Annotated in this window: 50 protein-coding genes and 6 tRNA genes (2 of these 56 cut by a window edge); 15 read left to right on the top strand and 41 right to left on the bottom strand. The window is 39.5% G+C overall.

The window, feature by feature from the left end; all coding sequences use genetic code 11:
• The 5 genes from murI to BMZ55_RS10210 all read right to left on the bottom strand — a co-directional run.
• Positions 1-62, bottom strand: the start of a protein-coding gene (gene murI, locus BMZ55_RS10230; protein ID WP_039343123.1) for a glutamate racemase. The gene continues 763 nt to the left of window position 1, outside the view; 62 of the gene's 825 nt are visible here — the first part of the coding sequence; its start codon is at positions 60-62; the stop codon falls past the left edge of the window.
• A gap of 136 nt (positions 63-198) precedes the next feature.
• Complete coding sequence (hemW, locus tag BMZ55_RS10225) at positions 199-1,326, bottom strand: radical SAM family heme chaperone HemW (RefSeq protein ID WP_089820254.1); 1,128 nt, start codon at positions 1,324-1,326, stop codon at positions 199-201.
• A gap of 56 nt (positions 1,327-1,382) precedes the next feature.
• Positions 1,383-2,327, bottom strand: coding sequence for a PorP/SprF family type IX secretion system membrane protein (locus BMZ55_RS10220; protein WP_089820349.1), 945 nt, complete (start codon positions 2,325-2,327; stop codon positions 1,383-1,385).
• 45 nt (positions 2,328-2,372) lie between these two features.
• On the bottom strand, positions 2,373-3,428 hold the full coding sequence (locus tag BMZ55_RS10215) for an RluA family pseudouridine synthase (RefSeq protein ID WP_394332649.1): 1,056 nt from the start codon (positions 3,426-3,428) through the stop codon (positions 2,373-2,375).
• Positions 3,429-3,493: 65 nt separating this feature from the next.
• Entirely contained in the window at positions 3,494-4,540 is a 1,047-nt protein-coding gene (locus tag BMZ55_RS10210) for a PASTA domain-containing protein (RefSeq protein WP_089820252.1), read from the bottom strand.
• A gap of 129 nt (positions 4,541-4,669) precedes the next feature.
• On the opposite strand from BMZ55_RS10210, the gene BMZ55_RS10205 reads away from it, so the two are divergent.
• The 6 genes from BMZ55_RS10205 (at position 4,670) to lnt (ending at position 10,329) form a co-directional block, all read left to right on the top strand.
• Complete coding sequence (locus tag BMZ55_RS10205) at positions 4,670-5,527, top strand: YicC/YloC family endoribonuclease (RefSeq protein WP_089820251.1); 858 nt, start codon at positions 4,670-4,672, stop codon at positions 5,525-5,527.
• 51 nt (positions 5,528-5,578) lie between these two features.
• Positions 5,579-6,145, top strand: a complete 567-nt coding sequence (gene gmk, locus BMZ55_RS10200; RefSeq protein WP_089820250.1) for a guanylate kinase — start codon at positions 5,579-5,581, stop codon at positions 6,143-6,145.
• The gene (locus tag BMZ55_RS10195) at positions 6,142-6,861 is read left to right on the top strand and encodes a Rossmann-fold NAD(P)-binding domain-containing protein (RefSeq protein ID WP_089820249.1); all 720 of its coding nucleotides are present in this window, start codon (positions 6,142-6,144) and stop codon (positions 6,859-6,861) included. Before gmk ends, BMZ55_RS10195 begins: the two co-directional genes overlap by 4 nt.
• Positions 6,862-6,866: 5 nt before the next feature.
• Positions 6,867-7,886, top strand: a complete 1,020-nt coding sequence (gene nadA, locus BMZ55_RS10190) for a quinolinate synthase NadA (protein ID WP_089820248.1) — start codon at positions 6,867-6,869, stop codon at positions 7,884-7,886.
• A 222-nt stretch (positions 7,887-8,108) separates the two neighbouring features.
• On the top strand, positions 8,109-8,468 hold the full coding sequence (gene folB / locus BMZ55_RS10185; RefSeq protein WP_089820247.1) for a dihydroneopterin aldolase: 360 nt from the start codon (positions 8,109-8,111) through the stop codon (positions 8,466-8,468).
• 199 nt (positions 8,469-8,667) lie between these two features.
• Positions 8,668-10,329 carry an apolipoprotein N-acyltransferase gene (lnt, locus tag BMZ55_RS10180; protein WP_089820246.1) on the top strand — a complete coding sequence of 554 codons (1,662 nt, stop codon included), beginning with the start codon at positions 8,668-8,670 and terminating at the stop codon, positions 10,327-10,329.
• Positions 10,330-10,364: 35 nt separating this feature from the next.
• Here lnt and BMZ55_RS10175 read toward each other — a convergent pair whose 3' ends face one another.
• Positions 10,365-12,485, bottom strand: coding sequence for a helix-turn-helix domain-containing protein (locus tag BMZ55_RS10175; protein ID WP_089820245.1), 2,121 nt, complete (start codon positions 12,483-12,485; stop codon positions 10,365-10,367).
• Positions 12,486-12,585: 100 nt separating this feature from the next.
• Between BMZ55_RS10175 and BMZ55_RS10170 the strand changes: the two genes are divergently transcribed.
• Entirely contained in the window at positions 12,586-13,038 is a 453-nt protein-coding gene (locus BMZ55_RS10170; RefSeq protein ID WP_089820244.1) for a hypothetical protein, read from the top strand.
• Positions 13,039-13,046: 8 nt separating this feature from the next.
• On the opposite strand, the gene BMZ55_RS10165 is transcribed toward BMZ55_RS10170, so the two are convergent.
• Entirely contained in the window at positions 13,047-13,583 is a 537-nt protein-coding gene (locus BMZ55_RS10165) for a gamma carbonic anhydrase family protein (RefSeq protein ID WP_089820243.1), read from the bottom strand.
• Positions 13,584-13,746: 163 nt separating this feature from the next.
• On the opposite strand from BMZ55_RS10165, the gene BMZ55_RS10160 reads away from it, so the two are divergent.
• Positions 13,747-14,628: a NifU family protein gene (locus BMZ55_RS10160; RefSeq protein WP_089820242.1), complete on the top strand. Its 882-nt coding sequence runs from the start codon at positions 13,747-13,749 to the stop codon at positions 14,626-14,628.
• Positions 14,629-14,827: 199 nt separating this feature from the next.
• Positions 14,828-15,856, top strand: coding sequence for a ferrochelatase (gene hemH / locus BMZ55_RS10155; protein ID WP_089820241.1), 1,029 nt, complete (start codon positions 14,828-14,830; stop codon positions 15,854-15,856).
• Between the two features lie 59 nt (positions 15,857-15,915).
• Here hemH and BMZ55_RS10150 read toward each other — a convergent pair whose 3' ends face one another.
• Positions 15,916-17,127, bottom strand: a complete 1,212-nt coding sequence (locus tag BMZ55_RS10150; protein ID WP_089820348.1) for a type IX secretion system plug protein — start codon at positions 17,125-17,127, stop codon at positions 15,916-15,918.
• Positions 17,128-17,262: 135 nt separating this feature from the next.
• On the opposite strand from BMZ55_RS10150, the gene BMZ55_RS10145 reads away from it, so the two are divergent.
• Positions 17,263-17,901, top strand: a complete 639-nt coding sequence (locus tag BMZ55_RS10145; RefSeq protein WP_089820240.1) for an MBL fold metallo-hydrolase — start codon at positions 17,263-17,265, stop codon at positions 17,899-17,901.
• 140 nt (positions 17,902-18,041) lie between these two features.
• Here the strand turns inward: BMZ55_RS10145 and BMZ55_RS10140 are convergent, their stop codons facing one another.
• The 11 genes from BMZ55_RS10140 to BMZ55_RS10090 all read right to left on the bottom strand — a co-directional run bounded on the left by BMZ55_RS10140 (position 18,042) and on the right by BMZ55_RS10090 (position 27,791).
• Complete coding sequence (locus BMZ55_RS10140; RefSeq protein ID WP_089820239.1) at positions 18,042-18,599, bottom strand: thioredoxin family protein; 558 nt, start codon at positions 18,597-18,599, stop codon at positions 18,042-18,044.
• 4 nt (positions 18,600-18,603) lie between these two features.
• Positions 18,604-19,512, bottom strand: a complete 909-nt coding sequence (gene miaA / locus BMZ55_RS10135) for a tRNA (adenosine(37)-N6)-dimethylallyltransferase MiaA (protein ID WP_089820238.1) — start codon at positions 19,510-19,512, stop codon at positions 18,604-18,606.
• 219 nt (positions 19,513-19,731) lie between these two features.
• Positions 19,732-20,067, bottom strand: coding sequence for a YkvA family protein (locus BMZ55_RS10130; protein ID WP_089820237.1), 336 nt, complete (start codon positions 20,065-20,067; stop codon positions 19,732-19,734).
• 73 nt (positions 20,068-20,140) lie between these two features.
• Complete coding sequence (locus BMZ55_RS10125; protein ID WP_089820236.1) at positions 20,141-20,692, bottom strand: TlpA family protein disulfide reductase; 552 nt, start codon at positions 20,690-20,692, stop codon at positions 20,141-20,143.
• An 11-nt stretch (positions 20,693-20,703) separates the two neighbouring features.
• Positions 20,704-21,312, bottom strand: coding sequence for a thioredoxin family protein (locus BMZ55_RS10120; protein ID WP_089820235.1), 609 nt, complete (start codon positions 21,310-21,312; stop codon positions 20,704-20,706).
• A gap of 56 nt (positions 21,313-21,368) precedes the next feature.
• A complete protein-coding gene (gene aroC, locus BMZ55_RS10115) occupies positions 21,369-22,436 on the bottom strand; it encodes a chorismate synthase (protein ID WP_089820234.1) in 1,068 nt (355 codons plus the stop codon).
• A 64-nt stretch (positions 22,437-22,500) separates the two neighbouring features.
• On the bottom strand, positions 22,501-24,120 hold the full coding sequence (locus tag BMZ55_RS10110) for an LIC_10190 family membrane protein (RefSeq protein WP_089820233.1): 1,620 nt from the start codon (positions 24,118-24,120) through the stop codon (positions 22,501-22,503).
• A gap of 51 nt (positions 24,121-24,171) precedes the next feature.
• Positions 24,172-24,738 carry a YMGG-like glycine zipper-containing protein gene (locus tag BMZ55_RS10105; protein ID WP_089820232.1) on the bottom strand — a complete coding sequence of 189 codons (567 nt, stop codon included), beginning with the start codon at positions 24,736-24,738 and terminating at the stop codon, positions 24,172-24,174.
• 145 nt (positions 24,739-24,883) lie between these two features.
• Positions 24,884-26,170, bottom strand: coding sequence for a DUF389 domain-containing protein (locus BMZ55_RS10100; RefSeq protein WP_039343062.1), 1,287 nt, complete (start codon positions 26,168-26,170; stop codon positions 24,884-24,886).
• 115 nt (positions 26,171-26,285) lie between these two features.
• Positions 26,286-26,359: transfer RNA gene (locus BMZ55_RS10095), tRNA-Cys, on the bottom strand.
• A 58-nt stretch (positions 26,360-26,417) separates the two neighbouring features.
• A complete protein-coding gene (locus BMZ55_RS10090; RefSeq protein ID WP_089820347.1) occupies positions 26,418-27,791 on the bottom strand; it encodes a DUF4403 family protein in 1,374 nt (457 codons plus the stop codon).
• 137 nt (positions 27,792-27,928) lie between these two features.
• Here BMZ55_RS10090 and BMZ55_RS10085 point away from each other — a divergent pair, with 137 nt between their 5' ends.
• The gene (locus tag BMZ55_RS10085) at positions 27,929-28,927 is read left to right on the top strand and encodes an LLM class flavin-dependent oxidoreductase (RefSeq protein WP_089820231.1); all 999 of its coding nucleotides are present in this window, start codon (positions 27,929-27,931) and stop codon (positions 28,925-28,927) included.
• A gap of 142 nt (positions 28,928-29,069) precedes the next feature.
• Positions 29,070-30,191, top strand: a complete 1,122-nt coding sequence (gene ribB / locus BMZ55_RS10080) for a 3,4-dihydroxy-2-butanone-4-phosphate synthase (protein ID WP_089820230.1) — start codon at positions 29,070-29,072, stop codon at positions 30,189-30,191.
• A gap of 44 nt (positions 30,192-30,235) precedes the next feature.
• Here the strand turns inward: ribB and BMZ55_RS10075 are convergent, their stop codons facing one another.
• The 5 genes from BMZ55_RS10075 to rpoB all read right to left on the bottom strand — a co-directional run bounded on the left by BMZ55_RS10075 (position 30,236) and on the right by rpoB (position 40,883).
• Positions 30,236-30,739, bottom strand: a complete 504-nt coding sequence (locus BMZ55_RS10075; RefSeq protein WP_089820229.1) for a thermonuclease family protein — start codon at positions 30,737-30,739, stop codon at positions 30,236-30,238.
• 120 nt (positions 30,740-30,859) lie between these two features.
• The gene (locus BMZ55_RS10070) at positions 30,860-32,077 is read right to left on the bottom strand and encodes a hypothetical protein (RefSeq protein WP_089820228.1); all 1,218 of its coding nucleotides are present in this window, start codon (positions 32,075-32,077) and stop codon (positions 30,860-30,862) included.
• Between the two features lie 217 nt (positions 32,078-32,294).
• Positions 32,295-32,609 (bottom strand): DUF3467 domain-containing protein, encoded by a 315-nt coding sequence (locus tag BMZ55_RS10065; protein ID WP_039343049.1) that lies wholly within the window; start codon positions 32,607-32,609, stop codon positions 32,295-32,297.
• Between the two features lie 97 nt (positions 32,610-32,706).
• Positions 32,707-36,972, bottom strand: coding sequence for a DNA-directed RNA polymerase subunit beta' (rpoC, locus tag BMZ55_RS10060; protein WP_089820227.1), 4,266 nt, complete (start codon positions 36,970-36,972; stop codon positions 32,707-32,709).
• Between the two features lie 83 nt (positions 36,973-37,055).
• Entirely contained in the window at positions 37,056-40,883 is a 3,828-nt protein-coding gene (gene rpoB / locus BMZ55_RS10055) for a DNA-directed RNA polymerase subunit beta (RefSeq protein ID WP_039343046.1), read from the bottom strand.
• A gap of 593 nt (positions 40,884-41,476) precedes the next feature.
• Here rpoB and BMZ55_RS10050 point away from each other — a divergent pair.
• The gene (locus BMZ55_RS10050; RefSeq protein ID WP_089820226.1) at positions 41,477-42,736 is read left to right on the top strand and encodes a putative DNA modification/repair radical SAM protein; all 1,260 of its coding nucleotides are present in this window, start codon (positions 41,477-41,479) and stop codon (positions 42,734-42,736) included.
• Complete coding sequence (locus tag BMZ55_RS10045) at positions 42,737-43,501, top strand: TIGR03915 family putative DNA repair protein (RefSeq protein ID WP_089820225.1); 765 nt, start codon at positions 42,737-42,739, stop codon at positions 43,499-43,501.
• A gap of 144 nt (positions 43,502-43,645) precedes the next feature.
• Here the strand turns inward: BMZ55_RS10045 and rplL are convergent, their stop codons facing one another.
• From rplL to rpsU, 15 genes are all read right to left on the bottom strand, one after another.
• Complete coding sequence (gene rplL, locus BMZ55_RS10040; protein WP_039343041.1) at positions 43,646-44,014, bottom strand: 50S ribosomal protein L7/L12; 369 nt, start codon at positions 44,012-44,014, stop codon at positions 43,646-43,648.
• A gap of 54 nt (positions 44,015-44,068) precedes the next feature.
• Positions 44,069-44,671 (bottom strand): 50S ribosomal protein L10, encoded by a 603-nt coding sequence (rplJ, locus tag BMZ55_RS10035; protein WP_089820224.1) that lies wholly within the window; start codon positions 44,669-44,671, stop codon positions 44,069-44,071.
• Between the two features lie 14 nt (positions 44,672-44,685).
• A complete protein-coding gene (gene rplA / locus BMZ55_RS10030; RefSeq protein WP_039343032.1) occupies positions 44,686-45,378 on the bottom strand; it encodes a 50S ribosomal protein L1 in 693 nt (230 codons plus the stop codon).
• Positions 45,379-45,390: 12 nt separating this feature from the next.
• Entirely contained in the window at positions 45,391-45,834 is a 444-nt protein-coding gene (gene rplK / locus BMZ55_RS10025; protein ID WP_039343029.1) for a 50S ribosomal protein L11, read from the bottom strand.
• A 486-nt stretch (positions 45,835-46,320) separates the two neighbouring features.
• Complete coding sequence (gene nusG / locus BMZ55_RS10015) at positions 46,321-46,863, bottom strand: transcription termination/antitermination protein NusG (protein ID WP_039343026.1); 543 nt, start codon at positions 46,861-46,863, stop codon at positions 46,321-46,323.
• A 15-nt stretch (positions 46,864-46,878) separates the two neighbouring features.
• Entirely contained in the window at positions 46,879-47,082 is a 204-nt protein-coding gene (secE, locus tag BMZ55_RS10010) for a preprotein translocase subunit SecE (RefSeq protein ID WP_039343023.1), read from the bottom strand.
• 13 nt (positions 47,083-47,095) lie between these two features.
• Positions 47,096-47,166 (bottom strand) — tRNA-Trp (locus BMZ55_RS10005).
• A 55-nt stretch (positions 47,167-47,221) separates the two neighbouring features.
• A complete protein-coding gene (gene tuf, locus BMZ55_RS10000; RefSeq protein WP_039343021.1) occupies positions 47,222-48,409 on the bottom strand; it encodes an elongation factor Tu in 1,188 nt (395 codons plus the stop codon).
• A 314-nt stretch (positions 48,410-48,723) separates the two neighbouring features.
• A tRNA-Thr gene (locus BMZ55_RS09995) sits at positions 48,724-48,795 on the bottom strand.
• A 48-nt stretch (positions 48,796-48,843) separates the two neighbouring features.
• Positions 48,844-48,916 (bottom strand) — tRNA-Gly (locus BMZ55_RS09990).
• Positions 48,917-48,996: 80 nt separating this feature from the next.
• A tRNA-Tyr gene (locus BMZ55_RS09985) sits at positions 48,997-49,079 on the bottom strand.
• 17 nt (positions 49,080-49,096) lie between these two features.
• Positions 49,097-49,170: transfer RNA gene (locus tag BMZ55_RS09980), tRNA-Thr, on the bottom strand.
• A 100-nt stretch (positions 49,171-49,270) separates the two neighbouring features.
• A complete protein-coding gene (locus BMZ55_RS09975; protein ID WP_039343019.1) occupies positions 49,271-49,561 on the bottom strand; it encodes an HPF/RaiA family ribosome-associated protein in 291 nt (96 codons plus the stop codon).
• Positions 49,551-50,447 carry a tyrosine-type recombinase/integrase gene (locus BMZ55_RS09970; RefSeq protein ID WP_089820222.1) on the bottom strand — a complete coding sequence of 299 codons (897 nt, stop codon included), beginning with the start codon at positions 50,445-50,447 and terminating at the stop codon, positions 49,551-49,553. The genes BMZ55_RS09975 and BMZ55_RS09970 overlap by 11 nt, the downstream gene beginning before the upstream one ends.
• A gap of 82 nt (positions 50,448-50,529) precedes the next feature.
• Positions 50,530-50,727, bottom strand: coding sequence for a 30S ribosomal protein S21 (rpsU, locus tag BMZ55_RS09965; protein WP_039343013.1), 198 nt, complete (start codon positions 50,725-50,727; stop codon positions 50,530-50,532).
• A 91-nt stretch (positions 50,728-50,818) separates the two neighbouring features.
• On the opposite strand from rpsU, the gene BMZ55_RS09960 reads away from it, so the two are divergent.
• A complete protein-coding gene (locus BMZ55_RS09960) occupies positions 50,819-53,971 on the top strand; it encodes a UvrD-helicase domain-containing protein (RefSeq protein WP_089820221.1) in 3,153 nt (1,050 codons plus the stop codon).
• A gap of 53 nt (positions 53,972-54,024) precedes the next feature.
• Here the strand turns inward: BMZ55_RS09960 and BMZ55_RS09955 are convergent, their stop codons facing one another.
• Positions 54,025-55,956, bottom strand: coding sequence for a transglutaminase domain-containing protein (locus BMZ55_RS09955; RefSeq protein WP_089820220.1), 1,932 nt, complete (start codon positions 55,954-55,956; stop codon positions 54,025-54,027).
• Positions 55,953-57,671: the 3' portion of a DUF3857 domain-containing protein gene (locus tag BMZ55_RS09950; RefSeq protein WP_089820219.1), read on the bottom strand. 168 nt of this gene lie beyond the right edge of the window; the window shows 1,719 of its 1,887 coding nt (coding positions 169-1,887); its start codon lies off the right edge, out of view; it ends in the stop codon at positions 55,953-55,955. The genes BMZ55_RS09955 and BMZ55_RS09950 overlap by 4 nt, the downstream gene beginning before the upstream one ends.

Raw genomic sequence — 57,671 nt, 5'->3', positions numbered from 1 at the left:
CCGGAATCGAAAATACCAATAGGCTGGTCTGCCGAGAGATGACTGAAATCAGGAGTTTTCAAGCGTAAGAATTTTTGCAAAAATACGAATTTACATTGATGCGATAATGTGATGATTTGATGATGTGCAACAAAAGCATGGAAAGGCATTATTTAAAAATGAAAAAAAATGCCCAAAAAGCGGCAAATAAATTCAGGTTTAATTCACATAAAATAAATCACTCGCGATTCCGTCGGCTAAAAACCAGTTTTTTTGCGGTATTCTGAGGTGATTTTCGGAAATTTCTAAAAGTCCGGACTGCAGTTTTTCAGCCGTCACCTTTGTAAAATATTCAAAAAGTTCCGCACTTATTTTTTCTTCTAAAAAATTTAAATCTACGCCCCAGCTTGTCCGCAAACCGATCATCAAAATTTCGTTATACTGGTCCTTTTCGCTTAAAATTTCCGTTTCTTTCGCCAGTTTATTTTGGTTTAAAGTCTGCATATATTGCTGATTATTCGCCACATTCCAGCTTCGTTCTTTTCGTCCGTTATAGGAATGTGCGGACGGGCCGATTCCCAAGTATTCGCCATATTTCCAGTACGCGGAATTATGTTTTGAATGAAACCCTGGCTTTCCAAAATTTGAAATTTCGTAATGTTCAAAACCGTTTTTTTTCAGAAATTCAGTCATGAAAAAAAATTCCTGATGCTGGTCGGTTTCTTTTGGTGCCGCTACTTTTCCCTGAGAAATCCAGGCATTTAAAGCGGTTTTCGGCTCCACTGTTAGCGCATAGGAAGAAATATGCGGTACCTGAAGTTCAATCGTTTTTTCCAGATTTTGCTTCCAGATTTCTACATTAGAAGTTGGTGAACCGTAAATTAAATCGATGCTGATATTTTCAAAACCAAAATCTTGCGCTCTTTTGATAGAATCTTCAGCTTCACCGGCGTTGTGTGCGCGGTTCATCAATTTCAAATCGTCATTAAAAAAACTTTGCGTGCCGATGGATAAACGGTTAAAAGGTGTTTTTGCTAAACCTTTCAGAAATTCCGAATTCAAATCATCGGGATTTGCTTCAAGCGTTATTTCTATTTTTTCATCGAAAGAAAAATACTTCAAAACTTCATCGATTAGCGACTGTAATTCATCAACACTTAAAAGCGAAGGCGTTCCGCCGCCAAAATACAGAGATTTTAAATTCTGGTTTTCAAGCTCGTTTTTTCTCAGAAAAATTTCCCTTTTCAGCGCGGAAACCATTTCATCTTTATACTTTAAAGAAGTTGAAAAATGAAAGTTACAGTAACTGCATTTTTGTTTGCAGAACGGAATGTGAAAGTAAATCAAGGCTGAAATTTAAACTTTAGAAAATCGAAAAAAAATGCCCGAATAGCGGCAAATTTTTAATAACGATAACCTCTGGTATTGATAAAATTATCGAATTTATAACCGATGCTGATCATAAAACTGCTGCCCGCATATTGCTGAATGTCCGACATACCAAAATTATAGCTCGCACCGAAAAAGAAACGGTTTACGGTGGCTTTAACCACCGGTGAAAGGGCTAAAGTTTGGTTACCGAATTTATTCAGTCCGCTGCGGAAACTTGCTCCGGCGGAAAATGAATTTTCATCGGATTGCGCGGTCGCCATCAAATTGATGTCCACAAAGCGCGAAGAATTGGTATTTAAATTAAGCAAAACCGAAGGACTGATATAAAAACCGTCGCTTAAGTAATAATCGTAACCCGCGTTTAATAAATATTTCGTTGGTTCCGGCTCGATTCCGTTGACAATCGGAATATCGTTGCTCAAAGCAATATCGTTGATGGAAACTCCACCGAAAAAATTGTGGTAAGTTACGGCAAGTCCGAGATTAGCATAAATCAGAAAAATGGAATCCGCGGTTAAGAGTGGATCTCCAGGATCGGCTGGATTCAGCATACTCAAGTCAAAATTCATATTATAAAAATTGACATTGGTACCGAAAGAGAACTGGTTTGCACGTTCGCCATCATCATCCAACGGAATAAAATACGACGCACCTGCAGAAATGCCGGTTGAAGAAATTGGACCGTTTTGATCCTTAAAAAATGACAAACCCGCTCCCACACGATCGAAAACGTTGGCATTAAGCCCGATGGACTGTACGTTTGGCGATTGCTCGAAATTTGAAAACTGTTTTTGGTAATTTAAATTCAAAACCACATCATCAGTCTTTCCGTAAAGTGCCGGATTAAATAGAAAATCCCCGTCTAACAAATATTGCTGATAATACGGCAGGGTTTCCTGGCTTTTTCCGGTCGCGAAAAAAACGAGGGTGAAAAATAAAAAACCAAATTTTTTCATGCTAAAAGGCTGAATTTTCATCAAATATAAAAAAAGTTTGGTGACTTAGGATTCTAAATATTTGCGCCATTTTTGTAAAGCGTCTTCCATGTCTTTAGGCATGGGACTTTCGAAATACATTTCTTTTTTTGTGGTTGGGTGAATAAACCCTAAGGTATGCGCGTGCAGCGCGTGACGTGGCAGAACTTCAAAAACATTTTTGATGAACTGCTTGTATTTCGGCAGATTTATTCCCTTTAAGATCTGGTGTCCTTCATACCGTTCGTCATTAAACAATGTATGACCAATATGCTTAAAATGTGCACGGATTTGGTGCGTACGCCCGGTTTCAAGCTTACATTCCACCCAGGTCATATAGCGGAAACGCTCCAAAACCTTATAGTGCGTTACAGCGTGCTTACCTAAACTTCCGTCTTCGAAAACCGCCATCTGCATCCGGTTTTTCAGGTGGCGCCCAATATTTCCGGTAATCGTTTCTGAATCTTCTTCCAGATTTCCCCAGACAAAAGCCCAATAAAGTCTTTTTGTTGTTCGGTCAAAAAACTGTTTCGCCAGAAAACTTAAAGCATATTCGTTTTTCGCGATGACCAAAAGTCCGGACGTATCTTTATCGATTCGGTGAACCAGTCCTACCCGATCTAAATCCGATTTCAGTCCGTTTTTTTCAAAATGGAAAGCTAACGCATTCACCAAAGTTCCGTCATAATTCCCGTGTCCCGGGTGAACCACCATTCCCGGATCTTTGTCAACCACCACCAAATCGTCATCTTCGTAAACGATATTAATGGGAATATCCTGTGGAATAATAAGATTTTGCCGCGGCGGATGTGTTAAAAGAACCGAAATTTCGTCGCCGGGCTTTACTTTATAATTCTGCTTCACTGCAGTTCCGTTCACCACGACATTTCCCGCGCGGCAAGTCTGCGAAATTTTATTTCGCGAAGAATTTTGCCGGAAAATCTGCAAATATTTATCGATTCTTAAAGGCGCCTGACCTTTGTCTACTTTCAGCGAAAGATGTTCAAAAAGTCCTTCGGCTTCCGTTTCGGTTTCCGGACCAATCAGCTCTTCATCTGAAAAATTTTCGTTCTCGTCTATCATCATTAATTATAAAGATAAAGCTCCAACATTTAGTTGAAGCTTTAGAATTTTTTAAGGAATTTTTATTACTCCACCACGACTTTTTTGGCTTTCGCTTTTTCTTCGGTTTTTGGTACCATAGATTTTGGCGTGGTAGTTTTAGGGTCTGTTGTTTTCGGTTTTGTCTCCGTAGTTGTTTTTGGCGTCTCCACTTTCGGAGCTGTTTCCGCCGGGATTGTTGGTCTTGGAACCTCCTGTGACGGTTCACGTCTTTGTGGTGCCGGCGGAATATAATCTGCTCCCTCGTCGATATAAACCGGTGCATTCATATCGATTTTAATTCGGTACATCGATGTGAGTTCCGAAATTTTTCTGCCCATTTCAGCCGGAGTTTTTTTACTCGCCCAGATATCCATCTGCATTCCCTGGTCACGCACATCTCCCGGCGCCGGATCCTGGAAATACACAATATCAGATTCATCACCCACGCCATCTTCATATTCTACAAGACCAACTTCGAAAAGATTTTGTTTAATAATCGCTTTCGCTTCCTGCACCGTCAGTCCAACTACATTTGGAATGGTAATATTTCGCTGCGGACCTGCGCCAATAACCAAGTCAACCGAAGAAAATCGCGGCAGCAAAGCGCCAGGTTTAATGGAATTTCCATTGTATAAAAGTCGTAAAACCGCATCACGCTGAATACTCGGTTCATAAATCGTATCGCCAACCTTCAAGCCAACCTGCTCTAACTGTCGGAAAGCTAGGCCTTTATAACGGTCTAGAACATCCGGCACGGAAACCTGCGCGTAAGTTCTTGGGTTTACTTTCAGTACAATGGTTCTGCCGTCTTTTACACGCGAACCCGCGGAAGGATAAATCTGCAAAACTTGAAAAGGTCGGTATTTTGGGTCATATTTAAAGCTGTCTACTTCATATTCCAAACCAGAATCGTCCAAAATTTTAATCGCTTCGTGCACAGAACGGTTCATCACGTTCGGCACCGGAATTTCTTTGCCATGATTGGTATGAACTTCCAACCACCGGAAAGTAAGCCAAACCAATCCTACGAAAACTGCTGCCGCTACCAGCAAATTAACCAGAACTTTCCAATGGAAAAGCGATTTTAGCATATTTTTGAGTCTTTATTTAATAAGTGCAAATATATAAAATAATCTTTTCCGTAACTGCGGAAAGTTTTCAGGACGCTTACTAAGCGCAGACGGTTGGAAATAATTATCTTTGTCTAATAAAGTATTTCCATGATTTTATCAATGACCGGCTTTGGCCGAAGTGAAGGCGTTTTCGAAGGTAAAAAGATTACCGTAGACTTGAAATCGCTGAACAGCAAATCATTTGACCTCAACATAAAAATTCCGTTTCGATACAAAGAAAAAGAATACGAACTCCGCAAATTATTGAACGACCGGGTACAGCGCGGAAAAGTAGATTGCTACGTCAACGTAGAATCGCTGAGTGAAGTTTCTGAAACCACAGTGAACGAAACTTTGGTAAAATCTTACATGGCAGAACTGAAAAAAATAGCCGCAGACGGGCCAGAATTTGAATATCTGAAAATGGCGATCCGCATGCCCGATGCAATCGCATCAAAATCCGAAGACTTAACCGAAGAAGAATGGAATTTCCTTGTGAAGCTTGTAGAAGAAGCTTTGGAAAATTTCGGAAAATTCCGCCAAACAGAGGGTAAAATTTTACAGGACGAGCTCACGCGAAATATTGATAATATAGAAACTTATCTCTCGCAGGTGGAACCGTATGAAGGAATCCGGATGGAAGGGGTAAAAGAACGTTACCGCAAATCGCTCAGCGAATTTGACCAGCTTGATGAAACGCGTTTTTACCAGGAAATGGCGTATTACACCGAAAAACTGGATATCGCCGAAGAAAAAGTGCGTCTTGCGCAACACCTTAAATATTATAAGGAAGTGATGCAGCAGGAAAATTTCAACGGGAAGAAACTCGGTTTTATTTCTCAGGAAATCGGGCGCGAAATCAATACACTTGGTTCTAAAGCCAGCCACGCGGAAATTCAGAAACTTGTCGTCATGATGAAAGACGACCTGGAAAAAGTAAAAGAACAAACTTTAAACGTGCTTTAAAGGCATTTTTTTTCGTTTTACATAAAATAGATTTTAATTAAAAAATACCGTTTGAAAGAAAAAGTAATCATATTTTCAGCACCTTCCGGCAGTGGAAAAACAACTTTGGTTAAACATTGCCTTTCGCGCTTTCCGGAGCTCGCCTTTTCCATTTCGTGTACAACGCGCGCTGCAAGAGGAACTGAAGAAAACGGCATCGATTATCATTTTATCACCACCGAAGTTTTCCGCCGGAAAATCGGTGAAAATGCTTTTGTGGAATTTGAAGAAGTTTATACCGATAAATTTTACGGAACTTTAAAATCCGAAGTTGAAAGAATTTGGGCTGAAGGAAAAACCGTAATTTTCGATGTGGATGTGCAAGGCGGAATTTCATTAAAAAAATATTTCGGCGAAAAAGCACTTTCCGTTTTCATCATGCCGCCGTCGGTTGCAGATCTGGAACTTCGCTTAATCGCGCGCGGAACCGACGATATGGAAACCATAAAAATGCGTGTGGAAAAAGCGACGGAAGAAATTTCCTTCAAAGACGACTTCGATGAAATTGTAGTAAACGACCAACTGGAAGTCGCAAAACATAAAGTAGAGCAACTGCTGCAAAATTTTCTGAACTCATGAGAATAGCAATAATAGGTGCAGGTTGGGTTGGCAGTAAACTGGCAGACTATCTGACTAAAAAAAATTACCACCTCATCGCCACCACTACTTCGGCGGACAAAATTTTGCCTTTGCAAAAAGTCGCGAGTGAAGTTCATTTGTTAAATTTTGCACAAAATCCGGATTTCAGCGTTTTGGATTCCGTTGATATGGCCATTTTCAGCATGCCGATTTCCCGCAATTCCTGGTTTGAAGGTTTTCAAACACTCGAAACTCAATTCCCGAAAACTTTACTTTTCAGCTCCACTGGGATTTATCCGCAGGAAAAAGAAGTTTTCACCGAAGAAAACACCGGAAATTTACGGACAGACATCAGCGCAGCGGAAACTTTGGTCAGAAATCAATATCCACAGACCAATATTTTGCGTTTGGGTGGTTTAATGGGCGCAGACCGCTCCCTGAAAAACATCTATAAAAACCGCGAACCTGAAAACCCGGACAAAGCCTCAAATTATATTCATTACGAAGATATTTTGGCGGTGGTGGAGCTTTTCATTAATACCGAAAGAAAAAGTGAAACCTATAATTTGGTCGCGCCGGAACATCCAACAATCGCCGAAATCTTAGATCCGGAAAAAACCAAAAAAACCACCGAGAAGCAGCGAATAATTTCCTCGGAAAAATTAATCCGCGATTTCAACTATCAATTTATTCATCCAAATCCGAAAAATTTTTAAATACCATGAGCACCGAAAATTTAAATAAAGCCAAAGCCAATCTTCCCGTTCGCGGATTTCTGAAAATTGATGACCTCATCATTCCGCAAGGCGACGATTTGGTGCAGGCGATTCTGGACCTTAAAAAAGAAAAAAACGCCGTTATTCTGGCACATTATTACCAGCCGCCGGCGATTCAGGATATTGCAGATTATCTTGGCGATTCCCTGCAGCTCGCGCGTGCCGCAAAAGATACCGATGCAGATATGATCGCTTTTTGTGGCGTACACTTTATGGCAGAAGCCGCGAAAATATTAAATCCAACTAAAAAAGTAGTTCTTCCCGACACGCAAGCCGGTTGTTCGCTTGCAGATGGCTGCAGCGGCGAAGGTTTACGTGCAATGCGCGCGAAACATCCCAACGCACTGATCGCGACTTACATCAACTGCAACGCGGAAACCAAAGCAGAATCTGATATTATCGTGACGAGTTCCAATGCAGAGACCATCATCCGTTCTTTACCCACGGATCGACCGATTATTTTTGCGCCGGATAAAAATCTCGGTAGATTTCTCATGAAAAAAACCGGCCGCGACATGATTTTGTGGGACGGCACCTGCATCGTGCACGAAGCTTTTTCCATGGAAAGAATCGCGCAGCAGCTCGCTGAAAACCCACACGCAAAACTCATCGCGCACCCGGAAAGCGAAAGCGCCGTGCTGGATCTCGCACATTTCGTCGGTTCCACTTCCGCACTGTTGAATTTCGTGGAAAAAGATGATGCACAGGAATTTATCGTCGCCACCGAAGAAGGCATTTTACACGAAATGAAAAAACGCGCGCCACACAAAAAACTCATGCCCGCGCTGGTTTTCGACGAATCCTGCAACTGCTCCGAATGTTTTTACATGAAGAGAAACACGCTTGAAAAGCTTTATTTATGCATGAAATATGAACTTCCGGAAATTACGATGGACGAAGAACTTCGCCTCAAAGCATTGAAGCCCATCGAAAAAATGCTGGAACTTTCCACCACCATCAAATAAAAATTCGGGCTTAAAAGGGCAAATTTTTTGGGCAATCTTTTTTGCCTTTCTTTGCTCTTCGCAAAAAAAAGCCGGGCTGTCCGTTGCAATTCCTCCCCCGAATATTCGGGGTCCGGGATTTCCACTTCCATCACTATTGCGTGCTAACGCATAGGTTGAAGGATGGAGATGAAAAATAAGACGTTAAATCAGGCAATTTTTTAATTTTTTAAATGTTTGTAAATGACTTCAAAAATATTTATCGAAGACCTGAAAATTTTCGCGTATCATGGCGTTTTACCCGAAGAAACCATTCTCGGGACCTATTACATTTTGAATGTTGAAGTTCACGCCGATCTTTGGAAAGCCGTCGGCACTGATGATTTGGCGGACACCATTAATTATGCTGAAATCAATGATATCATTCATCAGGAAATGAAAATCAATTCAAAACTGATGGAACATGTCGCGGGTCGAATTTTAAAAAACATCAAACTGAAATTTCCGCGGGTAAAATTCCTCAAAATCAAAATCACCAAAACCAATCCACCCATGAAAGGCGAAATGAAAGGCGTCAGCGTAGAAATTGAAAATGAATTTTAAAAAAATTTGCCGCTAAAACCGGTAATTTTTTCATTTTATAAATTTTAGAAATTAAAAATAAAAAGCGGAAATAACCGCTTTTTTTTATTTTTTGCTTGCGTCACGAGCATTTTTTTCGGATTTTTATTTGCTTCAATTTTAAGGTTTTCCCGCGAAGTAATCTTAACTTTGAAAACCAAATACAATTCGTAAAATACCAATGAAATATATTATCCTTTCTTTACTCTCAGCCGTTTTGCTGAGCATTTCCTGGCCTACTTATGGCATCCCGTTTTTCATTTTTATTGCGCTCGTTCCGCTTCTGATTCTGGAGCATGACATTTCAAAGTTTTCAAATATCAGGAAAAAAAGTCTCACCATTTTCGGGCTTTCCTATCTTGCTTTTATTATTTGGAATATCGTCACCACAGGTTGGCTTTACGGCGCTAAAAACCCGGATGGTTCAAATTCTTTATTCGCAGTTGTTGTTCCCGTGGTGCTGAATTCTTTGTTTTATGCTTTTATTTTTCAATGTTACCATTGGTACAAAAACGCGCAGGGAACTTACTTCGGTTTGGTTTTTTTCGTGGCGATTTGGATGGTTTTTGAGAAAATTCATCTAAGCTGGGAACTTACATGGCCGTGGCTGAATTTAGGAAATGTCTTCGCCGCTTACCCAAAAATTATTCAGTGGTACGATACTTTGGGCGCCACCGGCGGCAGTTTCTGGATTTTGCTCGTCAATGTTTACGCATTTTATACTTTGAGAATTTGGGAAGCCGGCAGAAAACGCAAATCTTTGGTTTTAAACGGTTCTATTCTCGCAGCCGGAATTTTATTGCCTATGCTTATTTCAAGCGTTAAATACCAGAATTTCGATTTAAAATCCACCGGTTCGGTAAATGTGCTGATGTTGCAGCCGGAGTTGAATCCGTATACCGAAAAATATTCCAAAGACAGTCTTACGATTTTAAATGATTTACTCACTTTAGCCGAAGAAAATTCCACCGGAAAAATCGATTATTATATCGGTCCGGAAACCTCAATTCCGGGATCTGGTTCCATTTCCGAAACCGGATTTGAAGACAGCGAACTTTTAAATAAAGTCAAAGATTTTTTAAGCAGCCATCCAGAATCCGTTTTCGCGACGGGCATTTCTTCGCACCGTTTTTATCCTGACGCAAATCAGAAATCAAATACCGCCTACCAAACTTCGCAGGGAATTTTTGTAGACAGTTATAATTCGGCGGTTCAAATTCTTCCGAACCAAAAAGTCGAGGTTTACCACAAAGGAAAACTCGTTCCCGGCGTGGAAATTTTCCCGTACATCAATGTTTTAAAGCCGCTTTTGGGAAACGCAATGCTTGATTTGGGCGGAACTACTGCATCTTTGGGCGTTGATGCTGAAAGAATAGCATTTTCAAACCCTTTTAATGAAGGGAAATTAGCGCCAATCATTTGCTACGAAAGCATCTACGGCGAATTCGTAACTGATTATGTGAAAAAAGGCGCGAATTTTCTCTCCATTATGACGAACGATTCATGGTGGGGCGAAACGCAGGGCCACAAGCAGCTTATGGCGTATTCCAGGATGCGCGCCATCGAAACGCGGCTGGAAATTGCCCGCGCGGCAAACAGTGGAATTTCAGCGCACATCAATGCGAGAGGCGATGTGGTGGCTGATACTTTTTATGGCGATAAAACGACGCTTTTTGCGAAAATAAATCTGTACGAACATCAGACTTTCTACACGCGAGCCGGTGATTTGCTTTCAAGAATCTGCATTTTTGTCTTTGGTTTTCTGGTTTTTTACAATTTGATTAAAAAGTTCCAGAACAAAAAGCCGCAGGAACCAATGAAAAAAATCGTGATAAAACGGTAAAAAATTCGACTGATTACTGACTACTGATTTACTGACTACTGACCACTTTTGTGTAAAAAGTGATTCAGCAGCAAACGTATTTCATTAAATTCGAAATCGTTCGGCAAGGCTTTTTTCCATTCGTTCAGCGATTCGAATTGGTTTTTTTTGAATTCTTCTTCGAAAGTTTGAATTTTTTCTTTGGCAAAAATCCGGGATATATCCAGCAAACCCTGCTCCGCAAATTTCGCTAAATGCCCATAAATGGTTTCCGGAACCAGGCCGCGTTCCTTCGCAACTTCCGGAATGGTTTTACCACTTTCGAAAAGCTGAAAGGTTAAAATATGCGACGGAATTTTCGCAACTTTTGTGGAAATAGCTACGTTATTTTCGGTATTGAAAAGCGGTTTTTCCAGAAGGTGAACTTTTTTCATATCATTCAGATAATCCTCCAGATCATCCAGAAAAACGCGGAAATCTTCGTTGTACTGTTTCAAACCTTTTGTGCCTTTATTTTCAGAATAGAAGTCCAAAAGTGGCTGAAAAACTTCCAGATTCACTTTCGTAAAAAAGAAATTTACGGCACCTTTTGCTTTAATTTCAATTTCTGCCCAGTCTTCTTCACCCAGAATAAATTTTTGGTTCTTCTGAACCATAATTTTCTCAAATTTCTGATAAACCGCCGCGAAATTTTCAATTTTTGGTTTTAACGTTTGGTAGAGATAAGTCGCCTTATTTTTGTCGAGGGATTTGCTGGTTTTCGTGGACTGATACCAGGTTTCAAAAGAATGCCGAAACCAGGTACAATCCAAACTTCGTATGACTTTTTTTATGCTGTAATCGTATTTTTCGGCCTGCAGAATTTCTTCCACTTTCCCATTTGCGTTGGTTTCATCCTGAAATTGGGAAACACGACGGTCTGCAAAAATAACGTTCGGTGTGATTTTCGATTTTAAAACAATGCCTTCCAGCGTACGACAGCGCGACAACGCAACATAAACCTGACCGGAAGCAAAAGATTTTCCGGCATCGATAATCAACCTGTCGAAAGTTAAACCTTGAGATTTGTGAATGGTCACCGCCCAAGCGAGCCGAATCGGATACTGCTGAAAACTCCCCAACACATCTTCAGTGATATTTTTTTGGGCGTCCAAACCGTACTTTTTTTGCTCCCAGGTTTCCTTTTTTAAGGTGAAAACTTCATCATCACCATCAATGAGAACGGTGATTTCCTTGTCGTCCAAGCTCATGATTTCCGCGAGTTTACCGTTGAAATATTTTTTATCTGCGCTGGCATCATTTCGAATAAACATGACCTGTGCGCCGACTTTCAGCTGAAGTTCTTCTTCATTCGGATATTGGTTTTCATTGAAATTTCCGGTAATTTCCGCGGAATAGAAATACGGTTTCCCTTTCAGTTCTTGCAGTTTTTTCTGGTTGATTTCGTCTGCCATTCGGTTGTGCGAAGTCAGGTAAACATAAGGTTCGTCGGTTGGTTCAAAATCAGGTAAATATCTGGAATTCAGAGTTTCAAAATCAATATCACCCACTTCGCCATCGCGGATATCATTTAAAATATCGAGAAATTTTTCGTCTTTTTGTCGGTAAACCGTGGTTAATTCGATGGTAATCAACGGCATTTCCTTCAAGGCATAACTCTCAAAGAAAAAGGGTGATTTATAATACTGACCTAGAAAATGTTCATCGCGAACCACGGGCGGTAGCTGGTACAAATCTCCGATAAAAAGCATCTGAACACCGCCGAATTTTTGCTGATTCCGTCGTACAAAACGCAGGGAAAAATCCATCATATCAAGCACATCAGCGCGTAACATGGAAACTTCATCGATGATAATGATTTCTATTTCGCGCAGCAATTTCAGTTTGTCTTTGCGATATTTAAAGTGCTGCATCAAATCGGCAATATTATTGCCTAGATTGCTGTCAATTCGGTCCGTTGTGGGAATAAACGTTCGCAGCGGCAGCCCGAACATGGAATGAATGGTGACACCGCCCGCATTGATCGCCGCGATTCCCGTAGGCGCAACTACGATATGTTTTTTCTTGGTTTTTTTAACAAAATCATTCAGGAAAGTGGTTTTTCCGGTTCCGGCTTTTCCGGTGAGAAAAATACTACGGTTCGTATGTTCGGCTAAATTAAACAGCGATTCATTCATGTGCCAAATTTAAGCAAATTGCCCCGACTCTCCGAAGCAAAAACCGCGCTTTAGTTTAACTGAAAATTGCTATTTTTGTTTTTCACACCAACTGAAAACCATGAAACACCTGATTTATATTCCGCTTGTCGTTTTTACGCTTTTTTCGTGTAAAGCAAAAAAAGGTGATAAAGCGCCGGAAACTTTGCCAAAAGATATCGCGCTGAAACCAGAAAACAATTACAGCCAGCAGCTGGATCGCGAAAGATTGGCGGTTTTGGTTAAAGAAATTGATTCTTTGGCGGGAAGCGAAATTTGTACGGATGCAGCAGAATGGCGCTCTTCACCAATTGGCGCAAAACCGTGTGGCGGACCGAGTTCTTATATTGCTTATCCAATAAAAATGGAAGACGAAATCCTTGCAAAAATCAAGGAATTTACGGCACAGCAGGATGCCTTCAATAAAAAATATCAGTTGATGTCAGATTGCGCCATGGTACCGCCACCAGCGGGAATTCAGTGCGAAAACGGCAAAGCCGTTTTGGTAAAAAGCGATGTTGAAGTTGTTCAGTAAAAAATTGCCTAAATAGCAGGATATTTTTCCGGGTCTTTATACCAGGAAGAATATTTCACGTAATTGTTTGCAATGCGGTTCACCTCGCCTTCCAAAAGTTCCGCGGAAATATCTTTGATTTTTCTTGCTGGCGCACCCGCCCAGACTTCGCCGGATTTGATGTGCGTTCCCTGCGTTACCACAGAACCGGCACCAACAATGGAATTGCTTTCAACCAAGCAATCATCCATCACAATGGCGCCCATACCGACCAGCACATTGTCATGAATGGTGCAGCCGTGAACAATAGCGTTATGACCAATGGAAACATTATTGCCGATATTCAGCGGGAATTTTTCATAAGTGCAGTGCAACATCACGTTGTCCTGAACATTTACCTTATCACCCATTTTGATGTAATGCACATCGCCGCGCACCACGGCGTTATACCAAATGCTGCATTCCGTTCCCATGGTGACGTCGCCGATTATGGTTGCGGTTTCCGCTAAAAAAGTATCAGCACCGATTACCGGTTTTTTTCCTAAAAGTTCTTTTACAATTGCCATAATTCAATTTGGGAATTTGAAAATGTGTTAATATGATAATTTGGTTTCAAACAGAGTATTTTTAGAATTTTAGAAATATATGTCGAATTGATAAAATCTAATTTCAACCACCGGCTTCTAAGTTCTAAATCCCTATTTTTGTACTCAAATTTAAGAAAATTAAATGAGACCAATTATTATAGAACCGACCGAGAATCCAAAAGTGATGAAGTTTGTAGCAGACTACAACCTGATTCCGGGATCTTTGGAACTCGACCGCGATTCAGACTTTACAGAAATACCTTTAGCGCGCGAGCTTTTTAAATATCCTTTCGTGGAACGCATTTTTATTACGGCAAATTTCATCGCGGTGGCAAAACAGGACGGCGTTGACTGGGAAAATGTTGCAGAACCTTTGCAGCACATCATTGAAGATGAACTTCAGGCAAATCCACGCATTTATCAGCAAAAAAACTCGGAGGAATATATTGTTTATGCGGAAATGACGCCAAATCCCATGGTGATGAAATTCGTTTCCAGCAAAGCTTTGCTGGATGGTTTTATCGAAGTAAAATCGCCACTAGAAGCTGATGATGTGCCTTTGGCGCAAGCTATTTTTGGTGAATTCGACTTTGCCAGAGAAGTTTTTATTTCCGACAATTTTGTGGCGGTGACCAAAAATGTTTCGGTTGAATGGCACGAAGTGATGGTAAAAGTGCGCGATTTTGTAGCAAATTATCTGCAAAATGGTGGAAAAGTTTCCAACACTGCGGCGCAGAAACATGAAAGTCCGGCGGTAGCAACGGTTGCCAAGCGCGAATACACGGAAACGGAACAGAAAATTTCTGATATTTTAGACGAATACGTAGCACCCGCAGTGGCAGGTGACGGCGGGAAAATTTCATTAATGGAATATGACGCGGAAACCAAAACCGCAAAAATGCTTTTGCAGGGCGCCTGTTCCGGTTGCCCAAGTTCTACCGCGACGCTGAAAGGCGGAATTGAAAATCTTCTGAAACAATTTGTACCCGAACTGGTGGAGAAAGTAGAAGCGGTGAATGGGTAAGATAGTTGTCAGTGGTCAGTAATTAGTGATTAAGTTGATAGTGGAAAATTGAAAAATTTGCCAAAAAAGCCGGTAATTTTTATATAATACGAGTGCTGCGCCCCGACTTGAACGGAGCTCTTTTTATAAATGACGCGGAGCGGAAATTATAAAAAAGCGGGAGTGGAAGGCGGAAAAAGGCGCACAAATAAAAAAATAAATGTCTAAAAAAGGAATTTTACTTGTGAACCTCGGGTCTCCGAAATCGACGAAAGTTGAAGACGTAAAGGAGTATCTGGATGAGTTTTTAATGGATGAAAAAGTGATTGATTACCGCTGGTTTTTCCGGACTTTGCTGGTGCGCGGCATCATTTTGAACACGCGGCCGAAAAAATCTGCGGAAGCCTACAAAACCGTGTGGACGGACGAAGGTTCTCCGCTGATTTTCATCACCGAAAGGATTAAGAAAAAACTCGAAAAAATGGTCGAAGTGCCGGTAGAAATTGGGATGCGCTATGCGGAACCAAGCATCGAAACCGGAATCCAAAAACTTACAGACCAAGGCGTGACCGAAATAGTGCTTTTCCCACTTTATCCGCAGTACGCGATGAGCACGACGGAAACGGTGATCGACAAAGCCGAGGAAGTTCGCAAAAAACATTTCCCCGACATTAAGATCAATTATATTCAGCCGTTTTATAACCGCGAAATTTATATTGATTGTCTCGCGGAAAGTATCCGTGAAAAACTTCCGAAAAATTTCGATGCGCTGCAATTCTCCTATCACGGCGTTCCGGAGCGACACATTTACAAAACCGATCCTACAAATACCTGTAACCTAAACGATTGCTGTTCGCGCGATCAAAACCCGAGTCATCAGTTTTGCTATCGTCACCAGTGTTTTAAAGTGACCGAAGAAGTTATTAAAAAACTGGATTTACCGAAAGAAAAAGTGATGGTGACCTTCCAGTCGCGTTTGGGAAATGATAAGTGGATGGAGCCGTACACCGACGAAACTTTGGAAAGTTTGGGCAAAAAAGGCATAAAAAATCTGGCGATTGTTTGTCCGGCTTTTGTTTCGGATTGTTTGGAAACGCTGGAAGAAATTTCCGTGGAAGGCAAAGAGCAGTTTTTGCACGGTGGCGGTGAAAATTTCCATTATATCCCGTGTCTGAACGATGAAGACCGCTGGATTGAAGTGGTAAAAAGTTTGTGTGAAGAAAAACTTAATGAATTTTATTTGGTCTGAAAGAGCCAAATATTTGCATTTAGAAAATTAAAAAATTCGGGGTGATTTGCCCCGAATTTTTAGTTTCTTGCCGCGCGAAATTCGCCGTAGCCCAGCAAACCATCATAGTTTCTGCCGAAAGGCGTGTAATATAAAAAAGCCTGATAGAGATTTTCTGTCTGCCAAAAATTACCATTTATTTCGCCAAAATTTAGCGAATTATCGGGATTTCGAGTTGCCAAGATATAATTGTAAAAACCCTGTTTTAAATAGATTTTTGCGAGATATTTTTTTGAAACCTCATCGTAAAACATTTGGTTTTCTTTGCTCGGAAGGTATTCGTTAAAAGCGCCGAGGACGAAAATTTCTTTATCAGTTTTTTCGGAATCTAAGGCAAAATACACCCAGGAATAATCGGCTTCTTTGTCGGCATTTCTTTCGATTCCGAGATCATTTCGGCGGAAATAAAAAGCACCGTTCACGTCCGGCTGATATTGGTAATTCAGCGGAAAAGCCCACACTGGATGAAGATAGGTGTAATTGATTCCGTCCAGCGTTTCGGTTTGCGCGACCATATCGAACGGCTGATTCATGTTTTTGTTATCGAAATAATAGAACTCATTATTTCCCGGAAAAGCCAAATTCATTTGCTGAAAAAGCACCTTATTTCCTAACGTTGAGCTGGGTTTCTGATTGTAAATTCCGGTTTCATAATTGTTATTTTGAAGCATGTTGATGGAAAGCGAATTGAGGTTTGAATTCATCGAAGAACCGTTACCAATTGCCTGCACTTCCACCCTTTGGTTCACCATTTTATTTCTGATGTCGGAAGTCCGGGAAATATTCAGCGCGACATTTGCGCCGTTTTCCACCACAGAAAATCTCTTGGTAAAAAGTGGTTTTTCCGGAGAATTCTGGTAAACAATCAATTTGAAATTTCCGGAGATTTTAGGCTGAATTTTTTCGTTCGGAAAGGTTAAAGAATAATGCGTATACGGTTGCAAAGTGTTGAATGAATACTGAAACTGGTCGATTAAGCCGTTTAAACTGCCGTTGGCAAATTCTGTAAAAAAAAGGTTGTCTTCCTGCCAATTTCTGTCGAAATGCTTTATCGTGTAGCGGTAAATCGTGCTGGAATTCGAAAAATCATCAAAACGTAAAATCAACTGTTCATTAAAACCAATGACCCCCGTTTCGTCGTTTGTTTGCGGATTGAAAAGCTGTATGCTGCGGATATCCTGCGCAAATAAAAGCGACCCAAAAAGCAATAAAAAAAGGCGGAAAAATTTCATGAGTACGAAGATAGAGAATTTTGAGCAGTTGGATTTTTGATTTAAAAGCATAACAGTAAAATGCTGAAGATATTGTAAAAAGCTGAAAATTTTCTAATTAAAAAATAGCGTTTAACTTTGTAGAAAATCAAATTTATGTTGCAGATTCAGTCTTTTGTTTTCAATCCGTTTTCTGAAAATACGTATGTCGTTTATAATGAAAATAAGCAGGCGTACATCATCGATCCGGGAAATTTTGCGGAAAAGGAAACCGAACTTTTAAATAAATTTATCGAGCAAAAAGAGCTAAAAATTCAGAATATTCTGCTCACGCACGCGCACATCGACCACGTTTTGGGCTTGCAAAAAATGTACGATTTATACCAGGTTCCGGTTTTGATGCATGAAATTGAAAAGGAAATTCTGGACCGAAATCCGATGGACGCTAATCGTTTTGGATTTTTATTTAAACCTTTTGAAGGTGAAATTTCTTACGTAAAAGAAAGTGAAAAAATCAGCTTGGGAGACGACGAATTTAATATTCTGCACGTTCCGGGACATTCGCCGGGAAGCATTGCGTTTCACTCTGAAAAGCAAAAATTTCTGGTTTCAGGTGACGTGCTTTTTGAAGGAAGCATTGGCCGAACCGATCTGTACAAAGGTGATTCGGAACAATTGTTAAAAAGCATTTCGGAAAAACTTTTTGTGCTTGATACGGAAACTCAGGTTTTCAACGGTCACGGAAATCCGACAACAATTGGTTTTGAAAAAAGTTATAATCCGTTTTTCAGGTAATAAAAAAGACAAAGTTTATGCTTTGTCTTTTATTTTAAATTTAAAAAATTCCGGGTTATTTGGGGCAAAATTTTAATTCTATGCTCTTTTTAAAATAAAAAAATCGCCGTTTTAGGGGTAATTTTTTGAATTTTTTAAAGCTATTTCCATTTAATACTGCAGCCCATGCTTGGCTTTTGGAAATCTTCCTGTGGCGCGCCGGCCAAAAGATTTTCGAAAGCGATGATTAAGTCTTCGCCTGTAATTTCTTTTTGGTTTCCCGGACGCGAATCGTCCATCTGACCGCGGTAAACCAAATCCAGTTTTTCATCAAAAAAGAAAAAATCCGGTGTGCAAGCCGCGTCGTAAGCTTTTGCAATTGTCTGGCTTTCGTCATACAGATATGGAAAATCGAACTTTCTTTCCATTTGAAATTCGATCATTTTTTCCGGTGAATCTGCCGGATATTTTTGGCTGTCGTTCGCATTAATCGCGATAAATTCAATGCCTTGTTCCTGGTAATCTTCGTAAAGTTCCGCCAGTTTGTCGATGACGTGAAGCACGAACGGACAATGGTTACACATGAAAAACACCAAAGTTCCTTTCTCGCCTTTTAAATCTTCAAGCGACTGAATTTCGTTGCCTTGCGACGGATTCGGAAGTTCGAAAAACGGCGCTTTTGTCCCGAGCTCGAGCATATTTGAAAGTGTATCTGACATGGTTTTATTTTTTGAGGTTTAAAGATTGAAGCAAAGATAATGATTCCGCGAGGGAATTTTCAAAATTTACCCAATTGATGTTTTCTTCTTTGCGGTACCAGGTGAGCTGGCGTTTCGCAAAACGGCGGGAATTTTTTTTAATTTCTTCTACGGCGAAATCTAGAGTCCAGGTTTTGTCGAAATATTTAAAAAGTTCAGAATAACCAACGGTTTGCAAAGCGGTTAGATTTCGGAAGGGAATTAAAGATTCTGCTTCTTTCAGCAACCCATTTTCCAGCATTTGGTCGACGCGCTGGTTGATGCGAGCGTAAATAACTTCGCGCGGTGCCTGAATCCCGATTCTAATGACGTTGAAGTCGCGGTTTTTTCTTTGTGCGGAAATGTTTTCGGTATAAGTTTTCCCGGTTTGCCAAATGATATCGATCGCGCGAAAAAGGCGACGCGGATTTTCAATATCTACTTTCGCGAAATATTCGGGGTCAAAATCAGAAAGAATATTCTGAAGTTTTTCAAGTCCTTCGTCTGCAAAAATTTGCTCTAATTTGGCCTGATTTTCCGGATTTGCCTCGGGAAGCTCGTGAAGTCCGTCTATTACCGCTTTTTCGTACATCATGCTTCCGCCGACCAAAATAACAATATTCTTTTCCTGGAAAAGCTGGTTGAGTTTTTCCAGCGCGCCTTTTTCATATTGCCCGATCGAATAATAATCCTGAACCGAAAGATTGCTGATAAAGTGATGTGGAACTTCAGCAAGTTCTTCACTCGACGGCGTTGCGGTGCCGATTTTCATTTCCCGGAAAAATTGCCGCGAATCGCAAGAAATAATTTCGGTTTCGAAATGTTTCGCCAAATCGATAGCGAGTTTTGTTTTGCCAATTCCGGTGGTGCCGACAATAGAGATGAGAGTTTTCACGCTGCAAATTTCCTGTTTTTTTTCGAATTAAAACTGCCAATTTTTGAAAGAAGGAAAACCCGGACTTCTAGCCCCGATTCCAGTGGAAATCCTTTTTTGGGGCGGCGGCTTCGCCGCCCCCAAAAAAGATTGTAACGGAAAGCGGGTTGTACCTTTTGAGCACCTGACAAATCTCCTTGCTCCAAAAAAAACCGCTTAAATAAGCGGAATTTTTATTTTTTAATGAATAATCTCGGCGTCTATCACTTTGTCTTCGGTTCGGGAAGCTTCCCAGGCGACAAACTTTTCGGCTTCGGTAATCAGCAGCGGAATTGCAAATGCGAGGAGCGCAATATCATCTAAAACGCCGATTACAGGGATAAAGTCTGGAAGAAAGTCTATCGGGGATATTAAATATACGAGCACCAGGCCGGGAACAATTACGTTTTTGAAATGCGGCTTGTAACCGCCTTTTTTGGTGGCAGATCTTATCATTCGCACGATAACCGGAATTTTCGAGATAAACCCTTTGTGCTTAAATGCTTCTCTGGCCAACTGAATTTTTGATAGTTTCATCTTTGTTTGTGGTATTTTTAAACGCCAAGTATTTCGCAAATACTATACCATGAATTCGTAAATATTCGTTAATTTATTTGGTTACATTGTCGATAAACTCATGGACTGATTTGGAATTCCAGTCTTTCGTGCCGTCTTCTTTCAGCAAAATTCTGCCGTTTTTATCCAGTAAAAAAGTGGTTGGAAAAACCTTTGGCAAAACATGATTGGTGATTGGGCTTTGCGCAATGTAAACGGGAGTGGTGTAATTGTTTTTTTTCATAAACTCCACCACATCTTCTTCTTTGTCCTGCATCGCTATCAGCACGAAATCTACGTCATTTTTTCTGGACTGATACAGCTTTTCAATTGTCGGCCATTCTTCACGACAAGGTGGACACCATGTTCCCCAGAAATTCAGGAAAACCAGTTTGTCGCCTTTCAAAGTTTTCAGATTGGTGTCTGGAACGTTGATTCCTTTCAGCTGAATATCGTAATCTTCGTCGCTTAAAGTAATTGCATTTTCAATTGCCGCCACCGGAAAAAACAAATCTTTGAGTTTCAGTTTTACCGACGGGAAAAGGTAGAGAATCGCCACGAAAGCCATGGCGACGATAAAAAAGCCATTTTTCCTTAAAAAGTTCATTAATTTTTAGTTTAAAGCAAAGTGATAATTTCTTCGATGGCGTCTTTTCCTTTGTTTCGGGAATAATACACCTGCAAATCATTGTAGAAAACCTCGCGCGGATACGTTTCCGGATTTTCTTTGAATTTTTTCAACAAATCATTTCCGTATTGCGGACGCGGTCCCCAGTTTGCGGTGACGTTGAAGTTTTCATCTAAAACAATCACTTTTGGAATAGACTGTGTGTCGTTGGTTAAAAAATGATCGATTAGCGAGGTGTCCTGATCGCGGAGAAATACACGAACATCATTTCCCAAAGCTTCGAAAAATTTGGCAACTGCCGGCACTGTTGCGCTCGCGTCGCCACACCAGGGTTCAGAAATAATAAGGATTTTGCCGTTAAAATTTTTTGCCTGTGCTCTTTCAAGCTGCTCTGCATCTAATTTTAAAGTTTTCAGCGTTCTGTTCGTACGCTGCAAACCCAAATCGTAATATTCCTGATACGGATCGTTTTCGATTATATTGTTGGTCGCTCTTTGCACGGCAACCGCCATGTATTCTTCGAAAGTCAGAGCATAAAACCAGTAATTTTGGAGATTTTGAAATGTATTGTTTTTTTGGTCTGCTGTTGTTGAATTCATTATTTTAAATTTTTATCAAATTTCCGGAAATTTATAGGAAGTACATGTGATCATTGTCACACATAGAATTTACGTAGTTTATTGATCAAAAACAAATCAGCGAGCACAAAAGCTGCTAAATTTTCAACAATCGGAACCGCGCGCGGCAAAACGCATGCATCGTGACGGCCTTTTCCTTCAATTATAATCGGATTGCCGTCTTGATCGAAACTTTCCTGAGGGCGTAAAATTGTCGCCACAGGTTTGAAAGCTACGCGAAAATAAACATCCATTCCGTTTGAAATTCCGCCCTGTATTCCACCAGAAAGATTGGTCTTGGTGGTAAAATCAGCATTGAATAAATCGTTATGTTCTTTGCCGGTCATTTTTGCGCCGCAGAATCCGCTGCCATATTCAAAACCTTTGCAAGCGTTGATATTCAGCATTGATTTGGCGAGTTCAGCCTGAAGTTTGCCAAAAACCGGTTCACCAATTCCGATGGGCAAATTTTTAATTACGCACGTTATCGTACCGCCGATGGTGTTGCCTTCTTTTTTTATTTCTTTAATCTTTGCAATCATGCGCTCCGCCGTTTCTTCATCGGGACAGCGCACTTCGTTGGAATCAATTTTAGAAAAATCGAGGTTCTGATACGGTTTTTCACAAAAAATTTCACCAACCGATGAAACATAAGATGAAATTTCTACATTTTCAGGCAGAAGTTGTCGCGCCATGCTTCCGGCAACCACCCAGTTTACGGTTTCGCGCGCTGATGATTTGCCGCCACCACGATAATCGCGAATGCCGAATTTCTGCTCGTAGGTAAAATCTGCGTGGCTCGGGCGGGCTGCCTGAGCAATATGGTCGTAATCTTTCGATTTTTGATTTTCGTTTTCAATGGTGAAACCGATCGGTGTTCCGGTAGTTTTACCTTCAAAAATTCCGGACAGTAATTTCACTGCGTCACTTTCTTTCCGTTGGGTAACAATAGCACTTTGCCCGGGCCTGCGACGGTCTAACTGCTGCTGAACTTTTTCCAAATTGATTTCTAAACCCGCGGGAAAATTGGTAATGATGCCGCCGTACGCAGCGCCGTGACTTTCACCAAAGGTAGAAAGCGTGAGAAAATTTCCTAAGTTGAACATCTTACAAAGTTAAGGAGATAAATCGGCATTTTTAAGCACTTTCAGCATGATAGAAAAGATTTATTTACTCAAAATCTTGGAGTATCAGCCGCAGTTTTTCTTTTTCTTCCGGAGAAATTTTCCGCCATATAAAGCCATTTTTTAAGGTTTTTCCTTTCAGCTGCGGGAAAATGCCAGCTTCCATATCTTCATAAAGACTTTGCGGCGTAATAGCTGGTAGCGGCGATTCAAAAGTATAGATATATCCATCAACTACATGAAATTGGAGGTTTCCAATTTGATGAGATTTATATTTTGTCCATTTAAAATATGCGGGTTCGACTAGAAAAGTGCTGTGTTGTCCCGACATGTATGGACCGAGCTTAAAACTTGGGAAATAGCTCTTCGGCAATAATGGAAAAGTGAGAAATGCAAAAACAAAAATTGAAAGAACGCCGAAAATCAGGAATGAAAGTTTCTTTGTAAAAATTTCAAAAAAAAGCACAAAAAAGAGCACAAAAAATACTTCGATAAAAAAACGATACTGCGCCGAAAAAATAAAAACCGCCACACTTTTAATTAAAACTGAAATAAAAAGAAACCAGATTAACCTCGATTTTTTAAGAAAAGCGAAAACAAAAAATCCAATCAAACTCAGAACAAACAAAATATGGATATTACCTTTTATTCCGCCTAAAAACAGCCACTTTTTAAAATATTCCCAATTTAAAAAGTGCTGAATTTCAGCATAGGAATATTTCGCATCGAATGTTTTCCGAACCGCGACTTCTGCAGAATTTTTCAGCAATTCAGCATTTGGTTTCCACGCAAGACCAAAATCTAAAAATTGTACGGGAAATATTGGAAATCCGAAAGTCCAGATATTTTTAAATAGGAATAAAAACATCACCAAAGTTGGTAATACCAAGTTTTTCAGCGAAATTTTCTCAATGAACATAAAGTACAAAAAAGTAAAAAGCGGCAACCACAAAACTGTGGGTTTTATAGCAAAAACGAAAACCGAAAAAGCCAGCAAAAAGCCGGCATTTTTATTTGAGGTAAAAATTTCATTTAAAATAATCAGGGAGAAAACGATTACCGGCAAATCCGGGCTCGGCGACTGAACCAATAAATACAAAACCGGAAAAAATGCCAAATGAACCCAGAATGTTTTTTCGAAAATGTAAACGGTGTAGATGATTAAAACCAAAACATTGATGCGCAAAAATGGATCTGCAAAATGCGAAAAACCTGCCTGAAAAACGTGCCAGAGCGACATCTGCCCAAGCATCAAATCCAAATTAGAAATTCCTTTTACTAAACCAACTTCCGAAAGCCATTTGATTGACGGAACATAATATCCGAAATGATCTAAAATAAATGGGTAATAAGAACCGAAAAAAATGGTGATGCAGGAAATTACCAAAAAAGGAATTGCATTTTTAGAAAAAAATCGCCAAAAAAGCAGGTAATTTTTTAAATAAAAAAAGAAAAAAATCCCGATAATTATGGTCAGAATTTCCAGATAAATATTCAGCGGAAAAAAGAACGCGAACACTGTCCACAGCATGGTACAGCAAAATATGCCACATAAAATGGTTAGTGTAAGACCGAAGTCAGTAATTTTAAATATTTTAGCTATAAACGTGCCAATTCCCGCTAAGGCAGGAAGCAGCACAGTCAGCATCAGTAAAATATAAAACATAAAAAAAGATTGCTTAAAAATAAGCAATCTTTTAACTAAAATATGTAAATATTATCTAGGTTGTACTCTACCGTCTTTTCTATCCTGCGATCTACCGATGGTATAACCGGTTGCACCACCAGCAACACCACCAATTACTGCACCTAGAGCACGATTTTTCTTACTGATAATTGCTCCGGCAGCAGCACCACCAACTGTACCGATAATAGCACCTTTAGCAGCTTTACTCATTCCCTGTGGTTGTGCAGCTTGAGTAGTAGTACCAGCGCCGTCATTGGAATAATTACCAGAAGAAGACGATTGTCGCGGTGTGTTATTCACATAAACTGTTTTGGTTTCTCGGATGACCTGAGGTCTTGGAGCGGCAGCACGCGCTTTTTCGACTTCAGCAATACTGTCCTGTTTTTTCTGTGTTTCGTAGGCGATTTTTTCCTTTTCAATCGCTAATTTCTGTTTTTCAATTTCCAGCTGTCTTGCCTGGAATTCCATTTTCTGTTGCTCCACCGATCTTTCAGCTACTTTATTGTCCTTTGTACAGGCTGCTAACATCAGCACTGAAAGCGAACTTGTTAAAAATAACTTTTTGAATATTGATGGTGTTTGAATTATAGTTTTCATAACGTACTTTTTAAAAATTAAGAATCATTTTCAGATTGTTATAGCCTAATGCCAAAATTGGAACCAATGTAGCGTTAAGGAAATGTTAATTTATTTAAAATGTATTAAAACCTGTTACAGTCAAATTTTTAACCGCTTTCAAAAATCAAGGTCGGCGGTAAATTTCCAGCGTATCAACCTTTAATTTTGTTTTTAACCAATCGGCGAGAAGCGTTTTTCGCTCATCTGACAGATCATTTTCACTTTGATAAAGCGCCACCGGAATAATTTGTGTTGAATCTTTTTTAAGGAAAATTTCCTGTTTAGCCACTGAAATGGTGCTGAGCTCCGGAAATATCGCCTTGGTTTCGTTGAATAAGTTATCGGTTTTGAAAGAATAGCGGTCAACAGAAGCGTTTAACTCAGCAATGACATTCGAAAAATCATTTTCAATTTCATTATTCGCAATTTTTTTTGTGGAGGCTTCGGCAAGAAATGCGCTGTCCTGGCGAATAATCAAGCGGGTATTTGGTAAACCCAGCGCCTCCAACTTCTTATTTTCGTCTGCGATTTCTTTCGCGGTAAATTTCCTGTTGAGAAATGCGAGCTCAATGGTACGCTGTCCGGTGGCAGAATAAGTTGTTTTTTGGTAAACAATGGTGTTGTTCTTTCTTTCAAATTCTTTTTGAACGTATTCTGAAACTTTTTCTTTAAAACGCTGTTCCTGAATAAATTTATACGCAAAGAAAATACTTGGAACAATCATGGAAACGGTAATAAAAGTAATCCAGTTCCGTACTTTTTTTTCGCGGGCTGCATCCACAAATCCTACGGCGGGATATTTTAAATATTTAGCGATGAGATAGGTCGCGATACATATAAAAACGCAATTGATGGCATATAAGAAAAGAGCACCACCAAAGAAGGAAAAATTACCCGTTGCCAGACCATAACCGGCAGTACAGAGCGGCGGCATGAGCGCTGTCGCAATAGCAACGCCGGGAATTGGATTCCCCTTTTCAACCCGTGTTACAGCAATTACGCCGACTAATCCGCCAAAAAAGGCGATGATCACATCATAAATATTAGGCGCTGTACGGGCCAAAATTTCCGATTGGGCTTCTTTGAAAGGCGTCAGAAAGAAATAAAGCGAGGAAAACAACAGACCTACAAGAGTTGATACCAAGAGATTTTTTAAAGACTTCCGCAGTAACTTAAAATCGAACATTGCCAACGCGAAACCGGCACCAACAATCGGTCCCATAAGCGGGGAAATAAGCATCGCGCCAATAACCACCGCAGTAGAGTTTAAATTCAGACCTACAGAAGCGATGACAATAGCACAGGCTAAAACCCAAACATTTGAGCCCGAGAAAACAATGCTGTTCTGCACATTTGCCAGCACTTTTTCTTTTTGCTCTTCGCCGTCCTGAAGGTTGAAATAATTATTCATATAATAAATTTACGGATTGAACAAATTTAGAAATTTAAATAACGTTTACAGGCAGCGTCAAAATCCACCTTAAAATAAAAAACCCTAAAATCTTCGAAAAAAGATAATAGGGTTTTGGAGGTTCCTAGCGGATTCGAACCGCTGTAGATGGTGTTGCAGACCACTGCCTAACCACTCGGCCAAAGAACCATTTGGGTTTGCAAATATAGAAAATTAATTAAAATTGCCGAAATTAATTCTGACTTAATTAGACACCGCTAATTTTCAGCACCAATTGCGCTTCGGTGTCGATAACAACCGTCAGCACTCCGCCGTTCAGCAGAATTTTGGAAGGTTTTAATCCGAAGACTTTTCCGTTGAGTTTCACACCTTTGTAATATTCTTTGTTAAAGGCTTCGTCGATGCTTTTTCTCGCCTCATCTTCAATTGCAGCGGTCGGAATCCCATATTCCGTCTCGATTAGATGAACGATTTTTCCTTTGAAAAGCAATGCTGCAGCTTTATGTAAAATATTTTTGGTCGATAATTTATACGTCATTTCCGAAAGCGTGATCTTTCTTTTTGCCGCGTCATAAACCGGAATTCCGGAAATGGTAGAAATTCCTTCCAAAGCTCCGCTCGTTGATATTTCCATAATTATGCGGTTTTCCACGCTGGAAATTTTCACGTCATCAACAATGATTTTTGATTTTCCTTCTCGAAAATCAAACTCTTTTCCGAGAAACATTTTTTCGGCAATTTCTTCAGCTTCTTGCAGCGGAATATTTGCGGTGGTCTGAAGCACAAATTTTTGCGGCAATTCGGGCACTTTTTTGAAGTTTGCCACATTTTTCAATAGCGGTGAAGCGGCAGGTTTTTCGCCGGTAAAAGTTTCGGAATACGTTTCAATACCGACTCCGAAATCCAAGCGATCGCGGTAAAAAACCAGCGGCGAGATGCTGATATTTAAAGGTGAAACTTTTAACCAAGTATCAAACTCGGCAGAAATACTAAACGGTTGGGCAAAATTATTCCAAGCTAAAACGGCATATTTTTGAAAATTCAGCTGTTCCCTCAACATTTCATCGATGGTTTTAGAAAATTCAGCCTGCTGCTTCTGCAAAGTGCTTTCAATTAAAGACGTTATCGGTAATTTAATTTTACCGTAATCCAACACCGGCTTCGTCACCCATTTGAATCCGCGCGGTGAAGTTTTGGTCGCAACCGTCCAGTTATTTTGAAAATTAATTTGCGTGCTGAAATACATTACCGTTTCAAAAGTGGTATTTTGGTAGTTATACAGCCCAAATTTTCCGATTCCTTTTTCCGCCCAAATCTTCAGTGGAACTTCAATTAAAAGGTTCTGTTCAGTTCCACCAACCAAACGAATCGGTCGTGTTTTCCAGACTTTTACTTTAAACTGATCGTTGTCGTTATCCGTAAACGAATTGTCCTCGAAAAGTAAATTTGGTGTGGACGAATTGATGATATTCGAAATTTCAGCGAGCGGAATCTGAACGGGAATCAGCACTGATGATTTTATTTTCGGAAATACCGTCGGCGCCACTTTTTCTGAATTTAAGCTTTGTGCGGATACAGCAAAACCGGTAAAAATCCATAAAATCGAAAACAAATACTTCATTAGGTTTATTTTTTGAAACGCAAATTTGCGGAAAATTGATAAAACGAAAAAAATCGGCATTTCTGCTCGAAAAAATCAATCACAATGATAGGCAGAATTTCCGGAAATTTTAAAACTATTTTGGTAACTTACTTCTCATGAAAAAATTTAAACTTTCTGTGCTGGATCTGGCGCCGGTAAAACAGAATAAAACCATCCACGATACATTTAATGACAGTTTAGAACTCGCCAGAACAGTTGAAGATTTAGATTACAAACGCTTCTGGTTGGCGGAACATCACAATATGGCGAGCATCGCAAGTTCCGCAACATCAGTATTAATCGGTTTTATCGCAAACGGAACGAAAAAAATCCGCGTAGGTTCCGGCGGTATCATGTTGCCGAACCACAGCTCGCTCGTCATTGCAGAACAATTCGGGACTTTGGAAAGTCTTTTTCCGCACAGAATTGATTTGGGCGTTGGTCGCGCGCCGGGAACCGACGGTTTAACGGCAAAAGCGCTGGGTAGAAATCCGCAGAATATCAATCAGCATTTTCCTAATCAGATACAGGAATTGCAGCGTTATTTTTCCACTGAAAATTCGGAAAGTCTAGTACGCGCAATTCCGGGTGAAGGCTGTGATATCCCGATTTATATTTTAGGTTCCAGCACCGACAGCGCGTGGCTGGCTGCCGAAATGGGCTTACCTTATGCCTTCGCGGGACATTTTGCGCCCGATATGATGGAAGCCGCTTTTGAAATTTACCGCCAAAACTATCAGCCAAGTGAAAAATTCCCGACACCATATATTATAGCGTGTGTAAACGGAATTGCTGCGGAAACCGATGCCGAAGCTAAAAAACTTTCGACGACGCTGTATCAGGCTTTTCTAAATATCATTAGAAGTGACAGAAAACCGTATTCACCGCCGGTTGAAGACATTGAAAAAGTCTGGAATTATATGGAAAAAAGTCACGTATTGCGAATGTTACGTTACAGCTTTGTCGGCGGTCCGGAAAAAATTAAAAATGAAATGCAGCAGTTTCAGGCTTTGTTTGGTGTCGACGAAATGATGATCACCTCGCATATTTACGAGCAGAAAGCGCGACTGAAATCTTACGAAATTTTCAGCGAAGTGGTGAAAGAGATTTTTTAGGCATTAAATAGGCAAATTTTCCGGTTTTGTAAAACGTAAAAATTTGCCGCTAAAGCAGGTAATTTTTGAGATTTAACCGATATAATATTTGAATTGTCGATTGCGCTAAATCTCAGTATCTTTGCAAAAATCTAAAAGTAAAATGTCCGACATTCAATTAAATACGATTGCTGAAGCGATTGAAGATCTAAAAAACGGCAAAATCATCATCGTGGTTGATGACGAGAACAGAGAAAATGAAGGAGATTTTCTTTCTGCGGCAGAACTGACGACGCCGGAAATCATCAATTTTATGACGATTCACGGTCGCGGATTGATCTGTACGCCCCTTCCGGAAAAAAGATGCGACGAACTTGGTCTCGATATTATGGTGACGCGCAGTTCCGATCCGAAAGAAACCGCTTTTACGGTTTCCGTAGATTTACTGGGTGAAGGCGTTTCTACCGGAATTTCCGCGAGCGACCGCAGCAAAACGATTTTAGCTTTAATGGATCCGAATACTAAACCAGCGGATTTTATGCGTCCGGGCCATATTTTTCCGTTACGCGCAAAAAAAGGCGGCGTTTTAAAAAGGGCCGGTCACACCGAAGCTGCCATTGATTTAACTAAACTTGCGGGCTTGCAGGAAGGCGGCGTGATTTGCGAAATCATGAATGATGACGGTTCGATGGCGCGGCTTCCCGAGCTTTACGCATTGGCGAAAAAGCACGACCTGAAACTGGTTTCCATCGAAGATTTGATTGAATACCAACTGAAAAAAGGTGATTTAATTGCAAGAATTGAAGAGCGAAAAGTAAAAACTTTCTATGGCGAATTTGATTTTTTTGCGTTTAAAGAAACAAGTACAGATCAAATACATTTTGCTTTAACAAAAGGAAAATGGGCAGAAAACGAACCGATTTTAGTGCGCGTTCAGGCTTCAAATTCATATTTTGATGTGTTAAGCCGGTTGACAACTGGTGAAAAACCTTTGCTGGAAAAAGTAACTTCGATGATCAATGCTGAAGGAAAAGGCGCGATTATTTTCATCAACAATGTTTCTAATTCTGAAAATACGATGCGCAAACTTCAGCAGTTTTTGGATTTTCAGGACGGGCAGGAAAAAAGGCCAACTTTAGCTTCAAATTTTCATGATTATGGAATTGGAACTCAGATTTTGAAAAATTTAGGAATTAATAAATTCCGTGTGATTTCGCAGAATATTCACCAAAAACCTTTAGTTGGCGGCTATGATGTGGAAGTCACCGAAATGGTGCAGCTATAGAAAAATAAAAAATATCGTCTTTTAAGGCGATATTTTTTTTGAATTTATTTCCGGTATTCCCAGGGCGCGACGGGAGATTTTTCGGACCACAAACCGACTTTATTTCTGCGTGCTAAAAGTTCCAGCTTTGCATATTCCAGATTCACGGAATATCTTTTATAATGCCAGGCTAAACCTGCTTTCAGCATTTCTTTGTTGAGGCAGGTTTTTTCATTCAAATAAATTTCCGCGATTATGCGGCCGCGCGCATCGTAATTCCCTTTTTTTCCGGTGCTCACTAATGTTACTGTTTTTCCGAAAGCAAGTTCAGCGAGTTTCTGTTTTGAAACCGAACCAAAAGCCTGTTTTTTTTCGGGCGCGTCGATGTGCTCTAACCTAACAATGATTGGCAACTGATAATATAAAACCTCAACAGTGTCGCCGTCTTTAATTCCGATAACTTTTACTTTCAGCACAAGCTGATCTGTTTTCTGAAAAAAGGGCTGCGAAGCAGGGAAAAAAGTATTTGCGCTGAATAGAAATAGAAAGAGTAGAATTATTTTTTTCATGCTAGAATTAAATTTTTTTTCATTTTTCTAAAGTAGGGAATTTTATAAAAAAATGAGGTTTTAGCTCGGAAAAAGTTCCAATTCCTTTAAATGAAACAGGATTGATTAAAAAAAGCTGTACTAAATGTTTTTACCCATTAAAGGTTCAACTTGGTTGGTTCCAGCAACCTGTTGCTTCTTCGAATTGTATAACGATAGTTTTTCTTCAAAGTGCGTGAAATGCGTTTCTGAAATTAGATGATGCAGTTTTTTAAGAATTTTGGACTTTTCTTTTAATTCTACAATTTCAAGCAGCAGGAAGTAATAGATTATTGAATAATATTTTTGCCAGCCAAAACCGAGATTTTCCAGATTTACACGCTCTGCAAATTTTTTGGCAGTTTCTTCGTCGCCGATTTTGTGATAGCCGACTGCAGAGAGAATTTTCCAAACCTCATCGTGTGTTAATTTCCTTTGAGACGGAATAAAATTTTGCTGAGCACTGCTTTGGAAAGTATTGTTTTCGAGTAATAACCGTATTTCACTTTTACGTTCCGTAAAGATCAGCGATTCAAGAACCGTGTATTCAAAACTGCAGACAGAGGATTTTGAAGCGGAAATATATAGTTCGCGACTGGCTTTCATTGCTGAATACGTTTTAGTGAACAGAATTTCATCACCGATATAATCGGCATAATGAAGTGTTATTCCGAATTTCAGTCCGGCGGGAATTACAAATACTTCCGGCGAAAGTTCTGTCTCCTTTACTTTTTGAAAAAAAAGGTGCATAAGTTCCTGATTTCCTTGTAAAAAAGCACTTTGGTAGAGGAAACCATATGCAAAAATTCGGGCTTCGTTTGTTTGGTTGAATTTAAGGTAAGACATGAAGTATTGCGAATACACGGTCCCAAGCATGTCGCGCATCGGGTGATTTTCCATGAAATATTTTCTAACTAATGGAAAAGGCATCATTCGGTGATGGATGGTGGCAAGGTGAAAGGGCGAATCAGCTATTTGCCTGCAAAGTTGCTCACTTTTAAGCCAATAATCATTTCCTGAATCTTCGGCAGAACCGAAGAATAATTCCAGCTCGCTGTTTGTCTTAAAATCTGCAAAGTGATGAAAATCGGTAAATCCGCAAAATTTCGCCAGGATATCCAATGTATAGAGGCTTGGTTGTGAAGATGCTTTAATCAATCCAAAAAACCGCCGCAAAGTTTGGGCACTGATATTGGCCTTAAGTTTTTCTGCAAGAATAGCTGCAAGATTTTCGCAGTCGGTGGCAGTTACGATCTGCTTCCCAAACTGATCAATTACATTTAGACGGAGCTGAAGAAGTGCGTCTGTATTCCGATTCATGAATTTAACATTTCTATTTGTGTCACTTGCCGGCAGTTAATAATGTACAGCAATGTACAAAAACTTTACCTTAATTGAATGTATATTTGCAGGTACACAAATGATGGAGAAAAAATTTCTCAAAAACAGCTTGCTGTGAGCTTCTCTCAAAAACACAAATGAAAAATCCCGGTACATTACTGAACCGGGATTTAGTTTGAAAAAACGTGGAAACTAATTACGCCTGTACGTTATTTTGACCTAATACGAAAGGTTCAACTTCTTTGATTTCACCAAACTGCTGCTCGTAGTTCGCGATGTTTTGCTGCAAAGCTGCCAATACTCTTTTTGCGTGCAATGGAGCAAGAATTACTCTTGATCTTACGTTTGCCTGCTGAACTCCGGGCATCATCTGGATAAAATCCAAAACGAATTCTGAAGGTGAATTATTCACCAACGCAAGGTTGCAATATACGCCCTGTGCAACCATTTCGTTTAAGTTAATGTTAATGTTGTTCTGATCTTGATTTTGGTTTTGATCTTGGTTGTCCATTTTTTGAAATATTTTAAATTTTTAATTTTAGATTGTAGACTTCAGAAATCAGACTTCAGAAATTAAAATTCTGAAATCTGATGTCTTTTGTCTTATTTTAATTGATGTCTTCGAATTCTTTTTTAGAACCTACGATTACATTTTGATAATCTTTCAGACCTGTACCTGCAGGAATTCTATGTCCTACAATTACATTTTCTTTCAGACCGCTCAGGTAATCTACTTTTCCGGAAACCGCCGCTTCGTTCAATACTTTGGTTGTTTCCTGGAAGGAAGCCGCCGACATGAACGATTTGGTTTGAAGCGCTGCTCTGGTAATCCCCTGTAACACAGGAGTAGCCGTTGCTGATAGAGCTTCACGAACTTCTACCAAGGCCAAATCTTCACGTTTCAGTTTTGAGTTTTCGTCTCTAAGTTCTCTTGCGGTAATCATCTGACCTGGTTTAAATTCTTTCGAATCGCCAGCTTCAACAACTACTTTAAGGCCGAAAACGCGGTTGTTCTCTTCTAAGAAGTCACCTTTGTGTTCCAATGCACCTTCTAAGAATTGCGTATCTCCACCATCCACAATAGAAACTTTGGTCATCATCTGACGCACAATAATTTCGAAGTGTTTGTCATCGATTTTCACCCCTTGAAGACGGTAAACTTCCTGAATTTCATTAACCAAATATTCCTGCACGGCAGTTGGCCCTTTGATTTTCAAGATATCGTCTGGTGTTGTAGAACCATCAGAAAGTGGTGAACCCGCTCTCACGAAGTCATTTTCCTGTACCAGAATCTGGTTGGAAAGCTTCACCAAATATTTGGAGATTTCTCCGGTTTTAGCTTCCACGATCAACTCGCGGTTACCTCTTTTGATTTTTCCATAAGATACTACACCATCGATTTCTGTAACTACCGCCGGGTTGGAAGGATTTCTCGCTTCGAACAATTCGGTAACACGAGGAAGACCACCGGTGATATCCCCTGATTTTGCTGATTTTCTTGGGATCTTGATCATTACTTTACCTGCTTTAATCTTCTCACCATCATTTACCATAATGTGAGCGCCAACCGGTAGGTTATAAGCTTTTTGTTCAACACCTTTAGAGTCTACAACTTTCAAAGTTGGTACGGCTTTCTTGTTTCTAGATTCAGAAATTACTTTCTCTTCGAAACCAGTCTGCTCATCAATTTCCAACTGGAAGGAAACCCCTTGAATAATATCTTCGTACTCGATTTTACCTGCAGATTCCGCGATGATTACCGCGTTATACGGATCCCACTTACAGATTAAATCACCTTTTTTCACTTTGTCACCCGGTTTTACCGCTAACTCTGATCCATAAGGAATATTCGCAACCATTAATGGCGTTCTGGCAGCATTGTCTGCTACCAAACGGAATTCCGTTGAACGTGAAACTACAATTTCCGCTTTTTTACCTTCTTCGTTTTCGGAAGTTACCGTACGGATTTCGTCCATTTCTACGATACCATCACGTCTTGCAACGATGGAAGGATTTTCGGAGATATTTCCTGCAGTTCCCCCTTGGTGGAAGGTTCTCAATGTTAACTGAGTTCCCGGCTCACCGATGGATTGTGCTGCGATAACACCTACCGCTTCACCCATGTGAATTGGTTTTCCGGTTGCTAAGTTTCTACCGTAACAAGCGGCACAAATTCCTTTTTTCGCTTCACAAGTCAATGGCGAACGAACTTCTACGATATCGATACCCGCAGCTTCGATTTTTTTAGCAATAGCTTCATCAATTAATTGATCAGCTTCCAAAATAATTTCGTCGGTTTCGGGATCGTACACGTTATGTAAAGAAACTCTACCCAAGATTCTCTCAGAAAGTCTTTCAACGATTTCGTCATTTTTCTTAAGTGGTGTAATTTCTGTTCCTCTTAAAGTTCCACAGTCGTTTTCTGTAATGATCACATCCTGTGCAACGTCTACCAACCTTCTGGTCAGGTAACCCGCATCGGCAGTTTTCAAAGCGGTATCCGCCAAACCTTTACGAGCACCGTGAGTAGAGATAAAGTATTCCAAAATGGATAAACCTTCTTTAAAGTTTGCCACAATTGGGTTTTCGATAATTTCTGCCCCTGTTGAGCCCGCTTTTTGCGGTTTTGCCATCAATCCACGCATACCGGAAAGCTGACGGATTTGCTCTTTGGAACCCCTTGCACCGGAATCAAGCATCATATAAACTGAATTGAAACCACCTTGGTCGGTTTTCATTCTGCTCATGATCATCTCGGTTAATCCGGCGTTGGTATTGGTCCAAACGTCAATTACCTGGTTATATCTTTCAGTATCGGTAATTAATCCCATGTTGTAGTTGGCCTTGATCTCATCTACTGTTTCCACAGCAGTAGCGATCATGTTTTTCTTTTCTTCCGGGATTACGATATCACCTAAACTAAAGGAGAGACCACCTTTGAATGCATTTGAGTAACCTAAGTCTTTCATATCATCCAGGAAGCGTACTGTTGTTGGGAAATCAGTATCTGCTAGAATTCTACCAATTACATTTCGCAATGATTTTTTGGTCAAAAGTTCATTTACAAAACCAACTTCTTTCGGTACAATCTGGTTAAACAATACTCTACCTACAGTAGTTTCAGTAAGTCGAGTAACCAATTCTCCATCTTCCTTCACAGGAACTCTACATCTTACTTTTGCATTTAAAGACACCTGGCCTTCAGCATAAGCGATTTCTACTTCTTCCGGAGAATAGAAAGCAAGGCCTTCACCTTTCACTTTCATGTCATCTGTTGAAGACAATTCTTTGGTCATAAAATAAAGACCCAAAACCATATCCTGAGAAGGTACTGTAATCGGGGAACCATTCGCAGGGTTTAAGATATTCTGAGAACCTAACATTAGAAGTTGAGCTTCTAAAATAGCTTCCGGACCTAAAGGTAAGTGAACCGCCATCTGGTCACCATCGAAATCCGCGTTGAAAGCTGTAGTTACCAAAGGGTGAAGCTGAATTGCTTTTCCTTCGATCATTTTTGGCTGGAACGCCTGGATTCCCAATCTGTGAAGCGTAGGTGCTCTGTTCAAAAGTACAGGGTGCCCTTTCATCACGCCTTCCAAAATGTCATAAACAACAGGTTCTTTTCTGTCGATGATTCTTTTGGCAGATTTTACGGTTTTTACAATTCCTCTTTCGATCAGTTTTCTGATGATGAACGGTTTGTAAAGTTCCGCTGCCATATCTTTTGGAATTCCACATTCGTGCAACTGTAAGTTTGGACCTACGACGATTACGGAACGCGCAGAATAATCAACACGTTTTCCTAATAAATTCTGACGGAAACGACCTTGCTTACCTTTCAGGGAATCTGAAAGTGATTTCAACGGTCTGTTGGATTCTGATTTTACAGCAGAAGATTTTCTGGTATTATCAAAAAGTGAATCCACCGATTCCTGCAGCATTCTTTTTTCATTTCGAAGGATTACTTCCGGAGCTTTAATCTCTAAAAGTCTCTTCAAACGGTTATTTCTGATGATTACGCGACGGTAAAGGTCATTTAAATCTGAAGTCGCGAAACGACCACCATCCAATGGAACCAAAGGTCTCAATTCTGGTGGAATTACTGGAAGCACTCTCATAATCATCCATTCCGGACGGTTGACCATACGTGTGTTTGCACCTCTTAAGGCTTCAACTACGTTCAATCTTTTTAAGGCTTCGGTTCTTCTTTGTTTTGATGATTCGTTGTGTGCTTTGTGACGTAAATCGAACGACAATGCATCTAAATCAATTCTTTTTAATAATTCTTCAACCGCTTCAGCACCCATTTTGGCGATGAATTTGTTCGGGTCCGAATCATCTAAATATTGATTATCCGGTGGAAGCGTTTCCAAAACATCCAGATATTCTTCTTCAGTTAAGAATTCTTTATCATCAAAGTCAGCACCGTCGGCTTTTTTAGCCATACCTTGCTGAATTACAACGTATCTTTCATAATAGATTATCATGTCTAATTTCTTAGACGGCAATCCTAAAAGATATCCGATTTTATTCGGCAAAGAACGGAAATACCAGATGTGCGCAACAGGAACAACCAAACCGATGTGGCCGATTCTTTCCCTACGGACTTTTTTCTCTGTAACTTCTACACCACAACGGTCACAAACGATTCCTTTGTATCGGATTCTTTTGTATTTTCCACACGCACATTCATAATCCTTTACAGGACCGAAGATTTTCTCACAGAAAAGACCATCTCTTTCCGGCTTGTGCGTACGGTAGTTAATAGTTTCGGGCTTTAAAACTTCACCGCGGGAATCCTGCAAAATGATTTCCGGAGAAGCAAGTCCAATCGTAATTTTTGTAAAATTACTTGTTTTATTTTTGTTTGACATTTCTTAGATTTTAGATTGTAGATTTTAGATTTTAGATTTTTTCCGGGCTAAAAGGCCGAAAAATTTGAATTTAAAATTTAAAATTATTCCTCAAGTCTTACATCAAGACCAAGACCCTGTAACTCATGCAGCAATACATTGAAGGATTCCGGAATACCTGGTTCAGGCATTGCTTCACCTTTTGCAATTGCTTCGTAAGTTTTAGCTCTACCAATCACGTCATCCGACTTCACGGTCAGGATTTCACGAAGGATGTTTGAAGCACCAAACGCTTCCAATGCCCAAACCTCCATCTCACCGAATCTCTGTCCACCAAACTGCGCTTTACCACCTAACGGCTGCTGCGTAATCAATGAGTAAGGTCCGATAGAACGTGCGTGCATTTTATCATCTACCATGTGACCAAGTTTCAACATGTAAATAATTCCAACCGTTGCCGGCTGCGCGAATCTTTCACCTGTTCCTCCGTCATAAAGGTAAGTGCTGCCATATTTTGGTAAACCTGCCTGGTCGGTATACTCTGTAATCTGGTCTAAACTTGCACCATCGAAGATCGGCGTTGCAAATTTTAATCCTAATTTTTGACCTGCCCAGCCTAAAACGGTCTCATAAATCTGACCGATGTTCATACGGGATGGTACACCAAGTGGATTCAAAACGATATCTACCGGAGTTCCATCTTCTAAGAACGGCATATCTTCTTCACGTACGATTCTGGAAACGATCCCTTTGTTACCGTGACGACCCGCCATTTTATCACCTACGTTCAGTTTACGTTTTTTAGCAACATAAACTTTCGCAAGTTTAATGATACCTGCAGGAAGTTCATCACCAATTGAAATGGCAAACTTCTCACGGTTTTTGATTCCCTGAATGTCGTTATATTTAATCTTATAGTTGTGGATCAACTGTTTTACAAGGCTGTTACGCTCTGCATCTACAGTCCAGTCCGCGCCGCTTACGTTTACATAATCTTCAACAGATTGTAGAAGTTTTGTTGTAAACTTCACGCCTTTACCGATAATTTCTTCGTTTAGGTCGTTATTTACGCCTTGTGAAGTTTTACCGTTAACTAAAGTTCCTAATTTTTCAAGAAGTGTATTTCTTAATTCATCGAACTTCGCTTTGTACGTATTTTCGATTTCCTCAAGTTTTAATTTCTCTTCGGATCTTTTCTTTTTGTCTTTGATATTTCTGGAGAACAGTTTTTTGTTGATAACAACTCCTCTTAAAGAAGAATCTGCTTTCAACGAAGCATCTTTTACATCTCCTGCTTTGTCACCAAAGATCGCGCGTAATAGTTTTTCTTCCGGTGTTGGATCAGATTCTCCTTTTGGAGTAATCTTTCCAATCATAATATCACCAGGCTTCACATCAGCACCGATTCTAATCATACCGTTTTCGTCAAGATCTTTTGTAGCTTCTTCAGAAACGTTCGGTATATCCGCGGTTAATTCTTCCATACCTAATTTGGTATCACGAACTTCCAGTGAATATTCATCAACGTGAATTGAAGTAAACCAGTCTTCACGTACTACTTTTTCGTTAATTACAATCGCATCCTCGAAATTGTACCCTTTCCATGGCATAAATGCTACAGTAAGGTTTCTACCGATCGCTAATTCTCCATTTTCTGTCGCATAACCGTCACAAAGAACCTGACCTTTTTCTACTTTGTCACCTACTCTTACGTTTGGTCTCAAGGTGATAGTGGTACTTTGGTTGGTTTTACGGAATTTGGTTAATTTATATGTTTTAGTTCCTGAATCAAAAGACACGAGATCCTGATCTTCAGTTCTGTCATATTTAATGGTGATCTTGTTTGCATCAACATACTCTACTACACCTGTTCCTTCAGCATTGATTAAAACACGTGAATCTGTAGCAACCTGTTTTTCCAAACCTGTTCCAACAATTGGTGCTTCCGGTTTCAATAACGGAACGGCCTGACGCATCATATTCGATCCCATCAACGCACGGTTCGCATCATCATGCTCCAAGAATGGAATTAATGACGCAGAAATACCGGAAATCTGGTTCGGTGCAACATCGATCAAGTCAACCTGTTGTGGCTCAACAACCGGATAATCACCATCCAAACGTGCAATCACACGGTCAGTGCTGATGGTTCCGTCGTCTTTCATCTCGATATTCGCCTGCGCAATTACACGATCTTCTTCATCTTCCGCATTTAAGTAAACCGGCGCAGTTTTTAAGTCAACTTTACCGTTTTCTACTTTTCTGTATGGAGTTTCGATGAAACCAAGACTGTTGATTTTCGCATAAATACCCAAAGATGAAATCAAACCAATGTTTGGTCCCTCTGGAGTTTCAATAGGGCAAATTCTTCCGTAGTGTGTATGGTGAACGTCACGTACCTCAAAACCTGCTCTTTCTCTTGAAAGTCCACCAGGTCCTAAAGCCGAAAGTCTACGCTTGTGCGTGATCTCGGATAATGGATTGGTTTGATCCATGAACTGTGACAACTGGTTGGTTCCGAAGAACGAGTTGATAACAGAAGTTAAAGTTTTCGCATTTACCAAATCAATCGGAGTAAATATTTCGTTATCTCTAACGTTCATTCTTTCTCTGATGGTTCTTGCGATTCTTGAAAGTCCTACGCTGAACTGACCTGATAACTGCTCACCAACGGTTTTAATACGTCGGTTTGACAAGTGGTCAATATCATCAACCTCTGCTTTTGCGTTCACCAATTCGATAAGGTGACGTACAATCGCGATGATATCCTCTTTGGTCAAAACTTCAGTTTTTTCCGGGATATTCAGGTTTAATTTTTTGTTTAATCTGTAACGTCCAACTTCACCTAAAGAGTAACGCTGCTCCGAGAAGAATAATTTTTCAATAATTCCACGTGCTGTTTCCTCATCTGGCGGATCTGCGTTACGTAACTGACGGTAAATATATTCTACCGCTTCTTTTTCCGAGTTGGTTGGATCTTTCTGTAAAGTATTCTGGATGATAGAAAACTCGTTTGCATTTTCTTTGTGAATCAAGATTGATTTCACACCAGAATCCATTATCATATCAATGTGTTCTTTTTCAAGAACAGTTTCACGGTCTAAGATGATTTCGTTTCTTTCGATAGAAACTACTTCACCAGTATCTTCGTCCACGAAATCTTCGAACCAGGTGTTCAAAACTCTCGCAGCAAGAACTCTTCCTTCTACTTTTTTCAACGCAGCTTTAGAAACTTTCACTTCTTCGGCAAGGTCGAAAATCTGAAGGATATCTTTATCAGACTCGTATCCGATCGCTCTTAACAAAGTTGTTAAAGGCAATTTTTTCTTACGGTCGATATAGGCGAACATCACATTGTTGATGTCGGTTGTAAATTCCATCCAAGATCCTTTGAAAGGAATAATTCTGGAATAATACAATTTTGTTCCGTTGGCGTGATAAGTCTGGCCAAAGAAAACACCAGGAGAACGGTGTAACTGTGTTACGATAACACGCTCTGCACCGTTGATGATAAATGAACCGGAAGGCGTCATATATGGAACCGGTCCTAAATAAACGTCCTGTACAACAGTCTGGAAATCTTCATGTTCCGGGTCTGTACAGTACAGTTTTAATCTCGCTTTTAGAGGAACTGAATAAGTTAAACCTCTTTCTACACACTCGTCGATCGAGTATCTTGGGGAATCAACCAAATAGTCCAAAAACTCCAAAACGAAATTGTTTCGGGAATCGGTAATTGGGAAATTTTCTTGAAAGGTTTTGTACAAAGATTCATTGAGTCTTTGCTCCGGAAGGGTATCCAACTGGAAAAAATCTTTGAAAGATTGGATCTGAATGTCCAAAAAGTCAGGAGTCACAATTTTCCCTTTTGCTTCGGAGAAATTGATTCTTTGGTTGGCCTGAGCTTTAGCGACTGCTTTAGATTTACTCATAAAAAAATTAAAGAATGAGGGTTAAAAAATATTTTGTTTCAAAATATCAGAAAGAAAAACAGGAAAAAAGGGTGATTTAACAGGTGATTTTTGGCGCAATCAGTAGAATTATCACTCACAGTTCCTCGAAGCTCTCTCTAACTGCAACATCGGTATATCTTTTCACGACGTAATGCAAAATATTTTCACTGTATTTCGGCTAAATTATTATTTGCTGACTATAGAAAACGGAAAATCCTCTTTCAAAAAATGAAAGAGTTGAAAATCAATTAATTAAGGTCTGATGTATAATTATTTGCGCCAAAATAGACTGCAAAGATACAATTTCTTTGCGGGATTGGCAAATATTGTCTATCCGTAGAACAGCTACGAAGTTATAAATTTAAGTTAAATTTTTCAATAAATTGCAAATAATAATTTGATCTTTAGAAGGTGATGAATTCAGAATTCTGGAAAAAAATGCCCAAACCGCACTGAAAAAATTTGCCCAAATACTTGATTATCAATGATTAAATTATTATGTTAAATAAGTATTAAAATTTTTGCCGCCATGCTTTTACTTCGTAAATTTACGCTCCAAAAACGCAAAATTTATGAATTTTCCCCGCCTGCAAGAAAAGCTTGAAATCCTGGCCGATGCCGCGAAATACGATGTTTCGTGCTCCTCCAGCGGCGGAAACCGTAAAAACACCAAAGGCGGTTTAGGTGACAGCCACGCTTCCGGAATTTGCCATTCTTACACCGAAGACGGGCGCTGCGTTTCTTTGCTGAAAATCCTGTTGACCAACCATTGCATTTACGATTGCGCCTACTGCGTTTCCCGAAAATCTAACGATATTAAACGAGCCGCTTTCACCGTGGAAGAAGTGGTGGATTTAACCATTAATTTTTACCGGCGAAATTACATTGAAGGTTTGTTTTTAAGCTCGGGAATTTTCAAAGATGCGGACACCACGATGGAAAGATTGGTTCGCGTTGCGAAAAAACTGCGTACAGAACACAACTTTAACGGCTATATTCACCTGAAATCTATTCCCGGCGCGAGTGATGAATTGATGAAAGAAGCCGGTTTATATGCCGACCGACTTTCCATTAATCTGGAAATTCCGACCACAAAAGGTTTGAAACTTTTAGCACCCGAAAAATCGCACGACCAAATGATTAAACCGATGGGTTTTATTAAAAATGAACTCATTCTCTATAAAGAAGAGAAAAAACTCTTCAAAAATGTCCCAAAATTTGCGCCGGCCGGACAATCAACACAGATGATTGTAGGCGCAACCGACGAAACTGATTTGAAAATCATTAAAGTCGCGGATCATTTTTACCAGAATTTCAAGCTGAAACGCGTGTATTATTCCGGTTATGTACCGATGCTGGAAGATAAAAGACTGCCGTCGATAGATTCGCAGGTGCCGATGTTACGCGAAAACAGATTGTATCAGGCAGATTGGTTGATGCGATTTTATGGCTTTAAAGCCGATGAAATTTTAGAAAAAAGCAATCCGTTCCTGGATTTGGAAGTCGATCCGAAACTTGCGTGGGCGCTGCGAAACCGCGAGCAATTTCCGGTGAACATCAATACCGCAACGAAAGAAATGATTTTGCGCGTACCCGGAATCGGCAGAAAATCGGTATTTAAAATTTTAAGTGCGAGAACTTTCCAAAAACTGAATCTGAGTCATTTGCAAAAAATGGGCGTGGCGACAAACCGCGCAAAATATTTTGTAGAATTTGAATCGCAAAATATTTTTAATAAATACATTGATGATTTTAACTTCAGGAAAATAATTTTGCAGGGCATGAAATCGAAATTTCAGAATCCTTTTTCGGAGCAACTGACGCTTTTTTAGATGACGACGCTTTTGTACGACGGAACTTTTGAAGGACTTTTCACCGCAATTTTTGAAGTTTACGAATATCAGTTCCAACCTGCTGAGATTATTTCCGAAAAAAACCACCAAACAGCGGCATTTTTTTCTGAAACTCACGAAGTGCAAACCGACGAGAAAAAAGCCAAACGCGTTCTGCAAAAATTGGAGGCTAATTTGGGCAAAAAAGGCGTTTCGCAGTTGCTGCGCGTATATCTTTCGGAAAAGGAAAGTGCAGAGCGCCTGATTCTTTCCGCGGTTGCTCTGTCGCTGGAATTTCCGAAGGAAAATATACTGAATAATTTTGCGCATCCGGATATGATGGAAATTGCGAAAATTACAAAATCCATAAGCCGTGAAGTGCACAGAATGCACGCTTTCGTAAGATTTGAAAAGTTGCAGGACGAGGTTTATTTCGCGAAGATTGAACCGGATTTCAATGTTTTACCATTAATCATCAGCCATTTTAAAAACCGTTATCAGGACCAGAAATGGATGATTTACGATATTCGGCGCGGTTACGGTGTTTTTTATGATTTAGAAGAGGCGCAGTTTTTTGAACCAAACTTCGACGAAAATTTTCAGTTGAAAAAAACGGGAACCCTTTTGCACGAAGAGGAAATGAACTATCAAAAACTGTGGCAACGTTATTTCTTCAAAACCAATATTCCGGAACGGAAAAATTTAAAACTTCATGTGCAATCGTTGCCGAAGCGTTACTGGAAATATTTAACTGAAAAATACTGAGCTTTTCGGGCATTTTTTTCAATTTTAGAAAACGAAAAAATTTGCCGTAATAGCAGCGAATTTTTCGAGCTTTCAATAACACCTATGTAAAAAACAAAAAAACCGCCTTTGAGGGCGGTTTTTTTTTATAATTAGCGGTAGAAATTATTTCAATTCTACTTCAGCACCAGCTTCTTCTAATTGTTTTTTCAAAGCTTCAGCTTCGTCTTTAGAGATACCTTCTTTGATAGCAGTCGGAGCTGAATCTACCATATCTTTAGCTTCTTTAAGACCTGCACCAGTTAAATCTTTAACTAATTTTACAACTGCTAATTTAGAAGCACCTGCAGCTTTCAAGACTACATCGAATTCTGTTTTTTCTTCAACAGCTTCAGCAGCAGCACCACCACCGGCAGCAACAGCTACAGCAGCAGGCTCAATACCGTACTCTTCTTTAAGAATAGCAGCTAATTCGTTTACGTCTTTTACGGTTAAGTTTACAAGCGTTTCCGCTAAGTTTTTTAAATCTGACATTTTAATAATGTTTTAATTGTTGAACGATTTATTTTGATTTTTTTTTGAGTCTAATTACTCTGCACTTGGTGCATCTGTAGCGTCAGCGCTTGCTTCTGGAGCAGCTTCTGCAGCTGGAGTTTCTTCTGCCGGTGCTTCTTCGGTTGCTGGAGCAGCTTCTTCTGAAGATCCTTCAGCGTTTTCTTTGTTCTGAAGCGCAGAAAGTAAATTTCTAAGTGGAGACTGAAGCAATGTGATGATTTCACCAATCATTTCTTCTCTTGACTTGATGCTAACTAAAGCGTCTAAGTTTTCGTCGCCTACATAGAAAGTTTCCTGTAAATAAGCAGATTTTAAGGCAGGAATTTCAGCTTTTTTTCTGAATCCCTGAATCAACTTAGCCGGAGCGTTTGCTGTTTCAGAAATCATCAAAGCGGAGTTACCTACGAAAGTTGGGAACATTTCAGAGTAATCTACTCCTTCAATTTGCTCCAAAGCTTTCTGTAACAAAGTGTTTTTTACAACCTTTACTGTAATATTCTGCTTGAATGCCTGTCTTCTGAATTCTGAAGTTGCAGCAGCATTCATTCCTTCAAGACTTGCTACATAAACCACTTTCGCGTCCTGTAATGCGTCTTTCAATTCTTGTATTACTAATACTTTATCTTCTTTTGTCATTGTCTTACAGATTATTAGTTTACAGATTTAGTATCAATTGCAATACCCGGACTCATGGTGGAAGACAAGTAGATGCTTCTTACATAAACACCTTTGGATGCTGTAGGCTTCAATTTCATCAATGTCTGAATTAATTCAGCTGCATTTTCTTTAATTTGAGCCGGCTCGAAAGATACTTTACCAATTCCTGCGTGGATAATACCATATTTATCAACTTTAAAATCAATTTTACCTGATTTTACTTCAGAGACTGCTTTACCAATATCCATGGTTACAGTTCCTGATTTTGGGTTCGGCATCAAACCACGTGGTCCTAAAATTCTACCTAACGGGCCTAATTTCCCCATTACAGCAGGCATAGTCACGATAACGTCAACATCCGTCCAACCTTCTTTTATTTTCTGTAAATACTCGTCAAGACCTACATAATCAGCACCTGCTGCGGTAGCTTCAGCTTCTTTGTCTGGAGTTACAAGAGCAAGTACTTTTACATCTTTACCTGTACCGTGTGGAAGAGAAACTACGCCTCTTACCATTTGGTTTGCTTTTCTTGGATCTACACCCAATCTAACAGCCAAGTCAACAGATGCGTCAAATTTTGCAAAGTTTACTTCTTTCACCAAAGCCGAAGCTTCGTCCAGACTGTAAATTTTGTTTTTTTCTATTTTGCTTAAAGCTTCCTTTTGCTTTTTAGTTAATTTTGCCATTTTTCTGTGGTTTTAAGCGTTAGTTGGTTTAGTTCCTGTTACTCTCAATCCCATAGAACGGGCGGTTCCTGCAATCATTGTCATTGCAGAATCTAATGTAAAGCAGTTAAGATCAGTCATCTTGTCTTCTGCAATTTTTTTAACCTGATCCCAAGATACACTTCCTACTTTCGCGCGGTTAGGTTCACCAGAACCTTTCTTTTGCTTAGAAGCATCTAAAAGCTGAATAGCAGCTGGAGGAGTTTTGATAACGAATTCAAATGATTTGTCTTCGAAAACTGTAATAACTACAGGTAAAACTTGCCCAGGCTTATCTTGAGTTCTTCCGTTAAATTGCTTACAAAACTCCATAATGTTCACCCCTGCAGAACCCAAAGCTGGACCTACCGGTGGAGATGGGTTTGCCGCTCCTCCTTTTACTTGGAGCTTCACCATTTTAAAGACTTTTTTAGCCATTTTTTCTTTTTAAAAATTAAGTAATTTATGAATGTGGAAGCATTTATAAATCTGCAGGGCGGGTTCTCATATCACCACTCTACATTTCGGACTGCAAAATTAAGAATAAATTTTAATTACACAAGCGGTAAGACCTTGATTTTTAGAAAGAATTTTACTCAGTGGAAGTTGACAGTCGAAAGTGATCAGTTTATAATTAAAATAAACAGGTAAAAATTATAGTTGTGTCGTAATAACGCGTCGTGGACTAAAAGAGAAAAATTTGCCGTTAAAGCAAGGAATTTTTTTCAAATGATTTTCAGGGTGGAAAATTTTCGCCGCTAAAATGATGGATTTTCTCAAAATCTAAAAGAGAAAAATTTGCCTTTAAAGCAGGAAATTTTTGAAAATTAATAATTAAGCATTAATAATTAATAATTGACCATTAATAATTAAAAAAAGTCAACTCGGGAAAGTTGACTTTTAATTTATTTTTTAAAAAAGCTGTTATACTTTTTCTACCTGCATAAAGCTGAGCTCCATCGGAGTTTTTCGGCCGAAAATCATTACGGATACTTCGATTTTCTTTTTCTCTTCGTGTAGTTTTTCTACTGTACCGTTGAAACCATTGAAAGGTCCATCAATTACTTTTACGTTTTCACCGACCACAAACGGAATTGCTGTTTCCATGGCAAATTCTGAAAGTTCATCCATTCTGCCCAGCATTCTGTTTACCTCAGATTTACGCATCGGCACAGGATCGCCGCCTTTAGTAGAACTTAAAAATGAAATTACACCGGGAATGTTTTTAATGATGTGTGGGATTTCTCCAACCAAATTGGCCTCAACCATCAAATAACCTGGGTAATATGGTTTTTCTTTCGGTACTTTTTTGCCATTTCTAATCTGGATCACTTTTTCCATAGGAATGACCACCTGAGTAACGTAATCTTCGAAACCGTGGTGTTTCATTTCGTTCTCAATATAGGCTTTCACCTTATTTTCCTGTCCGCTGATGGATTTCAGTACATACCACTTCAAGTCACTCATTTTGGGAAAATAATTTTAATTGAACAGATTGATAAAGAGCGAGATGGTATTCGCAATAGATTTACTGAACAATGAATCTACACCAAAAGTAAAAAGCGCTAAAATAATGGTAGCAATGGTAACTACAATCGTAGACGACTGCAACTCTGGCCATTTTGGCCATTCAACTTTGTCTTTAAATTCGGTATAAGAACCTTTAATAAAATCTACTAAACTCATTATCTTTTATTTGCACGGGCACAAGGACTCGAACCCTGATCAACGGTTTTGGAGACCGGTATCCTACCATTGGACGATGCCCGTAGATTAAAAAAAGTTCCGTAAGAATCCCTACGGAACTTTAATATTTAATTAGAAATTAATCTAAGATTTCAGTTACCTGACCTGCACCAACTGTTCTACCACCTTCTCTGATCGCAAATCTAAGACCTACGTTAAGAGCGATTGGCTGTAACAATTCTACAGTGATAGAGATGTTATCTCCTGGCATTACCATTTCTACACCTTCTGGTAAGAAGATTTCACCTGTAACGTCTGTAGTTCTTACGTAGAACTGTGGACGGTATTTGTTGTGGAATGGAGTGTGACGACCACCTTCTTCTTTAGACAAGATATAAACCTCAGCTTTGAATTTTTTGTGTGGTTTTACAGAATCTTTTTTAGCGATTACCATACCTCTTTTGATGTCGGTTTTTTCAATACCTCTCAACAATAGACCTACGTTATCACCAGCTTCTCCTCTGTCAAGGATTTTTCTAAACATTTCAACACCTGTAATGGTAGAAGTAAGTTTTTCATCACCCATACCTACGATGTCTACAGGATCACCAGTATTGATTACACCAGCTTCAATTCTACCAGTAGCAACAGTACCACGACCTGTAATAGAGAATACGTCTTCGATTGGCATCAAGAAAGTTTTGTCCACATCTCTTGTAGGAAGTTCAATCCAAGTATCAACAGCTTCCATCAATTCTTCGATTTTTTCTACCCATTTTGGCTCACCGTTAAGTCCACCTAAAGCTGAACCTTGGATTACGGGAGTGTTGTCACCATCATAGTCATAAGAAGAAAGAAGGTCTCTAACTTCCATTTCTACTAGTTCTAACAACTCAGCATCGTCAACCATGTCAACTTTATTCATAAATACCAATACGTTAGGTACGTTTACCTGACGACAAAGTAAGATATGCTCTCTTGTTTGTGGCATTGGTCCGTCAGTAGCAGCTACTACAAGGATAGCACCGTCCATCTGCGCAGCACCAGTTACCATGTTTTTTACATAATCCGCGTGACCAGGGCAATCTACGTGAGCGTAGTGTCTGTTCGCAGTTTCATATTCAATGTGTGAAGTATTGATAGTAATACCTCTTTCTTTTTCTTCCGGAGCAGAATCAATAGAAGAGAAATCTCTTGCAGTTCCGAATCCTTTGTCAGATAACACCTTGCTGATTGCAGCAGTAAGTGTAGTTTTACCATGGTCTACGTGACCGATGGTACCAATGTTCAAGTGTGGTTTGTTACGATTAAACGTTTCCTTTGCCATGATATAAATTATTTATTAATTAATTATTCCTTTTTTCAGTGCGCAAATATAGTGATTTTTTAAATATTGAAAACTTTTTTCGATAAAAAAAAGCCACCACCAAAGATATTGATTTACACTGCGTTAGATATTAGCTAAAATACCGGACTGCAAATTTACAGAAAAATATTTATTTCTGAAAATCTCGGCGAATTTTTATAAAAACTTCAATTTCTTTTAAAAAGGAAAAATTTGCCATTTTAACCTCGAAAATTTTGTCGAATTTTTCATTATTGAAAATAAAAAAATCCCCCTAAAAGAGAGATTTTTTTTAGAGCCAACTATGAGATTTGAACTCACGACCTCTTCCTTACCAAGGAAACGCTCTACCCCTGAGCTAAGTCGGCGAAATTTTAAAAAAAAATCACAAGCCGCTGTACTGGTTGTGATTTTAGAGCGGAAGACGAGGGTCGAACTCGCGACATTCAGCTTGGAAGGCTGACGCTCTACCAACTGAGCTACTTCCGCATTTTTGTTTCCAAAAACGTTGGTAAACGGTGCGCAAATTTAAAATAAATTTTAAGATTTGCAAGGTATTTTATAAAACGTGGGGAGAGTAGGATTCGAACCTACGAAGTCGTAAGACAGCAGAGTTACAGTCTGATCCATTTGGCCACTCTGGAATCTCCCCAATATTTTATAAAACAGAGCCTCCAGAGGGACTCGAACCCACGACCTGCTGATTACAAATCAGCTGCTCTAGCCAGCTGAGCTACGGAGGCAAAGATTTTTAAAGAACTCTTATCTCTTTTTGCGAGTGCAAATATAAGGGAGTTTTTTTTAAATCTACAAATATTATTTAATATTTTTTTACAATTTTTTTTAAGCCAATTCTTTTTTCTTGATTAGCAGCTTTTTAGCAGCTTCAGCACACAGGTCTATGCTCTCTTCAAATGTGGTTGTAGTTTTCTTTACCATGATATCATCACCCGGAACCTCCAGTTTAATCTCTGCCGTTTTATTGGCCTTTTCGCCCGTATTTTCTACTTTTAGAAAAACCGTGCAGCCATGGATTTTGTCGTAAAAAGTTTCTAACTTATTGAGTTTTTTGTCTAAATATTCTTCTAATGGTGCATGTGGAGTCAAACCGATTGACTGAACGTTAATTTTCATAATCTAGATTTTTTTTCGCCCGCGGATGAGCACTGTTAAACACTTTTTTTAATTGTTCGATATTCGCATTGGTGTACACCTGCGTGGAAGCCAATGACGAGTGTCCCATGAGTTTTTTCACTTTCGAAATCTCCGCGCCGTTATCCAAAACATGTGTTGCAAAACTATGTCGCAGGATGTGGGGGCTTTTTTTCGCTTTTAATGACACCTGACTAAGGTAGGAATTAACCGTAGAATAGACAAACTTGTCATTTAGTTTTTTGCCCTTTTTACCCACGAAAAAATACATCTCGCTCTCCGTCAAGGGTTTCCTGATGGTTAAATATTTCTTAAAATTTGCTAAGAGTTTTTCTGATACTGGAATGATTCGGGATTTGTTGCCTTTACCTGTCACCTTAATTTCGTTTTTGCTGAAATCCACATCGTTTAAAAGAAGCGAAGTAAGTTCTGCGCGCCGCATACCGGTTTGGTAAAGCGTTTCGATGATGAGTTCTTTCAAAAAATCGCCGTCTTTTGGTGCTTTTTCCAAAGTTTCCAATGTGCGCATTTCATCTTCCGAAAAGGGGATTTGCTTTTCAGCGTAAAATTTTAATGATTGGATGCTTTCCAGCGGCGAAATCTCTATTTCACCAACTTTCAAAAGAAAAAGGTAATAGCTCCGAAGCGTCGAAAGCTTTCGGTTAATGCTGCGTTTTGCAATTCCTGTGGAACTTAATTCCGACATAAAATTGCGGATGATTTTTTTGTCCACTTTCGTGGTTTCCTGATGCGCTTCGGTTTTCAGGAGAAAGTCCGTAAAGTCTGAAAGATCTTTACGGTAGCTGGTTATGGTATGTGGCGAGTAGCGCCGTTCCACTGCAATAAAGTCCAAAAATCGCTCAATCATACCCCTGTAACCAATAAAAAATCACTCCTCAAATATATGTATTTGAAAAGTGATTTGAATATTTTCAGAAAGAAAATTTTATTTAAGCTTGCTCGTCGCGGCTTATATTTCTCTGCTTGTGGGCAGCTTTCAATTTCGCCTGTCTGTTTACAACAGAAGGTTTGTTGAATTGTTGACGACTTCTAAGGGCTCTGATAGTTCCTGTTTTGTCGAATTTTCTTTTGTATTTTTTTAACGCTCTGTCGATGGATTCACCATCCTTTACCGGGATTATTAACATAGTTTACATCTCATTTTGGATTGCAAAAGTATGATTTTTTATTGAATTGACAAATTATTTTAGTATTTTTAAAATCTATTCCTAGAATTAAATGAATCCCGATTATAAAGTTATTTACGCTTCTGCCGGCTCCGGAAAAACCTACGCGCTGGTTCAGAACCTTCTCGCTATTTGTCTAAAATATCCCGCTCAAGCCGATAAAATTCAGAATATTCTCGCGCTTACTTTTACCAACAAAGCCGCGAATGAAATGAAGCACCGCATCATCAGTTGGTTAAAAGATTTCTCTGCGGAAGATTATCTAGCTAATGAAGATTTAAAAAATATCCAGTTAAAGCTCGAAAAAGATGGTTTTAAAATCTCGTTGGACGATCTTCACCTGCGTTCCAAAAAAATGCTGGATTATGTGCTGCACCACTACTCCACTTTAAACATTGGAACCATTGATAAGTTTAATGCAAAATTAGTTCGCAGTTTTTCTCAGGAATTGGGACTTGCGCAAAATTTTGCTTTGGAAATCAATGCCGAACCTTTTCTAATTGAAGCAGTCGATAAAATGTTGGAAGACATCGGTCAGGAAAATAATATTTCGCACGCCTTTATGGATTTTGTGAATTATTCACTCGACAACAACGACCGTTTAAACCTGAACCAAACGCTTTATAAATCCGCAAAAGAATATGTGCAGGATAAACATTATTTTCAGCTGAAACAAAACAAAGATTTTGATTGGGATTTGTATGAAAAATCCAAAAAGAAACTGCGGGAAAATATCCGCGAACTGCGGCAAGAATCTTTAGAAATTGCTAAAAATGTGCTCAATTTGCTCGAAGAAAAAAACATCGAAATTGCTGATTTCGCCGGAGGTGCAAACGGTATTGGCGGCTTCTTTTTTAAAACATTAAGTAATAAACAAAAGCTTTACACAACACTTCAGGAAGAAGAAAACTGCATTGAAAGAATCAGGAAAGGTGCTTCCGCAAAGGGAAAAGCAAAGCAGTCTGAGATTTTAGAAATTCTGGATTTTTTGCTCTTTGAGCGGCAAAAAATTATCACCAATTACGTTGAAATCGAGAAAAAAACCAGAATTCTAGAAGCGCTTTTACCATTAAAAGTAAATAAAGATATTCAGGATAAACTCGCGGAAATAGAGCTTGAAAATGATTTGGTGCTGCTTTCCAAGTTTAATATTATGATTCACGAAAATCTTCGTGAAGAACCTACGGCATTTATTTATGAAAAAATCGGCACGAAATTCAGCCATTATTTTTTCGATGAATTTCAGGACACTTCTTTCCTGCAATGGCAAAATTTGATTCCGCTGCGCGATCACGCAAACTCTCAAGAAAATATGAGTTTTACGCTGGTGGGCGATCCGAAACAGAGTATTTACCGTTTTCGTGGCGGCGATTCTCAGCTGATGCTGGATATCATTAATAATTCCGACAATTCCGCAGCTTCAGCAAAAGTAGAAAACCTGGAATACAATTACCGCAGCGCGAAAAACATCGTTGATTTCAACAATCAGCTTTATCTTTATATGTCGCAGTTTACAGAGCCGGAGCATCAGAAAATTTTCGGTCCGGGTTCGCAGCAAATGGCAAAATCTTCCGTGGAAGGCCGAGTGCGCATCAATATGTTGGAAAATACCGGAAGCAAAGCCACGGATTATGAAGCAGTTTCAGAATTAATGAAAAACGACATTCAAACGTGTTTGGATCAAGGTTTCCGCTTTTCAGATATCACGATTTTGTGCCGCGGAAACTTCGATATTTTCAGCTATTCGCAACATCTAGGAAATCTGAAAGTGACTTACAATGGAGAAGAAGTTTTCATCAAAACCATTTCAGAATCAGGTTTAACCTTAAATCTTTCGGTAACATTGCTAGCTTTAACGGAATTTCTGCGCTGGCACGAAAATCCGAAAAACCTGCAGTTTGCCGTAAAAATGTTGTATTACCTGAATGTTTTGGGCAGAATTGAAATCGAAGATTTTACCCGCGAAATGACCGAAATTTTAGCTTTTGGTAAAAAGGAAAAAATTGAGCAGTTTATCTCGGAAAAATTTAGCCTTAACCTTAGCGCCGACGGTCTATTACAGCTTAATCTTTACAATTTCGTGGAGCATTTCTTGAAGGAATTTTCGGTGGAAGGCAAGGAAACCGATTTTCTTTTAAATTACCTCGAAATGCTGTACGCTTATTCGCAAAACGCTGGTTCTACACTGAAAGAATTTTTAAAATTTTGGGACGAAGAAGCGCAAAAAACCACGATTCAGGCGTCAGAAAATGTGGACGCGGTGCAAATTATGACCATTCATAAATCGAAAGGTCTGGAATTTCCGGTGGTTCTGCTGCCGATGCGGAACAAAGCGCCGAGCAGAAAAAGCAGCTACTGGTTTGATACCAACGCGGAAGAAAAACTGTCGTCGGTAAACGTAAAATTATTTTCGGATGAGCTGGTGATTTACGATGAAGAAATCTCCACTTTTAATGCCAAAAATTCGTATCAGCAAAAAATTGATGATTTCTGTCTGCAATATGTAGCGACCACGCGCGCAGCAGAGCAGCTTTTTCTGTATGTAGAAAAAGGTGGAAAAACCTCTAATTACCTCGAAATTTTTGACTTTTTAAAAGATGAAATTCCGAGAAATGAAATGTTGGAAGAACTGACGTCTTTTGATTTTTACCCAATTTCCGATAACGGTCTTCGCAAGAATAAAACCGCGCGGAAAGAGCAGTTTACCACGCAGCCGATCAGTTTCCGGAATAAAGAGGAGAAAAATCCAAATGCCATAAAAATTGCAACGCCGTCCAAAAACTATCAGAACAGAATTGAAAAAGTTCGCACCGGAATTTTCACGCACGAAGTTTTAGCAAAAATAAATTCTGAAAATGATGTTGAAAAAACGCTGGAAACTTACCTTTTAGACGGAACAATTACCAGCGAAGAAAAAGCAGATATCGCGGAACGGATTTATAAAATCATAAAAAACCCCGATTACGCCCGGTATTTTTTGCCGGAGCAAGTGGTGATTAATGAAAAAGACATCATGCTTTCGGCTGAAGGAAAATCGAAAATTTATCGTCCGGACCGGTTAATTTCTACCGAAAAGGGTTTCATCATCATTGATTTTAAAACCGGCGATGTGCAGGAAAAACATCAGAAACAAATTGATGAATACCGCGCTGTGTTGGAAATTCTCGGACATCAGGTTGCGGAAACAGCAATTATTTATGTTTAAAAAAAAGACCGGTTTTGCAAACGAAAACCGGTCTTTGAATTTGGTAAATAAAGTTATTTTTTCACCGCGGTGACTACCTGCGCTTCAAGCTTGGTTACGTTATCGTAAATCTGCTTGAAAAACGGATAATAGTCAGCCGGAAATGATGAGTCATCAATCTGCACGGTGGTTTCAATGGTCAGCTTGTTCTCTTTCTGAGTTACAAGATAAGTGTATTGTATCCCGCTGTCTTCGGTACGGATTTTCTTAGATTTCGGAACATTTTCAAACTTGTATCCATCCGGAAGTGTAATGGTTACTGATTTTACACGGTCAAACGCCGAATAAAACTCGATGGCAGATCTTCGCGGCTCTGTTTGGTTGTAACTGTGGTTTTGGGAATAAAGAAATAAAAGCGGGTTAAAGACCATTTTATTTCCGATATGATCCACAAAACTGTCGGCGGAAAAATCGAAAGTGGTTTCGAAATCGTTATTTTCGTGCAGCTGATGTTTTAAATTGGTGAACGGAAACCTGTACTCATCCTGATAGTTTTTCGAATAGGTTTTTTGGTCATCCGTAAAGCCTTCATTGGCGATCATCGCGTACAATTTGGTATCGCGGTCGGCAAATTTCCCTTCAACAGTACCGTCAGAATTTAATTTAGCGTCGATGGAAAGTATGGTTTTGCTAACTTCGGGGTAAAGAACGTTGATGAGTTTTGCATCGTCTTTCGACATGATGATTCCCGATTCGTTAAGGGCGCGCGGCGAAACCATATTAAGCTCCGTCAGTTTTGAAGTACCGTCTAAAAGATAAAATTTCCCATTGTCGTCAAATGACGCTAAAACAAAATTAAGCTGTGAAATAGACGGATTATAAGTGGTAAGTTTCCCACGATTAATGGTGGAAAGCACCACAGGATCCGCATTTAAACCAGCATTCCTCAAAAGCATTGTCAGCAACAAATTAATTTCTGCGGTATTACCGATTTTTGTGGTGATTAAATTTTTGATGCCTTTATCAGTAAAAGCTTCATCTTCTTTATTCCAGGTATAATTGTTCTGAACAAATTTTAAAACAGCAGCAGCTTTTTCCACTTTGGTGGACATTGCAGCAATTTCATTCGGTAACAGGTTTTTAACTAAACTCTCTTTTTTCAGCTGCTCGCCGAAATCGTCGTGATCATACAGGCGTTTCTGGATATCCTTCCATGAAATGGAATACGACTTGAATATGTTGTTAAACAGCGTGGAATTCAGTTCTGCTCTAACACCCGTCTTATAATTATCATTGTTTAAAACATAACGCTCATCCTTGAAAGCCGGCAGATCTTCGTAAGCGTAACGGTGTGTCTGAAACTGGTTTCCATACAGCGTTTTATGACCGGCATCGCGGTGTTTAGGTGCTACACTTCCTTTGTAATTAATGGAATATCCGATCGGCAGTGCGTGGTCAAAAACAAACTCTACATAACGCGTTGGAATTTTCGATTCAATTAAAGTTCGTGGTGTTGAATTTAAAAAAGGGCTGAAAATTGTGTAGGAATACTCTACCACAGAACCGTTTTTTACGTTCGCAAAGGCAAATTTGGTGATGGTGTAATTTTTATCTTCTTTAGATTTAAATTTTTCGTCACGCGTAATTTTAGTCGGTGTAATTTTATCATTCTCCCAGTTGTAAGTTACAACTTTCAGGTCGATGAGCTTCTCCGAATCACCTTTTCCGTTGTTGAAAACAGGGATTTCATAATCCAGGTATTCTCCGGCATTGTCTTTATTGTAAATTTTAACGCGGCTTACAATTTCCTGCTTCAAGCTTCCGTCATAATCAACAATAAAATGAACGGAACGGTACAGTATTTCTGCCGGTGCGTCGGCATCAATTTCAGATTTTGTTTTTTGCAGATCTGCAGCAGAAATTTTCGGGTCGTTTAAAAATTTATGTTGGGAATAAAGGATGCTCGCAAAAAAACATCCAATTAAAAGGGGTAATTTTTTAATCATATTTTGGAAATTAAAATTTTTGTATTGTCTTTAGTTGCGGTTTTTTTCCGGAAGTCTACATAATCTTTAAATTTTTCTTTCGGATAAATACCCTTTTTAATGGTTAAAATTCTTCGGACCAGCAATTTTTCACCCTCCATTTTATAGGTCAGAGAATAAGAACCGAACTCCGTGGAAAAATCTGAAGTTGCCGGCAAATCCGCAAATTTATAACCTGCTGGCGCCGTAAACTCTATTTCGTAATCGTCCTGAAACGGAAAAGCAGTTTCGAATGGAAGCATTCTCTCGGTGTTGGTGGTGAAAGAAACCGGCAGGTAGAACGGCATTGCCGGGAAAAACAAATCATCACCCAATTTTTTAGCAAAACTTTTCGCTTTCAGGTTCAGATCATAACTGATTTTTGCATCGTCGCGGTTGTTGGCAAGGTTTTGCATGGCTAGGTCATCAATCTGTAAATTGAAATGCCGGCTTTTCAGTGCATCTTTAAGTTCATCTGTTTTTAAAGTCATTAAACTCAGATTGTGGTCATATTGACCACCGGTGAACTGAAAGTTCGCATCCGAAATTATGGAGCCGTCTTCTGCAAGTTTTACTTTTGCGACCATCAATTCCTTGCTGTGTTCCGGTTTATAAACAGGTGTATCAATTATTTTAATCCCAGTTTCATCCACCGCCAAAACATTGCGGTTATACGAAGAATAATTTAGGTGATTATACGCAACGCGTTGCGAAGTATTCTCCAACCAAATTTGCTCCTTTTCGGTAGGAACCATCAGTACTACGTGATTTCCGTCTAATTTAGGGAAATCTTTATCAAAACTGATCACAGAATCATCACTGTAAATCACCGAATAATACGACGGAATTCCTGCGGCAGTAAGCAAAGTCCGCATATAATTGGTAAGCGCTTTACAATCGCCGTAGCCTTTTTTACTAACTTCCGCCGCCGGCATCGGTTGCCAACCGCCGATTCCCATGGAAATCAAAACATAGCGCGTTTTGTTCTGCATGTACTGATACAGTGTTTTTACTTTTTCCGAAGTTGAGCCGGATAAATTTAGCGCCGCAACTTCCGCTTTAATTTCAGGTGTAATTTGCGAAACCGGCGTTATGAGATCATTAAAATACCATTTACCGAAACTGTTCCAATCTGTCAAATCGCCCTGCTTACCTTCCAAGGTGAATTTTTCCGGTGAAAACTCCACTCCCGGCACCAAATAATCAATACTTGGCGATAAATCTTCAGGTGCAAACGCACTGATATTCTGATAGGAGTATTTCCAGACGTTACCTAGTTTATTTTCCGAAACTTTAGCTAAAGGTTTGTCGCTAATTTTCGTTCTGATTGTAATTCCCGACAAATTTGTAACGCTGAAGTTGCTTTTCTCCACCGCCATATTATAGCTTCGTACAGGCGAGAAATTGCTTAAATAAATGGTGTTGGATGTGCTGGTTTCGTAAGTTGTTTTTAATGTAAAAGGATATTTTGGCGAAACTGGCCGAAGCACCAAAACGCGGTCATCCGTGTACAAGCCAGCACTTGGATTGTTCGTATAATCTGAAAAGTCTTTTTTCGAAAATGTTTTGCTGAGCTTTCCGGTTTCGTCAAACATTTCAACTTTTATATTGCTGATTTTCGTCGTAGGATTATATGGAATATAAACTGTAGCAAATGGATCACCCGCCGCGCTCAGAATCGTTATCACCTGGCTTTT

Origin of the sequence: Kaistella treverensis (genome assembly GCF_900114045.1) — a bacterium.
In the GTDB taxonomy this organism is placed as follows: Bacteria; Bacteroidota; Bacteroidia; order Flavobacteriales; family Weeksellaceae; genus Kaistella; species Kaistella treverensis.
The sequence above is the reverse complement of the archived record's forward strand: the minus strand, read 5'-3'. Positions and strand labels throughout refer to the sequence as shown.

Coding starts and splice junctions, on each gene's coding strand:
- BMZ55_RS10220 (WP_089820349.1), bottom strand. CDS start 2,327: ATGAAAAAATTTGGTTTTTTATTTTTCACCCTCGTTTTTTTCGCGACC.
- BMZ55_RS10215 (WP_394332649.1), bottom strand. CDS start 3,428: ATGATAGACGAGAACGAAAATTTTTCAGATGAAGAGCTGATTGGTCCG.
- BMZ55_RS10210 (WP_089820252.1), bottom strand. CDS start 4,540: ATGCTAAAATCGCTTTTCCATTGGAAAGTTCTGGTTAATTTGCTGGTA.
- BMZ55_RS10205 (WP_089820251.1), top strand. CDS start 4,670: ATGATTTTATCAATGACCGGCTTTGGCCGAAGTGAAGGCGTTTTCGAA.
- BMZ55_RS10195 (WP_089820249.1), top strand. CDS start 6,142: ATGAGAATAGCAATAATAGGTGCAGGTTGGGTTGGCAGTAAACTGGCA.
- nadA (WP_089820248.1), top strand. CDS start 6,867: ATGAGCACCGAAAATTTAAATAAAGCCAAAGCCAATCTTCCCGTTCGC.
- folB (WP_089820247.1), top strand. CDS start 8,109: ATGACTTCAAAAATATTTATCGAAGACCTGAAAATTTTCGCGTATCAT.
- lnt (WP_089820246.1), top strand. CDS start 8,668: ATGAAATATATTATCCTTTCTTTACTCTCAGCCGTTTTGCTGAGCATT.
- BMZ55_RS10175 (WP_089820245.1), bottom strand. CDS start 12,485: ATGAATGAATCGCTGTTTAATTTAGCCGAACATACGAACCGTAGTATT.
- BMZ55_RS10170 (WP_089820244.1), top strand. CDS start 12,586: ATGAAACACCTGATTTATATTCCGCTTGTCGTTTTTACGCTTTTTTCG.
- BMZ55_RS10165 (WP_089820243.1), bottom strand. CDS start 13,583: ATGGCAATTGTAAAAGAACTTTTAGGAAAAAAACCGGTAATCGGTGCT.
- BMZ55_RS10160 (WP_089820242.1), top strand. CDS start 13,747: ATGAGACCAATTATTATAGAACCGACCGAGAATCCAAAAGTGATGAAG.
- hemH (WP_089820241.1), top strand. CDS start 14,828: ATGTCTAAAAAAGGAATTTTACTTGTGAACCTCGGGTCTCCGAAATCG.
- BMZ55_RS10150 (WP_089820348.1), bottom strand. CDS start 17,127: ATGAAATTTTTCCGCCTTTTTTTATTGCTTTTTGGGTCGCTTTTATTT.
- BMZ55_RS10145 (WP_089820240.1), top strand. CDS start 17,263: ATGTTGCAGATTCAGTCTTTTGTTTTCAATCCGTTTTCTGAAAATACG.
- BMZ55_RS10140 (WP_089820239.1), bottom strand. CDS start 18,599: ATGTCAGATACACTTTCAAATATGCTCGAGCTCGGGACAAAAGCGCCG.
- BMZ55_RS10130 (WP_089820237.1), bottom strand. CDS start 20,067: ATGAAACTATCAAAAATTCAGTTGGCCAGAGAAGCATTTAAGCACAAA.
- BMZ55_RS10125 (WP_089820236.1), bottom strand. CDS start 20,692: ATGAACTTTTTAAGGAAAAATGGCTTTTTTATCGTCGCCATGGCTTTC.
- BMZ55_RS10120 (WP_089820235.1), bottom strand. CDS start 21,312: ATGAATTCAACAACAGCAGACCAAAAAAACAATACATTTCAAAATCTC.
- aroC (WP_089820234.1), bottom strand. CDS start 22,436: ATGTTCAACTTAGGAAATTTTCTCACGCTTTCTACCTTTGGTGAAAGT.
- BMZ55_RS10110 (WP_089820233.1), bottom strand. CDS start 24,120: ATGTTTTATATTTTACTGATGCTGACTGTGCTGCTTCCTGCCTTAGCG.
- BMZ55_RS10105 (WP_089820232.1), bottom strand. CDS start 24,738: ATGAAAACTATAATTCAAACACCATCAATATTCAAAAAGTTATTTTTA.
- BMZ55_RS10100 (WP_039343062.1), bottom strand. CDS start 26,170: ATGAATAATTATTTCAACCTTCAGGACGGCGAAGAGCAAAAAGAAAAA.
- BMZ55_RS10090 (WP_089820347.1), bottom strand. CDS start 27,791: ATGAAGTATTTGTTTTCGATTTTATGGATTTTTACCGGTTTTGCTGTA.
- BMZ55_RS10085 (WP_089820231.1), top strand. CDS start 27,929: ATGAAAAAATTTAAACTTTCTGTGCTGGATCTGGCGCCGGTAAAACAG.
- ribB (WP_089820230.1), top strand. CDS start 29,070: ATGTCCGACATTCAATTAAATACGATTGCTGAAGCGATTGAAGATCTA.
- BMZ55_RS10075 (WP_089820229.1), bottom strand. CDS start 30,739: ATGAAAAAAATAATTCTACTCTTTCTATTTCTATTCAGCGCAAATACT.
- BMZ55_RS10070 (WP_089820228.1), bottom strand. CDS start 32,077: ATGAATCGGAATACAGACGCACTTCTTCAGCTCCGTCTAAATGTAATT.
- BMZ55_RS10065 (WP_039343049.1), bottom strand. CDS start 32,609: ATGGACAACCAAGATCAAAACCAAAATCAAGATCAGAACAACATTAAC.
- rpoC (WP_089820227.1), bottom strand. CDS start 36,972: ATGTCAAACAAAAATAAAACAAGTAATTTTACAAAAATTACGATTGGA.
- rpoB (WP_039343046.1), bottom strand. CDS start 40,883: ATGAGTAAATCTAAAGCAGTCGCTAAAGCTCAGGCCAACCAAAGAATC.
- BMZ55_RS10050 (WP_089820226.1), top strand. CDS start 41,477: ATGAATTTTCCCCGCCTGCAAGAAAAGCTTGAAATCCTGGCCGATGCC.
- BMZ55_RS10045 (WP_089820225.1), top strand. CDS start 42,737: ATGACGACGCTTTTGTACGACGGAACTTTTGAAGGACTTTTCACCGCA.
- rplL (WP_039343041.1), bottom strand. CDS start 44,014: ATGTCAGATTTAAAAAACTTAGCGGAAACGCTTGTAAACTTAACCGTA.
- rplJ (WP_089820224.1), bottom strand. CDS start 44,671: ATGACAAAAGAAGATAAAGTATTAGTAATACAAGAATTGAAAGACGCA.
- rplA (WP_039343032.1), bottom strand. CDS start 45,378: ATGGCAAAATTAACTAAAAAGCAAAAGGAAGCTTTAAGCAAAATAGAA.
- rplK (WP_039343029.1), bottom strand. CDS start 45,834: ATGGCTAAAAAAGTCTTTAAAATGGTGAAGCTCCAAGTAAAAGGAGGA.
- nusG (WP_039343026.1), bottom strand. CDS start 46,863: ATGAGTGACTTGAAGTGGTATGTACTGAAATCCATCAGCGGACAGGAA.
- secE (WP_039343023.1), bottom strand. CDS start 47,082: ATGAGTTTAGTAGATTTTATTAAAGGTTCTTATACCGAATTTAAAGAC.
- tuf (WP_039343021.1), bottom strand. CDS start 48,409: ATGGCAAAGGAAACGTTTAATCGTAACAAACCACACTTGAACATTGGT.
- BMZ55_RS09975 (WP_039343019.1), bottom strand. CDS start 49,561: ATGAAAATTAACGTTCAGTCAATCGGTTTGACTCCACATGCACCATTA.
- BMZ55_RS09970 (WP_089820222.1), bottom strand. CDS start 50,447: ATGATTGAGCGATTTTTGGACTTTATTGCAGTGGAACGGCGCTACTCG.
- rpsU (WP_039343013.1), bottom strand. CDS start 50,727: ATGTTAATAATCCCGGTAAAGGATGGTGAATCCATCGACAGAGCGTTA.
- BMZ55_RS09960 (WP_089820221.1), top strand. CDS start 50,819: ATGAATCCCGATTATAAAGTTATTTACGCTTCTGCCGGCTCCGGAAAA.
- BMZ55_RS09955 (WP_089820220.1), bottom strand. CDS start 55,956: ATGATTAAAAAATTACCCCTTTTAATTGGATGTTTTTTTGCGAGCATC.